Genomic DNA, 55280 nt, shown 5'->3' with positions numbered 1-55280 from the left:
CCGCGGTTGACAATATTCAGGTCAAGCACGGCGGCACCGTTCGTCTGCACAACCTGAAGTCGATCGAGAAGAACGATGGCTCCCTGGTTGTGGTATCCCGCTCCTCCGCACTGGCCATTGCCGACGAGCAGGGTCGTGAGCGCGAGTGGTACAAGCTGCCGTACGGCGCCGTCCTGTCGGTCAAGCACGGCGATGCCGTCGAAGCCGGTGTGGTGGTTGCCAAGTGGGATCCGCACACTCACCCGATCATTGCCGAAGCCGAAGGCACCGCGAAGTTCGTCAACATGGATCAGGGCATTACCGTCCGGACCCAGACCGACGAGCTGACTGGCCTGTCGACCATGGAAGTGATCGACCCGAAAGAGCGTCCGGCTGCTGGTAAGGACATCCGTCCGGCGATCCAGATGCTCGACGCCAGCGGCAACGATGTCGAGCTGCCGGGTGGCGGCGCCGCGATCTACTTCCTGCCGGCCAACGCCCTGGTGACCATGGCCAACGGCGCACGGATCGAGCTGGGTGACGTGGTTGCCCGGATTCCGCAGGAAAGCTCGAAGACCCGGGACATCACCGGTGGTCTGCCGCGGGTTGCCGACCTGTTCGAGGCCCGTCGCCCGAAAGAGTCGTCCATCCTGGCGGAAATCAGCGGCATGGTGTCCTTCGGCAAGGAAACCAAGGGCAAGAAGCGCCTGGTCATCACCCCGAAAGATGGTGATGCCTACGAGGTGCTGATTCCCAAGCATCGTCAGCTCAACGTGTTCGAGGGCGAAACCGTTGAGAAGGGCGAGGTAATCTCCGACGGTCCGTCCAACCCGCACGACATTCTGCGTCTGCTGGGCGTGGTGGAACTGGCGAAGTACATCACCAATGAAATCCAGGACGTTTACCGTCTGCAGGGTGTTGTCATCAACGATAAACACATCGAGGTTATCGTGCGCCAGATGCTCCGGAAGGTAGAAATCACCGATCCGGGCGACACCTCGCTGCTGTCCGGTGACCAGGTGGAAATCACCCAGGTGCTGGAAGAGAACGAGAAGGCCAACACGGCCGACAAGGAGCCGGCGCGGTTCGATCGCCTGCTGCTGGGTATCACCAAGGCCTCCCTGGCAACCGAGTCGTTCATTTCGGCGGCGTCGTTCCAGGAGACTACTCGGGTTCTTACCGAAGGTGCGGTCACCGGCAAGCGCGATTACCTGCGCGGTCTGAAGGAAAACGTGGTGGTGGGTCGACTGATCCCGGCCGGTACCGGTCTTGCGTACCACAACGAGCGTCGTCGCAAGCGCGACCTGGAAGCCCAGGGCGTGACCGCGGCCGACGTCGAAGAAGCTCTGAGTGCCGAGCTCAACCGCGAAAGCTGAGTTGGGGCGGTGCGCCACCTCCGGGTAGTTACCTACCCGGCGGGTGGTTAAAAAGAGACCAGTCATCTTGACTGTCCAGGGGCGCAGGCTTACACTTGCGTCCCTTAAATTTTACCCCCTGTCTAGGGGGTAAGTTTCATTGATATGGTTTTTTGGAGTTTGCTTACATGGCAACGATTAATCAGTTGGTGCGTAAGCCTCGTAAGCGCAAGGTAGCCAAGAGCGACGTTCCTGCTCTCCAGGCCTGCCCTCAGCGCCGTGGTGTGTGCACTCGTGTGTACACCACAACGCCGAAGAAGCCGAACTCAGCACTGCGTAAAGTGTGCCGTGTTCGTCTGACCAACGGCTACGAGGTTTCCTCTTACATTGGTGGTGAAGGTCACAACCTTCAGGAGCACAGTGTTGTGCTGATCCGTGGCGGTCGTGTAAAGGACCTTCCGGGTGTGCGCTATCACACTGTTCGCGGAACGCTGGACACCCAGGGTGTACAGAACCGTAAGCAGGGCCGCTCCAAGTACGGTGCAAAACGACCCAAGTCCTGATGTCCCACACGGGTGTCTTTTATCGTTGCTTGTCAGAACGGTAAGAGTAAGGCTGAGTAGCATTGTGCTATCTCAGGGGTTCCTGAAGACCTTTTAGATATATTAAGGGCTTATCGATGCCTAGAAGAAGAGTTGCAGCTAAGCGGGAGATTATCCCGGATCCGAAATTCGGCAGTGCACGTCTTGCCAAGTTCATCAACCACGTGATGGAAAGCGGTAAGAAAGCGGTTGCAGAGCGCATTGTTTACGGCGCGCTCGATATTGTTGCCGAAAAATCCAAGGAAGAGCCGATCGACATGTTCGAGAAGGCCCTGGAAAACATCCAGCCGATGGTGGAAGTAAAGTCCCGTCGTGTGGGTGGTGCTACCTACCAGGTGCCCGTAGAAGTACGGCCTTCCCGTCAGAACGCGCTGGCCATGCGCTGGCTCGTAGAATTTTCACGGAAGCGCGGTGAGAAGTCCATGGCGCAGCGTCTTGCTGGCGAGATTCTGGACGCCGCTGACAGCAAAGGCTCCGCTGTTAAGAAGCGCGAAGACGTTCATCGCATGGCAGAAGCCAACAAGGCGTTCTCTCACTTCCGTTTCTAATCAGCCGAGGTTAATACAGTGGCACGCAAGACTCCTATCAAGCGTTACAGAAACATTGGTATTTGTGCGCACGTTGATGCGGGCAAGACCACGACCACCGAGCGGGTTCTGTTCTACACAGGTATCTCCCACAAGATCGGTGAGGTTCATGATGGTGCAGCTACCATGGACTGGATGGAGCAGGAGCAGGAGCGTGGTATCACCATTACCTCTGCTGCGACTACCTGTTTCTGGCAGGGCATGGACAAGCAGTATCCGGAGCACCGGATCAACATCATCGACACCCCGGGGCACGTTGACTTTACCATCGAGGTAGAGCGTTCACTGCGTGTACTGGACGGTGCCGTTGTTGTCTTCTGTGGTTCCTCCGGTGTTGAGCCGCAGTCCGAGACGGTATGGCGTCAGGCCAACAAGTACGAAGTCCCCCGCATGGTGTTCGTCAACAAGATGGACCGCGCCGGCGCGAACTTCCTGCGTGTTGTTGACCAGATCAAAAACCGTCTGGGCGCCAACTGCGTTCCCATTCAGCTGCCGATTGGCGCTGAGGACGACTTCGAAGGCGTTGTCGACCTGATCCGTAACAAGGCGATCTACTGGAACGAGGCAGACGCTGGCGCAACTTACGATCAGCGCGATGTTCCGGCGGAGATGGCCGACGAAGTGGCCAGCTACCGTGAGCAGATGGTCGAGGCCGCTGCCGAAGCCAACGAAGAGCTGATGGAGAAGTACCTCGAGGAAGGTGATTTGTCCATCGAGGACATCAAGAAGGGTCTGCGTATGCGCACCCTGGCCAACGAAATCGTTCTGGCTACCTGTGGCTCCGCGTTCAAGAACAAGGGCGTGCAGGCGGTGCTGGACTCTGTCATCGAGTTCCTGCCGGCTCCGGACGAAGTCAAGGCCATCCGTGGTGAAGTGGACGAAGACGGCACCGAGGAAACTCGTCAGGCCGACGACGACGCGCCGTTCGCCGCACTGGCGTTCAAGATCGCGACTGACCCGTTCGTGGGTACCCTGACGTTCTTCCGGGTTTACTCCGGTAAGCTCGAGTCAGGCAATGCGGTCTTCAACTCCGTGAAGGGCAAAAAAGAGCGCGTGGGCCGTATGGTTCAGATGCACTCCAAGGATCGTCAGGAGATCAAGGAAGTGCTGGCCGGCGACATCGCCGCTGCCATCGGTCTGAAGAGTGTGACCACCGGTGACACCCTGTGTGACGAGAACCACAAGATCATTCTCGAGCGCATGGAGTTCCCGGAGCCGGTTATCTCTGTAGCCGTAGAGCCGAAGTCCAAGGCCGACCAGGAAAAGATGGGCGTTGCACTGGGCAAGCTGGCCCAGGAAGATCCTTCGTTCCGTGTTCGCACCGACGAAGAGTCTGGTCAAACCATCATTTCCGGTATGGGTGAGTTGCACCTGGACATCATCGTCGACCGGATGAAGCGTGAGTTCAAGGTAGAGGCAAACATTGGTAAGCCTCAGGTTGCCTACCGCGAGCGCATCCGTAAGTCGGTTGATGTTGAAGGTAAGTTTGTTCGTCAGTCTGGTGGTCGTGGTCAGTACGGTCACGTCAAGCTGAAGCTTGAGCCGCTGCCGCTGGACGAGGAAGATGGCGAAAACTTCATCTTCGTTAACGAGATCGTTGGTGGTGTTGTTCCCAAGGAATACATCCCGGCGGTACAGCAGGGCATTGAAGAGCAGATGCAGAACGGCTGTCTGGCCGGCTATCCGCTGCTGCGCATCAAGGCCACGCTGTACGACGGCTCCTACCACGATGTCGACTCCAACGAGATGGCGTTCAAGGTCGCTGGCTCCATGGCAATGAAGAAGGGTGCGCTGGAAGCGGATCCTGCGCTGCTTGAGCCGATCATGAAGGTCGAAGTTGTGAGCCCCGAAGAGTATATGGGCGATGTTGTTGGTGACCTGAACCGTCGCCGCGGTCTGATCCAGGGTATGGATGAGTCCCCGGCTGGTAAGGTTATCCGTGCCGAAGTTCCGTTGTCGGAGATGTTCGGTTACGCCACCGACCTGCGTTCTGCAACACAGGGCCGGGCGTCATACTCGATGGAGTTTGCGGGCTACTCCGAAGCTCCCTCGAACATTGCCGATGCGATCATTAAACAGGGTTGATCCCCAGGACTTAAGAAACAGGAAGAGGTGTAACCGTGTCTAAAGAAAAATTTGACCGTAGTAAACCGCACTTGAACGTTGGCACCATTGGTCACGTTGACCATGGTAAGACCACTCTGACCGCTGCTCTGACTCGTGTATGTCACGAAGTTTGGGGTACAGGTTCTGCGAGCGCGTTCGACCAGATCGATAACGCACCGGAAGAGAAGGCGCGTGGTATCACCATCGCGACTTCCCACGTTGAGTACGACTCACCGACCCGTCACTACGCACACGTAGACTGCCCGGGCCACGCTGACTATGTGAAGAACATGATCACTGGTGCGGCGCAGATGGACGGCGCGATCCTGGTTTGCTCCGCTGCTGACGGCCCCATGCCGCAGACTCGTGAGCACATCCTGCTGTCCCGTCAGGTTGGCGTTCCTTACATCGTTGTGTTCCTGAACAAGGCCGACATGGTCGACGATGAAGAGCTGCTCGAGCTGGTTGAGATGGAAGTTCGTGATCTGCTGAGCCAGTACGACTTCCCGGGTGACGACACTCCGATCATCACCGGTTCCGCGCTGATGGCGCTGGAAGGCAAGGATGACAACGAGATGGGTACTACCGCTGTTAAGAAGCTGGTAGAAGCCCTGGACGACTACATCCCTGAGCCGGAGCGTGCGATCGATCAGCCGTTCCTGATGCCGATCGAGGACGTATTCTCCATCTCTGGTCGTGGTACCGTTGTTACCGGCCGTGTTGAGCGTGGCATCATCAAGACTGGTGATGAAGTTGAGATCGTGGGTATCCGCGAGACTCAGAAGACCACCTGTACTGGTGTTGAGATGTTCCGCAAGCTGCTCGACGAAGGTCGTGCGGGTGAGAACATCGGTGCGCTGCTGCGTGGCACCAAGCGTGACGACGTAGAGCGTGGCCAGGTTCTGTGTGTGCCGGGTTCCATCAAGCCGCACACCAAGTTCGAGTGCGAAGTGTACGTACTGAGCAAGGAAGAAGGCGGTCGTCATACTCCGTTCTTCAAGGGCTACCGCCCGCAGTTCTACTTCCGTACCACCGACGTAACCGGTTCTTGCGAACTGCCGGAAGGCGTAGAAATGGTTATGCCGGGTGACAACGTGAAGATGAGCGTTACCCTGATCGCTCCGATCGCCATGGAAGATGGCCTGCGCTTCGCGATTCGCGAAGGTGGCCGTACCGTTGGTGCCGGCGTGGTTGCCAAGATCATCGAGTAATTCGCTCGATTGATCAGGAAAAAGGGGCTGACTTATCAGCCCCTTTTTCTGTTTCAGTCGCACAGTAGGCTTTCCCGTCCCGGTCAAATGGCGTAGCTGTTGACAGGGTTGGGTATTATGCATACAATGCGGCTCCTTTTTTTGAAGGTCGGCTAATAAGTAGCTGCTACGAGTGGAGTTTGGTGCATCATGCAAAGCCAAAAAATTCGAATCCGGTTGAAGGCGTTTGATTATCGCCTGATCGACCAGTCCACGCAGGAGATCGTCGATACCGCGAAGCGGACCGGCGCTCAGGTGCGTGGGCCAATCCCTCTGCCGACGCGGAAGGAAAAGTACACCATCCTGATCTCTCCGCACGTCAACAAGGACGCGCGCGATCAGTATGAAATTCGTACGCATAAGCGTTTGCTCGACATTGTTGAGCCGACGGAAAAGACAGTAGATGCTCTGATGAAGTTGGACCTGGCTGCAGGTGTAGACGTTCAGATCAGCCTCGGCTAATACCGCCCGGTATTAGTCTGTGTAACTGTCATAAGGCCATAGAGGGTGAGAGCCCCGTACACTTAAGAGGTGAAACATGGCAATTGGTGTTGTCGGTCGTAAGGCCGGTATGACCCGTATTTTTACGGAAGATGGGCAGGCGCTGCCCGTAACGGTAATCGAGGTTGAGCCCAACCGGATTACCCAGCTGAAAACTCTCGAAAGCGATGGCTATCGTGCTGTTCAGGTCACGGTAGGCGCTCGTCGCTCCTCTCGTGTTACCAAGAGCGAGGCTGGTCACTTTGCCAAGGCGGGTGTCGAAGCCGGTCGTGGTATGTGGGAATTCCGTCTGGCTGACGGCGAAGGTGAAGACCTGGCCGCTGGCGGCGAGATCACCGCTTCTATCTTCGAAGATGGCCAGATGGTTGATGCCATTGGTCGCTCCAAGGGTAAAGGCTTCCAGGGCGGTGTAAAGCGCTGGAACTTCTCCATGCAGGACGCTACCCACGGTAACTCCCTCTCTCACCGTGCCCCTGGTTCCATTGGTCAGAACCAGACCCCGGGCAAGGTATTCAAGGGCAAGAAGATGGCGGGCCAGATGGGTAATGCGCAGGTGACTGTGCAGAACCTGAAAGTTGTCCGTGTCGACGCCGAGCGCAACCTGCTGCTGGTTAGTGGTGCCGTACCTGGCGCAACTGGCGGCGATGTTGTCATCAAGCCTGCAGTTAAAGCCTGAGGAGCGGTGCGATGGAATTGACTATTACAGGTAGCGGCAAGGGAATCTCTGTTTCCGACGCCGCGTTTGCCAAAGATTTTAACGAGTCGCTGGTTCACCAGGTTGTCACTGCGTACATGGCAGCGGGCCGCCAGGGTACCAAGGCTCAAAAGACGCGTTCCGAAGTCAGCGGTGGTGGTAAGAAGCCGTGGCGCCAGAAGGGCACCGGTCGTGCCCGTGCTGGTACCATTCGCAGCCCGATCTGGCGCGCCGGTGGTGTGACCTTTGCAGCCAAGCCTCGTGGCTTCGAGCAGAAGGTAAACCGCAAGATGTACCGCGCAGCAATGCGCTCCATTTTTTCCGAGCTGGTTCGCCAAGAGCGTCTGCTGGTTGTTGACGACATGAACGTTGATAGCCCGAAAACCAAGGCCTTCAACGCCAAGCTGAAGGACATCGGTGTGAGCAACGCGCTGATCCTGTCCGAAAGCGTCGAGCAGAATCTGCACCTGGCGTCACGCAACATCCCGCACGTTGATGTGCGCGATATTGCCGGTCTGGACCCGGTTAGCCTGGTTGCCTACGAGAATGTCGTGGTGACTGTTCCCGCTCTGAAGAAGATCGAGGAGATGCTGGGATGAATCAGGAACGTATCTACAAGGTCCTGCTTGGACCGCACGTATCCGAAAAAGCGTCTCTGGTGGCCGAGCATGGCCAGGTTGTCTTCCGGGTCGCCCCGGACGCTACCAAGCCGGAGATCAAGAAAGCCGTTGAGCAGCTGTTCAACGTCACCGTAGAAGGTGTTCAGGTTCTGAACCGTAAGGGTAAGCTTAAGCGCACTATCCGCGGGTTCGGCAAGCGTAATGACATTCGTAAGGCTTACGTCAAGCTGGCAGAAGGTCAGGACATCGATTTTCTGGATGTGGAATAAGGTAAAGGGGTCGTAATATGCCGATCGTCAAAACCAAACCAACATCTGCCGGACGCCGTCACGTTGTAAAGCTTTACAACCCGGATCTGCACAAAGGGCGCCCTTACGAGCCGTTGGTAGAGAGAAAAAGTAAGTCGGGTGGTCGTAACAATGCGGGCCGCATTACCACTCGTCACACTGGTGGTGGCCACAAGCAGCACTACCGTGTCATTGATTTTAAGCGGACCAAAGATGGTATCCCGGCGGTCATCGAGCGCCTGGAATACGATCCGAACCGCTCTGCGCACATCGCACTGCTGAAGTACGCCGATGGCGAGCGTCGTTACATCGTCGCGCCCAAAGGCATGCAGATCGGTGATCCAGTGCGCTCCGGTATCGACGCGCCGATTAAAGTGGGCAGCACGCTGCCGCTCCGGAACATTCCGGTCGGTTCCGTGATCCACTGCGTCGAACTCAAGCCTGGCAAAGGTGCTCAGCTGGCTCGCTCTGCGGGCGCATCCGTACAGCTGGTAGCGCGTGAAGGTGCATATGCCACCATCCGCCTGCGCTCAGGTGAAATGCGAAAGGTGCTTGTTGACTGTCGTGCAACGCTGGGCGAAGTGTCCAACAGCGAGCACAGCCTCAAGCAGCTTGGTAAAGCGGGTGCATCACGTTGGCGCGGCAAACGGCCAACAGTACGTGGTGTTGCTATGAACCCAGTTGACCACCCGCATGGTGGTGGTGAAGGGCGTACCTCTGGCGGACGTCACCCGGTTACTCCGTGGGGTGTTCCGACCAAAGGGCATAAGACTCGTAAGAACAAGCGTACTGACAAGATGATAGTACGTCGTCGTTCGGCCAAGTAAACGACTACATAGAGGTAATTGCTGTGCCACGTTCTTTGAAGAAAGGTCCTTTTATAGACCTGCATCTGTTGAAGAAGGTCGAGGCAGCTCTGGAAGCTAACGACAAGCGGCCGATCAAAACCTGGTCCCGCCGGTCGACAGTCTTCCCAGAGATGGTAGGCCTGACCATTGCAGTCCACAACGGCAAGCAGCACGTGCCGGTTTATGTCACCGAAGATATGGTTGGACATAAGCTGGGTGAGTTCGCGGCAACGCGTACTTATCGTGGTCATGCGGCCGACAAGAAAGCTAAACGCTGATTGTGAGGTAATAGAAATGGAAGTAGCAGCCAAGTACAAGGGCGCTCGCCTCTCAGCTCAGAAAGCGCGTCTTGTCGCTGACCAAGTACGCGGCAAGGCTGTTGAGGACGCCCTGAACATTCTGACTTTCAGCCCGAAGAAGGCGGCGGTTGTACTCAAGAAAGCCCTTGAGTCTGCCATCGCCAACGCTGAGCACAACGAAGGTCTGGACGTTGACGAACTGCGGGTTTCCACCGTGATGGTGGATGAGGGTCCGACGCTCAAGCGAATCAAAGCTCGAGCCAAGGGGCGCGCTGACCGGATTTTCAAGCGCACCTGCCATATCACCGTCAAGGTCGCCGACAAGTAGGAGATGCTCAGATGGGTCATAAAGTAAATCCAACCGGCATTCGCCTGGGTGTGATCAAAGAGCACAACTCAGTCTGGTATGCCGACAAGAAGGAATACTCCCAGAACCTGTTGAACGACATTCAGGTTCGTGAGTTCCTGGACAAGCGTCTGGTGAAGGCGTCTGTCAGCAAGATTGTGATCGAGCGCCCTGCTCAGAACGCCCGTATCACGATCCATACTGCCCGCCCCGGTATTGTTATCGGTAAGAAGGGTGAAGATGTTGATCGTCTGCGTCGCGAAGTCAGCGACATGATGGGTGTGCCTGTGCACATCAACATCGAAGAAGTCCGCAAGCCGGACCTGGATGCCCGCCTGGTAGCGCAAAACGTTGCCGGCCAGCTGGAGCGTCGTGTGATGTTCCGTCGCGCTATGAAGCGCGCGGTCCAGAACGCCATGCGCCAGGGCGCCAAGGGTATCAAGATCCAGGTAGGCGGTCGTCTCGGGGGTGCTGAAATTGCCCGTTCCGAGTGGTATCGCGAAGGTCGTGTTCCTCTGCACACTCTGCGTGCAGACATTGATTACGCAACCTACGAAGCGCATACCACCTACGGCGTAATCGGCGTCAAGGTATGGATCTTCAAAGGTGAGATTCTTGGTGGTATGGAGCAGGTCCGTGCTGACAAGAAAGCCTCTGGGAAGAAAGGTTCTAAGTAAAGGGGCACTCTTATGCTGCAACCAAAACGCACCAAATTCCGCAAGGTAATGAAAGGCCGTAACACCGGTCTTGCTCACCGCGCCAACAAGGTGAGCTTCGGTGAATACGGATTGAAGGCGACCAGCCGTGGACGTATAACTGCGCGCCAGATTGAGGCTGCGCGTCGTACCATGACTCGCCGCATCAAGCGGGGCGGTAAGATCTGGATCCGGGTGTTCCCGGACAAGCCGATCACCGGAAAGCCGCTGGAAGTTCGAATGGGTAAAGGTAAAGGTTCTGTCGAGTACTGGGTGGCTGAAATTCAGCCAGGCCGCATGCTCTACGAGATGGAAGGTGTATCCGAGGAAATCGCTCGTGACGCCTTTACGCTCGCAGCGGCCAAACTGCCTGTACAGACCACCTTTGTAACGAGGACGGTGATGTGATGAAAGCAACAGAGCTGCGTGAAAAGTCAGTCGAGGAGCTGAACAAAGAGCTGATCGACCTCCTGAAGGAGCAGTTCAACCTGCGCATGCGCAAGGCGACAGGTCAGCTGAATCAGTCTCACCTTCTCGGCAAGGTGAAGCGCGACATTGCTCGCGTGAAAACAGTATTGAACCAAAAGGCAGGACAGTGACATGACTGAAGCTACCCAAACTGCCAGAACTCTGAGCGGCAAGGTCGTGAGCAACAAGATGGAGAAATCCATCGTCGTTCTGGTCGAGCGTCAGGTGAAGCATCCTCTGTACGGTAAGTACATGAAGCGCTCAACCAAGATCCACGCTCACGATGAGAGCAATCAGTGCAACGTCGGTGACACTGTAACCATTCAGGAAACCCGTCCGGTCTCCAAGACCAAGAGCTGGGCCCTGGTGGAAGTGACCGAACGTGCATCCAAGGTGTAACGCCGGAGATCAACCATGATTCAGACTCAAACAATGCTTGAAGTCGCGGACAACAGCGGTGCGCGTCAGGTGATGTGCATCAAGGTCCTGGGCGGTTCACATCGGCGTTACGCCAGCGTAGGGGACATCATCAAGGTGACCGTCAAGGAAGCCATCCCCCGCGGTAAAGTGAAGAAAGGCCAGGTCCTGAAAGCTGTTGTGGTTCGCACCCGCAAGGGTGTTCGCCGTTCCGACGGTTCGCTGATCCGTTTCGACGGTAACGCGGCAGTACTTCTGAACAATCAGGACGCTCCTATTGGTACCCGTATCTTCGGACCGGTTACCCGTGAACTGCGTAATGAGAAGTTCATGAAAATTATCTCACTGGCACCCGAAGTACTTTAAAGGACCAGAGGCCGGTTATGAAAAAGATCAAACGAGATGACGAAGTAATCGTCACCACGGGGAAAGACAAAGGCAAACGTGGTAAAGTCCTGAAGGTTCAGGACGATGGCCGTGTGGTTGTTTCTGGGATCAACATGATCAAGAAGCACACCAAGCCTAACCCGATGCTGGGTACCCCAGGTGGCATCGTCGAAAAAGAAGCACCCATCCAGGCTTCCAACGTGGCTATTTTTAATCCGCAGACCGGCAAAGCCGATCGCGTAGGCTTCCAGGTTAAGGAAGACGGCGCCAAAGTGCGGATCTTCAAGTCCACGAACGAAGCTGTCGATAACCAGTAAGGGGTGGTGGTTACGATGCTTAATATGAAAGAGCAGTACAGTAAGGAAGTGGTACCCGCCCTGCAGAAAGAGTTCGGTTACAAGAACGTGATGCAGGTGCCGCGTATCGAAAAGATCACCCTGAACATGGGTGTCGGCGAAGCAGTCGGTGACAAGAAGCTGATCGAAAACGCAGTGGCGGATCTCGAGCGCCTCGCGGGTCAGAAAGTTGTTGTCACCAAGGCGCGTAAGTCCGTCGCGGGTTTCAAAATCCGTGAAGGCTGGCCGATCGGCTGCAAGGTTACCCTGCGTGGCGAGCGTATGTGGGACTTCTTTGATCGACTGGTGCACATTGCGGTTCCCCGCATTCGTGACTTCCGCGGTCTGAATCCCAAGTCGTTCGACGGCCGTGGTAACTACAGCATGGGCGTGCGTGAGCAGATCATCTTCCCAGAGATCGAGTACGACAAGGTCGACAAGATCCGTGGTCTGGACATCACCATTACCACCACCGCCGGTAGTGACGACGAAGGCCGCGAACTGCTGAAAGCGTTCGGCTTTCCGTTCAAGAAATAAAGGAACGAGTGTAATGGCTAAGGTTTCTATGAAGAACCGCGAGCTCAAGCGCGAAAAAACCGTGGCGAAATACGCGGCGAAGCGTGCCGAGCTCAAGGCGATTATCAAAAACCCGAATACCAGCGATGATGACCGTTGGGATGCGCAGATGAAGCTCCAGCAGCTTCCTCGTAACGCCAGCCCGTCGCGTCTTCGTAATCGTTGCCAGGTTACTGGTCGTCCCCATGGCGTCCTGCGCAAGTTCGAACTGTCACGGATCAAGCTCCGTGAGTACGGCATGCGCGGTGATGTTCCGGGCCTGACCAAGGCAAGCTGGTAAGATAGGCACCCTGACTTCGGTCGGGTGCCTGTTGGTAAGCGGTGCGGCAAGCCGCTGCACAACTAAAAAGATCAGGAGCCTCATACCAATGAGTATGCAAGACACGCTTGCGGATATGTTTACCCGTATCCGTAACGCACAGATGGCATCAAAAGCAGACGTTACGATGCCGTCTTCAAAGATGAAGATCTCCGTGGCCCAGGTCCTGAAGGACGAGGGTTACGTTGAAGACTTTTCCGTTTCAGCCGACGCGAAGCCCGAGCTGACGATTTCTCTGAAGTACTTCGGCGGTAAGCCGGTTATCGAAGAGATCAAGCGGGTCAGCCGTCCGAGTCTGCGCCAGTACAAAGGCGCTGGGGAACTGCCGAAGGTATCCGGTGGTTTGGGAGTCGCGATTGTCTCAACGTCCAAGGGCGTTATGACAGACCGCGCCGCACGTGCTGCCGGCGTGGGTGGCGAAGTCATCTGCACCGTATTCTAGGAGATACACATGTCCAGGGTTGCCAATAATCCTGTCGTGCTGCCTTCCGGTGTTGAGGTTAAGCTGAACGGACAGGAAATTAGTGTGAAGGGTTCCAAGGGAGCGCTTCAAATCACCATTCACCAAGCGGTTGAAGTGTCTCAGGAAGAAAACGTCCTGCGCTTCGCGGCCCGCGATGGTGCGAAACAGTCCCGCGCTCTTGCTGGTACTACTCGTGCACTGGTCAACAACATGGTGACCGGTGTATCCGCAGGCTTTGAGCGTAAGCTCCAGCTGACGGGCGTAGGTTACCGTGCCCAGGCGCAAGGTAAGAAGCTCAACCTGACTCTGGGTTTTTCACACCCGGTCGAGTATGAGCTGCCCGAGGGGATTACCGCTGAGACTCCGTCCAACACGGAAGTCGTCATCCGCGGTATCGACAAGCAACAGGTTGGCCAAGTCGCTGCTGACGTCCGCGCGTTCCGTCCGCCCGAGCCGTACAAGGGTAAGGGTGTTCGTTATGCGGATGAGCAGGTCAGACGCAAAGAAGCCAAGAAGAAATAAGGCGGGACTATGAGCGCGAATAACGAAAGATTGCGTCGCGCACGCAAAGTGCGCATGAAGATCCGTGAACTGGGTACCAATCGTCTGTGCGTCCATCGCACACCGCGTCACATGTACGCCCAGGTCACGACAGCAGATGGCAGCAAGGTTCTGGCATCTGCCTCCACGTTGGACAAGGAACTGCGCCAGGGTGCAACCGGTAACGTGGACGCTGCCAAGAAGGTCGGTCAGATGATCGCTGAGCGCGCCAAGGCAGCAGGCGTTGAGAAGGTCGCATTTGACCGCTCTGGTTACCGTTATCACGGTCGTATCCAGGCTTTGGCCGATGCAGCCCGTGAAGCTGGCTTGCAATTCTAAGAGGTGGAGAAGATGAGCGTTAACGAACAGAAGGCGCCTGAGCTCCAGGAGAAGCTGGTTCAGGTCAATCGTGTCGCCAAGGTTGTTAAAGGTGGACGTATTTTCGCCTTCACCGCACTGACTGTAGTGGGTGATGGTAAAGGTCGCGTAGGTTTTGGTCGTGGTAAGGCCCGTGAGGTGCCGGTCGCGATCCAGAAGGCTATGGAAGCCGCGCGCAAGAACATGGTTGACGTCCCGCTGGACGGCACCACTCTCCAGTACCCGGTAAAGGCTCAGCATGGCGGCTCCAAGGTCTACATGCAGCCGGCGTCCGAAGGTACCGGTATCATCGCCGGTGGCGCGATGCGTGCCGTCCTGGAGGTGGCAGGTGTTCAGAATGTACTGTCCAAGTGTTACGGGTCTACTAACCCGGTAAACGTGGTACGTTCCACCATCAAGGGTCTGCAGGCGACCAAGGCGCCTGAAGATATTGCAGCCAAGCGCGGTAAGACCGTGGAAGAGATTCTGGGTTGAAGTCATGGCGAACGCTAAAACGATCAAAGTAACTCTGACCCGCAGCCCCATCGGCTGTCAGCCCAAGCACAAGCTGTGCGTCAAGGGCCTGGGTCTTCGTAAAATCGGTCACACCGTGGAAGTGGAAGACACACCTTCCATCCGCGGCATGATCAACCGGGTGGATTACCTGGTTCGGGTTGAGGAGAACTAAGATGCGTCTGAACGAACTTAGTCCGGAACCCGGTTCACGTCAGGCCCCGAAGCGGGTTGGTCGTGGTATCGGTAGCGGTCTCGGTAAAACCGGTGGTCGTGGTCACAAAGGTCTGAAGTCCCGCTCCGGCGGTTCCGTCGCTCCGGGCTTCGAGGGCGGTCAGCAGCCGCTGGCTCGTCGTCTGCCGAAGTTCGGCTTCACCTCACGTCAGCAGCGTTACGTTGCTGAAATTCGCCTGAACGAACTGGCGAAGGTTGAGGGCGACGTGGTTGATCTGGAAGCCCTGAAGAAGGCCGACATCATTCGCGGCGAAATCCGCGAAGCCAAGGTCATCCTGTCGGGTGAGCTGGATCGTGCGGTCACCGTCAAGGGCCTGCGGGTAACCAAAGGCGCACGCGAGGCAATTGCCGCCGCGGGTGGAAAAGTCGAAGACTAAGGCGAGTCGAGGACTAAATGGCCAAGACAGCATCATTGCCTGCGGGCGCGGGTAAGGGACTGGCAGAGCTGCGTTCGCGGCTCTGGTTTGTTTTCCTGGCACTGTTGGTGTACCGAATCGGTGCCCATATTCCAGTGCCGGGCATCAACCCCGACCGTCTGGCGGCACTGTTTGAGCAGAATCAGGGCACGATCCTGAGCATGTTCAACATGTTTTCCGGTGGTGCGCTTGAGCGCATGAGTATCTTCGCTCTCGGTATCATGCCGTACATTTCGGCTTCCATTATCATGCAGCTCATGACTGCGGTTAGCCCGCAGCTTGAGCAGCTGAAGAAGGAAGGTGAGGCTGGTCGTCGCAAGATCAGCCAGTACACCCGGTATGGTACGGTTATCCTCGCCCTGGTTCAGGGCGCTGGTATTTCGGTAGGCCTGGCATCACAGGGCGTCACGTTCAACGACAGCTTTAGCTTCCACTTCGTGGCGGTTGTTTCTTTCGTGAGCGGTGCGGTCTTCATGATGTGGCTGGGTGAGCAGATCACCGAGCGTGGCGTAGGCAACGGCATTTCGCTGTTGATCTTCGCCGGCATCGTCGCCGGTTTGCCAGGAGCCATCGGGCAGACGCTGGAGCAGGCCAGAAACGGCGAAATGAGCCTTCTGGTGGTTCTGGGTATCGGTGTCCTGGCGGTCGCTGTCATCGGGTTTGTGGTCTTCATGGAGCGCGGACAGCGCCGGTTGACCATCAACTACGCCAAGCGGCAGCAGGGGCGTCGTGTGTTCGCACAGCAATCCAGCCATCTGCCGCTGAAGGTAAACATGGCCGGTGTTATTCCGCCCATCTTTGCTTCTTCCATCCTGTTGTTCCCGGCGTCAATCGGGCAGTGGTTTGGTCAGGGCGAGGGTATGGAGTGGCTAAGCGATGTTTCCCAGGCCCTGGCGCCAAGCCAGCCGTTGTACATCATTCTGTTCGCTGCAGCAGTCGTGTTCTTCTGCTTCTTCTACACAGCGTTGATGTATAACCCGAAGGAAGTTGCGGATAACCTCAAGCGCTCTGGAGCGTTTATTCCGGGCATTCGTCCGGGCGATCAGACCGCCAAGTACATCGATGGTGTTCTGACCCGCTTGACCCTGTTCGGTGCAATGTACATTGCAGCAGTGTCCCTGTTCCCTCAGTTCCTGATGGTGGCCGGGAATGTTCCGTTCTATCTGGGCGGCACCTCACTGCTGATTGTGGTAGTCGTGGTGATGGATTTCATGGCGCAGGTACAGTCGCACCTGATGTCCCATCAGTATGAATCGCTGATGAAGAAGTCCAATCTCAAGGGCTATGGTCGGAACGGCTAAGCCGTTCCCCTTGAAAACTGGAGTCGACAATGAAAGTACGCGCTTCGGTAAAGAAAATTTGCCGTAACTGCAAAGTAATTCGTCGCAATGGCTCAGTACGAGTCATTTGCTCGGAGCCTCGCCACAAGCAGCGTCAGGGCTGATCCTTCGGGACCAAGCCTGATTGCGCAAAGGGGTTCGGAATAGTGGCGCTTGACTCCGCCTGGGGTCAGGCGCTATTATTTCGCGCCCTTTTTGTGGCGGAAAATTCACACAGCAAAGCTTTGAACGCGGAGTAATTTGGATGGCACGTATAGCCGGTGTCAATATACCCGATAACAAACATGCTGTTATCTCGCTGACTTACATCTTTGGTGTTGGCAAGACAACAGCCCAGAAGCTTTGCGATGCAACCGGTGTTAAGCCGGACGTCAAGGTCAAAGACCTGAGCGACGAGCAGCTTGAAGCACTTCGTACCGAAGTGGGCAAGGTGTCTGTCGAAGGCGATCTGCGTCGTGAAGTACAGATGAACATCAAGCGTTTGAAGGATCTCGGATGCCACCGTGGTCTGCGTCATCGTCATGGCCTTCCGGTCCGTGGCCAGCGCACCAAGACCAACGCCCGCACCCGTAAAGGTCCTCGCAAACCTATTCGTAAGTAACAGGTAGGCAAACATGGCAAAGCCAGGTACACGTACCCGTAAAAAGGTGAAAAAGACGGTTGTTGATGGCGTCGCGCACATTCACGCGTCCTTCAACAACACTATCGTGACCATTTCCGACCGTCAGGGCAACGTCCTGTCCTGGGCCACTTCCGGTGGTTCCGGTTTCCGTGGGTCACGTAAGAGTACACCTTTTGCTGCGCAGGTAGCAGCTGAAAGAGCCGGTAATGCGGCTGCTGAATACGGCCTTAAAAACCTGGACGTAGAGGTTAAGGGTCCTGGGCCCGGACGTGAATCTGCAGTTCGTGCGCTGAACGCGTGCGGCTACAAGATCACCAACATCACAGATGTGACGCCGATTCCCCATAACGGCTGTCGTCCGCCCAAAAAGCGCCGCGTCTAACACAGGAGACAGTGAATTATGGCTCGTTATATAGGCCCGAAGTGCAAGCTGTCTCGTCGTGAAGGGACAGATCTTTTTCTGAAGAGCGGTGTTCGCGCGCTCGATTCCAAGTGCAACATCGAGACTCCGCCGGGTATGCACGGCGCGCGTCGCGGTCGTCTGTCCGAGTACGGCGTACAGCTTCGTGAAAAACAGAAAGTCCGTCGTATTTACGGCGTACTGGAGAAGCAGTTCCGCAACTACTACAAAGAGGCTGCCCGTATCAAAGGCGCAACCGGTGAAAACCTGCTGCAGCTTTTGGAAGGCCGTCTGGACAACGTTGTATATCGCATGGGCTTTGGTTCTACCCGTGCAGAATCACGTCAGCTCGTTTCTCACAAAGCCATTCTGGTTAACGACAAGGTAGTGAACATCGCGTCCTACCAGGTCAAGCCGGGTGACGTTGTGAGCGTGCGCGAGAAGGCCAAGAACCAGCTGCGCGTTAAAGGCGCTCTGGAACTGTCTGCTAGCCGTGCACCGGTGAGCTGGGTAGAGGTCGACGCCAACAAGATGTCCGGCGTTTACAAGTCAGTGCCGGAGCGCACTGAACTGCCTGCCGACATCAACGAGAACCTCATCGTCGAGCTTTACTCCAAGTAAAGCCCAGTTAGCAACGATAGCAGATAGGGGCGTCTATGCAGCGTTCAGTACATGAGTTATTGACACCTCGTACCATTGACGTGAAGGAATCCAGCGCCACGCGTGCCAAGGTGACTCTGGAGCCTCTCGAGAGAGGCTTTGGGCACACACTGGGTAGCGCGCTTCGCCGGATTCTCTTGTCATCGATGCCGGGCTGCGCCGTGACTGAAGCGCAGATCGACGGTGTCCTGCACGAGTACAGCGCCATTGAAGGTGTCCAGGAAGACGTAATTGAGATTCTGTTGAACCTCAAGGGCGTCGCCGTGAAAATGAACGGCCGGGACGATGCCGAGCTTACGCTCAGCAAGAAAGGCCCGGGCGTTGTCACAGCTGGCGACATCAAGCTCGATCACGATGTCGAGATCGCAAATCCGGATCATGTGATCTGTCACCTGAGCGAGAACGGTGACGTGAACATGCGCCTTCGCGTTAACCGCGGTCGGGGCTATGAGCCTGCGGACCAGCGTGGTCTCGACGAAGACGAAACGCGCGCTATTGGACGTCTGCAGCTGGATGCTACGTTCAGCCCGGTCCGTCGAGTGGCCTATGCCGTGGAAAGTGCACGGGTAGAGCAGCGGACCGATCTGGATAAGCTGGTCATTGATCTGGAAACGAATGGCACGATCGATCCGGAAGAAGCAATTCGCCGGGCCGCGACCATTCTCCAGCAGCAACTGGCGGTGTTTGTCGATTTCGATCACGAGAAAGAGCCGGAGCGTGTAGAGGAAGAGGAAGAAATTGATCCGATCCTGCTGCGTCCGGTGGATGATCTGGAATTGACAGTGCGTTCAGCTAACTGCTTGAAGGCTGAAAACATTTACTACATCGGCGATCTGATTCAGCGCACTGAAGTTGAGCTGCTGAAGACGCCAAACCTGGGTAAAAAGTCGCTGACCGAGATCAAGGACGTGCTTGCGTCCCGTGGTCTGTCTCTGGGCATGCGTCTTGATAACTGGCCACCGGCTAGCCTGCGTGGCGACGACCGGGTTTTGGGCGGTTAATCGCCGATTAGTTTAAGGTAAGGAATCAGAGCAATGCGTCATCGTAAGAGTGGTCGTAAGTTCAGCAGGACCAGTGCGCATCGCAAGGCCATGTTTCGTAACATGACTGCGTCACTGGTTGAGCACGAGCTGATCAAAACAACGCTGCCGAAAGCGAAAGAGCTTCGTCGGGTAGCTGAGCCTTTGATCACGCTGTCCAAGAAAGATTCGGTCGCGAATCGTCGTCTGGCGTTTTCTCGCCTGCGCGACGACGCAGCGGTAGCCAAGCTGTTTGATGAGCTGGGCCCCCGTTACAGCGAGCGTCCGGGTGGTTACCTTCGTATCCTGAAGTGCGGTTTCCGTGCTGGCGACAATGCCCCGATGGCATTCGTTGAGCTGGTAGGCCGTCCGCTGGATATCGAAGCGGAAGAGGTGGACGAAGACGAGGCGTAAGTTCCTCGGCTTCGGCCAACCAAAAAAACCGGGTTCCGTGAGGTTCCCGGTTTTTTTGTGTTTGAACGAAAAAAGCAAGTATTGGTGCTGGGCCCGGAGCTGCCATTTAATTTTCTTTGGAAAAGAACTCGCTGCGCTCAGGCACCTTTTCCGGCAGAAAATTAAACAGCACCCCCGTGCCTTCGATCCACGAGGGGATTTCCTTTTATTTCTCCAGCATCGGTTTTAGGTAGCGACCGGTATGGGAAGCGGGGTTTTTGGCAACGTCCTCGGGCGTGCCTTCCGCAATGATCTGGCCGCCACCGGAACCGCCCTCGGGACCCAGGTCGACGATCCAGTCGGCGGTCTTGATGACGTCCAGGTTGTGCTCGATCACCACGATGGTGTTGCCGTGGTCGCGCAGGCGCTCAAGCACGTTCAGCAACTGCTGGATGTCGTAGAAATGCAGGCCGGTGGTGGGCTCGTCCAGGATGTACAGGGTCTGGCCGGTGTCGCGTTTGGACAGTTCTTTCGCCAGTTTTACTCGCTGGGCTTCGCCACCGGACAGAGTGACGGCGCTTTGGCCCAGGCGGATGTAGGACAGGCCCACGTCCATCAGGGTCTGCAGTTTGCGGGCGATGAAGGGAACGGCTTCGAAGAACTCCCGACCTTCCTCGACGGTCATTTCCAGGACTTCGTTGATGTTTTTGCCCTTGTACCGGACTTCCAGGGTTTCCCGGTTATAGCGCTTGCCTTTGCAGACGTCGCAGGGCACGTAGACGTCCGGCAGGAAGTGCATTTCCACCTTGATCACGCCATCGCCCTGACAGGCCTCACAGCGCCCGCCTTTCACGTTGAACGAGAAGCGGCCAGGCTTGTAGCCCCGGGAGCGAGCTTCTTGGGTGCCCGCGAACAGCTCCCGGATGGGGGTGAACAGGCCAGTATAGGTGGCCGGGTTGGAGCGGGGTGTGCGGCCGATCGGGCTCTGGTCGATGTCGATGACCTTGTCCAGGTGGTCCAGGCCCTGCAGAGACTCATACGGGGAGTGATTCAGACTGGTTGCCTTGTTCAGTTTGGCAGCAGCGACGGGATACAGGGTGCTGTTGATCAGGGTCGACTTGCCGGAACCGGACACCCCGGTGACGCAGGTCATGATGCCCAGGGGTAAGGTCAGGGACACGTTTTGCAGATTGTTGCCAGTGGCACCCTTGAGGGTGAGGGTCTGGCCGCTGCCCTGGTGGCGGGATTTGGGCACTGCAATTTCCCGGGTACCGTTCAGGTATTGCCCGGTCAGTGACTCCGCGTTGTCGATGATCTGCTGGGGCGTGCCCTGGGCGATGACGTTGCCGCCATGAATGCCGGCGCCAGGGCCGATGTCAATGACATGGTCGGCGGCGCGAATGGCGTCTTCGTCGTGCTCCACTACGATCACGGTGTTGCCCAGGTCCCTCAGGTGGGTGAGGGTGGCCAGGAGCCGATCGTTGTCTCGTTGGTGCAGGCCAATGGAGGGTTCGTCCAGGATGTACATGACGCCGACCAGGCCCGCGCCGATCTGGCTGGCCAGGCGGATACGCTGGGCCTCGCCGCCGGACAGGGTGTCTGCGCTGCGCTCGAGGGTCAGGTATTCCAGGCCGACATTGACCAGGAACTGCAGTCGTTGGCGGACCTCCTTGAGGATCTTTTCGGCGATCTCGCCCTTGCGGCCGGGCAAGGCAAGTTGCTCGAAGTAGTCGTGGGCTTCGCCAACGGGCAGGTGCGTCACCTCCGGCAGGTTGCGATCTTCAATGAACACGTGCCGGGCGCTGCGTCTCAGGCGGGAGCCATGGCAATCGTGACACGGCTGGGTGCTGAGGTTGCGGGCGAGCTCTTCGCGCATGCTCTGGGAGTCGGTTTCCCGATACCGGCGTTCCAGGTTAGGCAGTATGCCTTCGAACGGATGCGCCTTCTCCATGATGTGACCGCGGGAGTTCACGTACCGGAAAGTGATCTCCTCTTTGCCGGAGCCCCGCAGCAAAACGGTCTGGAAATCTTCGGGCAGCGCTTCCCAGGGGGTCTCCAGGTCCACGCCGTAGTGTTCGGCCACGCTGCTGAGTAGCTGGAAGTAGTAGACCGCACGGCGGTCCCAGCCCTTGATGGCGCCGGCAGCCAGGGTGGCCTCCGGGTGCTGGATGATTTTTTCCGGATCGAAGAACTGTTTCACGCCCAGACCGTCGCAGGTGGGGCAGGCGCCTGCCGGGTTGTTGAACGAGAAGATTCGCGGCTCGAGTTCGCTCAGGGAATAGCCGCATTGGGTGCAGGCATAGCGGGCAGAAAAGGTATGTTCCTCGCCATCACCGCTCATCGGAGCCAGCAGCGCGATGCCATCGGCCAGTTCCAGGGTGGTTTCGAAGCTTTCGGCCAGTCGCTGTTCGAGACCCGGTTTGACCTTGAAGCGGTCCACCACCACATCAATCTGGTGCTTGCGTTTTTTGTCCAGAGCCGGGATGTCATCAATGTCGTACACGGTGCCGTCGACCCGAAGGCGAATGAAGCCCTGGCTCTTCATGGTTTCGATCACCTGCTGATGCTCGCCCTTGCGGTCCCGGATCACCGGGGCCAGGATCATCAGCTTGCTCTCCTCGGGCATGGCCAGTACCTGATCGACCATCTGACTGATGGTCTGGGCCTCCAGTGGCTGGTCATGATCCGGGCAGCGAGGCTCACCGGCCCGGGCGAACAGCAGTCGCAGGTAGTCGTAGATCTCGGTGATGGTGCCAACGGTGGAGCGCGGGTTGTGAGAGGTGGACTTCTGTTCGATGGAAATGGCCGGCGACAAGCCCTCGATGTGATCGACGTCGGGCTTTTCCATCATGGACAAGAATTGCCGTGCATAAGTGGACAGGGATTCCACGTACCGGCGCTGTCCTTCCGCGTACAGGGTATCGAACGCCAGCGACGATTTGCCGGATCCCGACAGGCCTGTGACCACGATCAGCTTGTCCCGAGGCATATCCAGGTCGAAGTTCTTCAGGTTGTGGGTGCGCGCCCCTTTGATCTGGATATGGTCCATAACACCTCGCTCAAAATAAAAACGGAAATTATAACGCGTTCCCGGGGCTGCGGCGAAAGCGCCGGGCAACGCCAGGGTCTGAGCCTGTGCCCCGCAGGGATCGCATCTGTTACAATGCGCGGCCTGCGAAGGCGACAGGCCTTCCCGAACGACCGCTTTCTTGCCCCTGCTGAGGTAGTGCTTCCATGAACGCCCTGGAAAAACGATCGGTGACAGCTCTGGCGTCGGTGTACGCCATGCGCATGCTCGGGCTGTTCATGGTCATGCCGGTGTTCATGCTGCTGGGTACCGAGCTTGAAGGCGCGACCCCGGCCTTGTTGGGCTTCGCGATCGGCGCTTACGGGCTCAGCCAGGCGGTCCTGCAGATTCCTTTCGGTCTGCTGTCCGATCGGGTGGGGCGCAAGCGCATGATCTATTTCGGGCTTGTCCTGTTCGCGGCCGGAAGTCTGCTGGCCGGTGCCACCGACTCGATATACGTTGTGATCGCCGGTCGGATTCTTCAAGGGGCTGGCGCCATTGCCAGTGTCCTGATGGCCTTGCTCAGTGACCTGACCCGGGAAGAGCAGCGCACCAAGGCCATGGCCACCGTCGGCATTTCCATTGGATTGTCCTTTTCGGTCTCCCTGGTGCTGGGCCCGCTGATTGGCTCGGCGCTCGGCCTGTCGGGCATCTTCTACGTGACCGCCGCGCTGGCGCTGGTGGCCTTGGTCGTGGTTCGTCAGGTTGTGCCGACGCCCCACCAACACAAGCTCAGTGCCGATACCCACCCGGCCCGGGAAATGCTGGGCAAGGTGCTCACCGACGGTCGCCTGTTGCGGCTCGATTTTGGCATCTTTGCCCTGCACCTGGTGCTGACGGCGTTGTTCCTGATTTTCCCGACCATCCTGCAGGATCAGCTTGGGTTGGCGAGTCGTTCGCACTGGTGGTTCTACCTCAGTGTGATGCTGACCTCGTTCTTCGCCATGGTGCCGTTCATCATCATTGGTGAGAAAAAGCGCAAGATGAAACCGGTCCTGTGTGGCGCCATCGGGTTGCTTACGCTTGCCAGTGTCGGGATGGCCAGCATCGCAGTTGGTCTGGCGGCGGCCTGGGGCTTGCTGTTCCTGTTCTTCATGGCGTTCAACCTGCTGGAAGCGAGTCTGCCTTCGCTCATCAGCAAGGAATCACCGGCGGCCAGCAAGGGCACGGCCATGGGGGTCTATTCCACGTCCCAGTTTCTGGGCGCGTTCCTCGGGGGTGCCTTGGGCGGGGTGCTGCTGGAGCAGGCGGGCACTGACGGCGTCCTGTGGTTGATGGCGGCCGTTTTGGTCGCCTGGTTGCTCATTGCGCTCACCATGCCAGCGCCGGGATACACCTCCAGTTTCGTGTTACAGTTGCAGCAGGCTGTAGGTAAGGAATACGACGAGATCGACACCCGTTTGCGCCGGCTGCCCGGCGTGCAGGACGTCGTCATCGTCGAAGAGGCTGCGACGGCCTATCTGAAGGTTGATCGTCAGCAGTTTGATGAAGGGTTACTTGCGGACTTTTCCTTTGTCCGGCACGGTAGCAGTTCTTGAAATTTGGAGGCCCGCAGGGAGCGCGGGCCATCCCTGAAAATTGAGTCAGGAGCGGAACATGGCACGAGGCGTTAACAAAGTCATACTGATCGGGAACCTGGGACAGGATCCCGATACCCGTTATACCCCCAACGGCAACGCCGTGGTGAATCTGAACCTTGCCACGGACGAAAGCTACAAGGATCGTCAGACCGGTCAGATGGTTCCCAAGACCGAATGGCACCGGATTGTGCTGTTTGGCAAGGTGGCGGAAGTGGCGGGCCAATACCTGCGCAAGGGGTCCAAGGTCTACATCGAAGGCAAGCTCCAGACCCGCAAGTGGCAGGGCCAGGACGGTCAGGACCGCTACACCACCGAGGTGGTCGTGGATATCAACGGCCAGATGCAGATGCTCGACAGCCGCGGTGACGGCGGTGGCATGAACCAGGGTGCCCCGGCTGGGCGTCCGCAGCAGTCAAACTACAACGCGCCCGCCGCTCCCCAGGGCAATCCGCAGCAGCAGTCGGGTGGCTACAACCAGCCATCCCAGGGCAGCATGCCGGAGCCGGTGGATGATTTTGATGACGACATCCCCTTCTAAGCGACAGAACGGGTTGGTGCGGTTTTGACTGAAGGCCTCCGGTATCCGGGGGCCTTTTTGTAACTGGCGTGCAAAATGATGTGAAATTGGGCATAACCCATAGAGTTACGAAGGGCTTCTCATCTATTATGTAAGCGAGTGTAAAAGCTGCTGGATTTTTGCACAGAATAATAAAAAATGCAGGCTGACGAGCTATCTTGGTTCCATCAGAAACGACTCCATGACAAGAAAAACCTTCATCAGGAAACTCTCCGGGTTGTTCCGAAAATCCGGACGAGTCCAGCGAGTGTGCCTTGAAGTGCGGCCCGATGGCATTGCCTGGGCCGAGACGGCGGCACAACCTTCCACCGGTTTTGCCGAGTGTTCGCCGGCGAAACGCACCAGAGCTCTTCAGGAACTGGCGACCCGGCGCGGCTGGGCCGGCGCTGCAACGACACTGGTGTTGCCTCTCGATCAGTACCAGGTTTTCCAGATGGAGCGTCCCGATGGCATCGACGACGCCGAACTGGGCGACGCTCTCAAGTGGAAACTCAAGGACCTCTTGGATTTCAGCCCCTCCGACGCCGTGTCTGACGTGTTCCCTTTCCCGGAGGACGCCTCCCGGGGGCGCGGTGATCTGGTGAATGTCGTGGCAGCCCGCAAATCCCTGGTGCGGGAGTTGGTCAATCTGGTTCAGGGCTGCGGTCTGGAGCTTGAACAGATCGACATTGCCGAGTTGGCCCTGAGCAATCTGGTCAGTGTGCTCGACCGGAACAATCGCGGCGCCGCCCTGGTGCACCTGCGAGAACATTACGGCCAGATGGTGGTCTGTCGCGACGATACCCTCTACCTGTCCCGTCGGCTGGACGTTACCGCCGAGGATCTCCGGGACGCGGCGCGCCAGGAGACCGCGGTGCAGTCGCTGGCGCTGGAAATGCAGCGTTCCCTGGATTATTACGAGAGCCAGCTCGGACAGGTGCCGCCCGCGGTGATCAATCTGGTGGCCAGGGACACCTCGCTGCCGCTGGCGTCCATGGTGTCGTCCTACGTCGCCGCCGGGGTCGACATGCTGGATTGGTCGGAAGTGGGGCTGGATAAACCCCTGGATAGCCGGTGCCTGCCAGCCTGGAGCGCCAGCTTGACGAGTGGACAGAGGGAGGCGGCATGATTCAGCAGGTCAACCTCTACACTCAGGAACTCCGACCCCGGAAAGAACAACTGCAGGCGGGGACCCTGGCCGGATTGGTGGTGCTGGCGCTGCTGGCTGTGGCGGTGGCGGCGGGAATGGTTCGCCACGAGGCCGCTGAACTGGATGAACGTGTCGATGCAATGGTCGCTGAAAACCTGCGCTTGGAACAGCGGATCACCGACCTGTCCGCTCAGGTCCAGGCGCGACAGCCGTCTCCCGACATCCGCGAGGCCCTGGATCGGGTCACCGCTACCCTGGTTCGTCGCGAGCGCGTGCTGGAGCGGGTGGAAAACCTGGTGCTGACCGGCGGTGGACGCTTCTCCCCGCAGATGGCGGCGCTGGCCCGGCAAATTCCCGAGGATGTCTGGCTCACGGGGATTCGCCTGGATGCCCAGGCGACCCGCGTGGTCATCGAAGGGCGGGCCCGGTCCGGCGCTCTGGTGCCGACCTACCTGGAAAAGCTGGGCGACGAGCCCGTGTTCGCCGGTGAAACCTTTGGTGCCTTCCGGCTCACGCGGCCGGAACAGGGCGCCTGGATTGAATTCCGGGTGGCCACTGAGCGGATGGGGGAGACGAACTGATGGCCGCGTCTTGGCGTAAGTCTTTGCAGCAAGGGGCCGACTGGTTCAACCAGCGGCCGATCCGTGAGCGTGTCCTGATCGCCGCCACGGCCTTGGTACTGGTGCTGTTTGTCGGCTGGGAGCTGGCCGTGGCGCCGGCATTGAGCCGGCAGGGTGCCCTGGAGTCACGAGTGGGCATGCTCGGCGCCAGCCGGGACAGCCTGGTGACCCAGGAGCAAGCCCTGACTCGTCAACTGGCGCGGGATCCGTCCGAGGAACTGCGGCGCCAGTTGGAGTCGCGGCAGCAGCGTCTGGCCCAGTTGGACCGCCAGATTGCCAGTGCCACCGGGCAGCTGATCGCGCCCCGAGCCATGGTTTCGCTGCTCAAGGACATGCTTTCGGCGCAGCAGTCCCTGGCGCTTCAGACCCTGGAACTTAAAACGCCTACCCCCGTGTTCGCTCCGGAATCCGATGCCCCGGCGGGTGCCAATCCGTCGAACCCCGGCTCTGCCCTTGACCCGCTTCTTTATGCCCATGATGTAGAGCTGACCATTGAAGGCGGCTATCTGGATGTGCTCGCCTACCTGAAGCGACTGGAAGCCCTGGACGAGCGCCTCGGCTGGATGGTACTGGAGTACGACGCCGAGAACTGGCCGGCCGGCGAGGCGGTGATCCGCGTTCGTACGCTGAGCCTTGAGCCCGCGTGGCTGGGAGTGTGACATGACCCATTTCAACCTGAGAACCCTGGGCCGAATGCTGGTCGCCATTGGCTGCCTGCTGGCGGTCTCGCCGGTGTCGGCGCTACAGGACCCGACCCGGCCACCCGGTTTTGAACGCGCGCCGGTCAAATCGGCGCCGAAAACCAACCTCGCCCTTCAGTCCATCCTGGTGGGCACTGAGCGCCGGGTGGCTGTCATCAACGGTGAACCCCGGGTCGAGGGGCAGTCGTTTGAGGGCGTTCGCGTGCGCCGAATCCACGACGACCGGGTCGAAGTGATGGATCAGGGACGGGCGCGCACCCTGTACCTGGATCGGCTGCCGCAGATTCGCAGAACCCAATAATCAACAGAACGGACAACCATGATTTCGATGAGACCACTGGCCGGGCTGCTGATTGCCGCCACACTGACGGCATGCAGTAACAACCCGCTCATGCGAACATCCAACGCCACCTCAACGGACGTGGCGGATGACATCGAACAGACCCTGGCCCAGGCGGAGCAGCACTCGGCAACCGGTTCGGACAGTCCCCAAGCCTCTGCGACTCTGCCGGCAGAGGTCAGCGCCGCTCTGCTGCCGTCGCTGTCGACCAGCCAGGATCTGGACGACCGGTTTGATGTCAACGCCAATGGGGTGCCGGCTGGCAGCTTCTTTGAATCCCTGGTCGATGGCACCCGTTACAACGTGGTCTTGCACCCGGATGTGGCTGGCGCCATTGATATGCGGCTGCGGGATGTGTCCGTGCCAGAGGTGATGGACATCGCCGCCGACCTCTACGATCTGGATATCCAGCGCAACGGTCGTCTGTTTACCGTCCGGGCGAATCGGATCCAGACCCGGCTGTTCCCCATCGATTACCTGCACTTCAAGCGCAAGGGCGGTTCCGAAACCCGGGTCAGTTCCGGCCAGGTAACCAGCTCACCCAACAACAGCGGCAACAACCGCGGCGGCGTCAACGACAACGGCGGCTCCGACCGTCGCAATCTCGTGGGCACGACCATTTCCACCGAAACCGAGTCCGATTTCTGGGCGGACATCCGTCGGGCGCTGGCGATGATCGTCGGCACCGGCGAGGACCAGCAGGTGATCGTGAACCCGGGAGCCGGGCTGGTCATGGTGCGTGCCGGCGCCGACGATCTTCGTCTGGTGGAGGAGTACCTGCGCCGCACCGAGCTGATCATGCAGCGCCAGGTGGTTCTGGAGGCGAAGATCCTCGAAATCATCCTGAGCGAAGGCTACCAGCAGGGCATCAACTGGTCGGATCTGCAGAGTGCTTCGAGCATCACCGCCTCGGACGGCCTGCCCGAAGACTTCACGGCCCAGGCCCTGAGTGGTCAGGTGATCCGCACCTCTGACATCGGCGGACTGTTTTCCGCCAGCGTGCGGGCCGGGGATTTCTCGGCGTTGATCGAGTTGCTGGGTGAGCAGGGCAATGTCCAGATCCTGTCCAGCCCGCGCATCTCCACCGTCAACAACCAGAAGGCGGTGATCAAGGTCGGCACCGATGAGTTCTTCGTGACCGATATCGATTTTGACGACGACAACTCAGCGGTGACCGGTGCCGACAGCACCTCCACCTCGGTCGAGTTGACCCCCTTCTTCTCCGGTATCTCCCTGGATGTCACGCCGCAGATTTCCGAGTCCGGCAGCATCACCCTGCACGTGCACCCCTCGGTCAGTGAAGTGAATGACCAGAACAAGGTGATCACCATCGGCGAGCGGGACGTGACCCTGCCGCTGGCCATCAGTACCGTGCGGGAAACCGACAGCGTGATCCGGGCCGAGAGTGGCCAGATTGTGGTGATCGGCGGCCTGATCCAGAACACCAGCGAAGACAATAACGCGGCGGTGCCGTTCTTCAGTGACATCCCGGTGGTGGGTGAGCTGTTCAAGCAGCGCCGGTTCCAGTCCCGCAAGAGTGAGCTGGTGATCCTGCTGCGCCCGGTGGTGGTGGAGCCAGGTCTGATGAATGCCGACATTGCCGCCAGCCGCGAGCGCATGAACGTGTTGCGCGAGCTGCTGCAGTCGTCCCAGTCGGTGACCCCGGAACCGGAGAAAGCCCGTCGCTAGCATGTACGAGTCACATTTCGGACTGCAGGAAGCACCGTTCGCATTGACGCCTAACACCCGCTATTTCCTGCGGGCGCCCAGCCATGGCGACGCGCTGGAGTTGCTGCTGGTGGCGCTCAGTGAACGAGAGGGTTTCATCAAGATTACCGGGGAAGTGGGCACCGGCAAGACCCTGTTGTGCCGGCTGCTGCTCAATGAACTGGAGCAGAAGGCGCACACAGCCTACCTCCCCAATCCACACCTGTCGCCGGACGCGCTGTACCAGGCGGTGGCGGAGGAATTGGGCGTGGAAGTCGCGGCCTGCACCAACACCCACCAGGTTCTGAAGGCCCTAAATGAACGCCTGATCGAGATGGCCGTGGCCCAGACGCCGGTGGTGCTGGTGATTGATGAAGCCCAGGCCATGCCCGAGGCCACCATCGAAGCCCTGAGGTTGCTGACCAATCTGGAAACCGAAAGCACGCGCCTGCTGCAGGTGGTGTTGTTTGGCCAACCGGAGCTGGACGCCATGCTCGCGCAAGACAGTCTGCGCCAGCTGCGCCAGCGCATCACCTTTCACTATCGGCTCGAGCCCCTCGATCGGCAATCGGTGGCACAGTACCTGCGGCATCGGGTGGCCCAGGCCGGCTACAACGGTGGCGACCTGTTCTCGCCCGGCGCCTTGCGGCTGATTACCCGCGCCTCCGGCGGTATCCCCCGGTTGGTCAATGTCCTCGCCCACAAGGCCATGCTGGCGGCCTGGGGAGGCGGTGATCGCCACATCCAGCGCGGGCACGTGGCCCGGGCCATCCGGGACACCGAAAGCGTGCGGCAGCCCGGTTTGTTGGCGAGGTGGCTATGAGTTTGCTCAATGATGCCCTGCGCGCCGCGGAACAGCGGCAGAACCGCCCCAACGTCGCGTCGGCCTATACCGGCCGGGTTGAAGCGGGCGCGAGTTCTCGGCGTTGGCTGATTCCCGTCATTGCCGTGGGCCTCGGGCTCGCTGTGGCCGGCGGCGGGTACGCCCTGTGGTTCGAACAGGGCGAAAGCAATCAGGTCGTGACTGAGCCTGCGCAGCCAACGACGCCCGCCCCCAAGCCAGAACCCCAGGCACCCGCCTCCACCGTGACACCGAAGCCGGTCGACTCCGGTGTGGCCGAACCCCAGCCGGAGGCAGCAGCACCGTCGCCCTCCGTGCTCGAACCGGAGCCGGTGCCATCGGCCCCTGAGTCCGAGGCTGCGGCAACCGCGCTCACCGCGCCGGAGAAGCGGGCCGAACACCAGGCCCCGGCGCCCGGGGTTGCTCAACGGGAGCAGCCGCCGGAGGTGCCGGCGGTCAAACAGGTCCGGGAAACCCCGGAAGCGGTGGACCGCCAGGTCAGTCGGGAGGTGTCACAGCTGTTGCGTCGCGGTGAGTCCCGGCTGGCGGAGGCACGTCTGGCCGAGCTGGCCTCCGGGCAAGCGGCGCCCGCCAGTCGGGCAGTCTTCGCCAGGGCCATGCTGCTGCAGGACAGTCCTGAGCGGGCGCTGCGCTGGGTCACCGGCCCGGACGCCGAAGCCGTTCCGGACTTGCGCTTGCTGCAGGCCCGGGCGCTGTTGGCGCTGGGCCGCCAGGAGCAGGCTGTGACCCTGCTGGTGCAGGACGTGCCGGCGGTTCGGGATCACCTGGAGTACCGCATCACGCTGGCCACGTTGCTGCAGCAGACGGGGCAGAACGTTGAGGCAGCGCGACACTGGTCGGCGCTGATCGCCGTCGACGACCGGCGTCCGGCCTGGTGGGTGGGGCTGGCCATTGCCCTGGAATCCCAGGGTGAGCCAGCCGCAGCCGTGAAGGCCTATGCCCAGGCGGCGCAACTGCCCGGGCTGTCGCCGTCGCTGACTGAGTATGTCCGCGACCGTTTGAATTCATTGCAGGCAGGATAGACATGTCGGAGCTCAAGAAAAAAATCCGGATTGGCGACCTGCTGGTGCAGAACGACGTCATCACTGAACAGCAGCTGATGACCGCCCTGAACGAACAGAAGAACACCGGTCGAAAGCTGGGGCGCACGCTCATCGATCTGGGCTACGTGGACGAGGACAACCTGCTCAACATCCTCTCGCGCCAGCTTGAGGTGCCCTTCGTGCAGCTGCGCCATTACCAGTTCAACAATGACCTGGTGAAGAAACTGCCCGAGGCCATGGCCCGCCGGTTTCGCAGCATCGTGCTGGCGGAGCAGGGCGGTGAACTGCTGGTGGGCATGGCCGACCCCCTCGATATCTTTGCCTACGACGAACTGGTGCGAATCCTAAGGCAGCCGATCAAACAGGCGGTGGTCCGCGAGAGCGAGCTGCTGAGCACCATCGATCTGGTGTACCGACGCACCGACGAAATCGCCTCCCTGGCCGAAGAGCTGGAAGACGAGCTGGGCGACGACGCCTTTGACCTGGCGGACCTGTCGGCGGAATCCGAGAGTACCGAGGCGCCGGTGGTCAAGCTGCTGCAGACGCTGTTCGAGGATGCAGTCCAGGCCCGCAGCTCCGACATCCATATAGAACCGGACGAGACCGTGGTCCGCATCCGCCAGCGGGTGGACGGCGTGCTGCAGGAACAAGTGATGAAGGAGAAGCGGGTTAACGCCGCCCTGGTGTTGCGCCTGAAGCTGATGGCCGGCCTCAATATCTCGGAAAAACGGCTGCCCCAGGATGGCCGGTTCAACGTCCGGGTCAAGGGCCGCAGCATCGATGTGCGAGTGTCCACCATGCCCGTCCAGTACGGCGAATCGGTGGTCATGCGTCTGCTGGACCAGAGCCAGGGGATGTTGAATCTGGAGGCGACCGGCATGCCACCGAGCCTGCTCAAGCGGTTCCGGCGCATGATCCGCAAGCCCCATGGCATGATCCTGGTCACCGGCCCGACCGGTAGCGGTAAGACCACCACACTCTACGGGGCCCTGACCGAGCTGAATCGACCGGAGGTGAAAATCATCACCGCCGAAGACCCGGTGGAATACCGGCTGCCACGGATCACCCAGGTCCAGGTCAATCCGAAGATCGGCCTGGAATTCGCCGGTGTGTTGCGCTCCGCCCTGCGTCAGGATCCGGACGTGATTCTGGTGGGTGAGATGCGCGACCGGGAGACCGTGGAAATCGGTCTGCGCGCCGCCATGACCGGTCACCTGGTGCTGTCCACCCTGCACACCAACGACTCCATCAGCAGCGCCATGCGCTTGATCGATATGGGCGCGCAGCCTTTCCTGGTGGCCAGTTCACTGCTGGGTATCGTGGCCCAGCGCCTGGTCCGGCGCGTGTGCGGCAATTGCTCGGAAGCCTACGAACCCACCGATCAGGAGCAGGTGTGGCTCGACGGGTTCGATCTGGATCCACTCGACCGGGAAGCCGGTTTCGTCCATGGCCGCGGTTGTTACCAGTGCAGCAACACCGGGTACAAGGGCCGAGTGGGGGTGCACGAGTTGCTGGAGATGAACGAGGCCATGCTGGACGCCCTGCGCCGTCAGGATGTCGCGGCCTTCACCAAGGCCGCTCGCCAGAGTGATCTGTACCGGCCCCTCGGCCACTGCGCCATGGACTATGCCTTGCAGGGGGTGACCACCCTGGAGGAGGTGGCCCGGGTCGCGGCGACGTCGGAGAGCGAGTTCACCGACGCCGGCGAGGTTCCTATGGCCGTGGACCTGATTGGAGCGGATGACTGATGCAGTTCAGTTACCGGGGCAAAGACGATCGGGGCATCCTCCAGCAGGGTTCGCTGGTGGCTGCCAATGCCGACGCGGCTGCGTCTGAGTTGATGCGCCGGGGCATCACGCCACTCACCATCCGTGAACAGCAGGACCAGGCGTCCCTGGGTGACCGACTCAATGGCCTGGCGCTGTTTCGCAAGAAGGTGACGCTGGACGAACTGATCGTGTTCTGTCGCCAGATGCATGCGCTGACCAAGGCTGGCATACCCCTAATCCGTACCATGCGCGGTCTGGCCGAGACCACCCGTTCGCCCGAGCTGGCGAGGGTGCTGGAAGACGTCACCTCGCGCCTGGAGGGTGGCACCACCATGGCGACCGCCATGCAGGCCCATCCGACGGTGTTCTCCGAACTCTTCGTGGCCATGATCCACGTGGGCGAGAACACCGGCATGCTGGACGATGCCTTCAAACGCCTATCGGAAATTCTTGAACTGGAGCGCGACACCAAGCGCCGTCTGAAACAGGCCATGCGTTACCCCACCTTTGTGGTGGTGGCGCTGCTGGCGGCACTGATGGTGGTGAATTTCCTGGTGATCCCCAAATTCGCGTCGGTGTTCGACAAACTCGGCGCCGATTTGCCGTTCCTGACCCAGGTCTTGGTGGGCACCTCCAATTTCCTGCTCGGCTACTGGTACATCGTGCTGTTCGCCGTGGCCGCCATCGCACTCCTGGTTCGGCAGTGGAAACGGACCGAGCAGGGGCGCCTGACCTGGGACCGGTTCAAGCTGCGCATGCCGATCATTGGGCCCTTGCTGGAGCTGATCACCCTGAGCCGGTTTGCCCGCAATTTTGCCACCATGCTGTCCGCCGGGATGCCCGTCACCCACGCCTTGACGGTCGTCGCGGATGCCACGGACAATGCCTGGATTGCCAAGCATATCAAGGAAATGCGCGTGGGCATCGAGCGTGGCGAAAGCCTGCTTCGGACCGCCCGGCAAAGCCAGATGTTCACGCCGCTGATCCTGCAGATGATCGCGGTCGGTGAGGAAACCGGTTCGGTGGACGACATGCTGAACAACGTGGCGGACTTTTACGACGAGGACGTCGATTTCGGCCTCAAGCGGCTGGCGGAATCCATAGAACCCATCCTGATCGTGGCCATGGGCGTGCTGGTGCTGATTCTGGCGCTGGGTGTGTTCCTGCCGATCTGGGACCTGGGGGCCGCCGCCATGGGGCGGGGCTGAGTTGGCCAGTGCGATTGCAGCCGCTGGCGACTACGCCAGTCGTCGAAGGTTTCGATGTCTGATCGCGCTGATCGTCCTGGCGCTGCTGTGGTGGTACGTGCTTGAGGCCATCGAGCGAAGGGCGGGTGATGTCGAGCAGTTGGCGGCAGAGAGCGTGTTCAGTCAGCTTCAGTCGGCGGTCCTGATCAAGAGCGCTGAGGCGATGCTGGCACAACCTCCGGGCTACGAGAGAAGGGTGGATGGCAATCCCTTCGACTGGCTGGAACAGGAATGGACGAATTATCAGGGCGAGTGCGAAGGCGCCTATCCGCCCCATGGGCAGTGGTGCTTTCAAGTGGGCGTAGAGAAAAACAGGGAAAATCACTCGAAAGGGTGGTTGATTTACAGGCCCACTCAGCCGATAACCGTCACAGGCCAGGCGATCTCGCCAGGCAGTCCTGGGGCCTGGCGGGTGGCTCTTGAGTTCGCCGAAGCGAGGGGCGAAAAAAGGCCCCGGAAAGAACGGCGAACGATGGGTTTGAAGCTAGTGGCAGTGGATCCCGAAACAGGCACTTCTCTGTCACAGGATGGCGGAGTCTCCAATAAAAACGCGGTGGAGCAGTAGTATGCAGACGCAGTCGACTCACAAACAATCTGGTTTCACGCTGATCGAACTGGTGGTGGTGATCGCCATTCTGGCCATCCTGGCGGCCTTCGCCTTGCCGAGGTTTGCTCAGTTGTCCGAGCAGGCTCACCAGTCGAGTATCCGGGCGACATCGGGCGCGCTGGCCGCGGGGGTGGCGTTGGCGAAAACCCAGTGGGTATCGAATGGCTTCACCACGGCCCAAACGGATGTTCAGGGATTCGGCAATGACTTGGTGGACGTGAGCGCAGAAGGTTGGGCGACCTCGGTCGCGTCCGACGATACCAGCTCGGCCATGACCAACACCAAATGTCTGGAAGTCTGGGCTGGGCTGTTGCAGTCCAATGCCCCAACGGTGTCGGCGGCTGCGGGTGACAACCCGGATTACCTGATAAGCACAACAAGCGGTGACTGTGTCTTTACCTATCGGCAGGATGGCCAGGGCAGTTTCATCGAATACGACGCCGATACCGGCGAAATAACAACAACCATCAACTGATTTTACGCACTCAACACGAGAAACGGAGCAGTACCATGAACGCTATGACAGCAATTCAGAATAAAAAGCAGCAAGGTTTTACCCTCATCGAACTGGTGATGGTGATTGTGATTTTGGGGATTTTGGCAGCGTTTGCTTTGCCGAGATTTGCGGATTTGGGATCGGAGGCGCGCTTATCTTCCCTGAATGGAGCTATTGGCGCAGTGAAATCGGCGGCTGGTATTGCTCACTCGGCATGTTTAGCAAGGGCGGCATGCGATGACTCGGATGGTGCAACGTTGGCCTTGGATGGCGATACCGTCAACATGGCAAATGCATATCCAGAAGCTGCGGCAGGAGGCATTGACGATGCGGCTCAGATTGCCGACGACTTTATTTTGGGCACTCCGAGCGGAACAGAGCCTAACCGGACTGTAGTTATTTCTGCCGATGACGGTAACGGTGCCGCATTGGCGAACTGCAACTTCACATATGCAGAAAACACTGGTTCTGTGACCGCTTCGACGACTACTGGCTGTTAAGTGCGGCCAGTGGTGGGCAGAAGCATTTCCGAGTTAGTTAGAGTGACTAGGGCGTGAGACTATCGGTTTTGTCGAGTGGCTTCTCTCTGGTAGAGCTGGTCATGGTAGTTGTTTTGATTGGGGTGTTAGCTCTTTTAGGGATAGGGCTTTTTGCCACCCGATCTGCCTTCTCTCCGCTTTTAGCCACCCAACAACTCGCCTCCGCCACGCTGCTTGCCCAGCAAGCAGCGTTGGCGGGCAACCCCGCCAACGCCCTAACCATCGAGCAAAACACCGACAACTTCCGCTTCACAGTCGGTCCGGCTACCGCAAACCCCAGGGTTTTTGAAATCGCCCGGGCAGGAACCTCACTCTCGGTTCCGGGCACTTTGCCCCTGACCTTGAATTTCAACGCCGACGGCGCACCGTCCACCGGCGCCAATCTGAATCTCACCTTCTCCGGTGATTCCACCTTTCAAACCTGCCTGAGCTCCCGTGGCGCCGTGTATGCCGGAGCCTGCCAGCCATGATTTCGCAGCGCGGGGCAACCCTGGTGGAGCTGGTCATTACCATCGTGATCATCAGCGTGGCCATCGCCGGCGTGGTCGGTGCCTTTTCCCTGATCGCCAGCCGCAGCGCAGACCCGCTGAACCAGACTCGGGTGGTGGAGCTGGCGCAGCTGTATATGGACGAGATTCTTGCCAAGAAATACGACGACAGCACCCCTCAAGGAGGCACGCCCAAGTACAGCGGCGGCTGTACCATCGGTCCGGAGCCGGGGGAAAATCGCGGGAATTTTGACGATGTGGACGATTACCACGATTTGACCGATTCGCCGCCACGGAGCGCCGAATCAGTGCTCAATGGTTACAGCGGATTTTCAGTTTCGGTAACCGTTGCCTGCGCGGGCGCCGACGTCGGGCTGCCCGGCTCGGAGGCGAAACGGGTTGAGCTGAATATCCAGGCGCCGGGTAACCAGAGTTTCATCATGTCGGCTTACCGGGCGAATTTCTGATGATGCGGGCGCGCGGTTTCACGCTGGTGGAGCTGATCATGGTGATCGTTCTGCTGGGCATCGTTGCCACCGTGTCCGTGCGGTTTGTGAGCCTGTCCACCCAAGGCGCGATCGATGTCAGTTCCAGGCAGCAACGGGCGCTCAAGGGCGTCGTCGTTTCCGAACAAATCAGTCGCGATATTCGGGAGGCCCTGCCTACGTCGATCCGGGTGTCCGGCGACAACCGCTGTCTGGAGTGGTTCCCCATACAGGCGGCGTCGGTCTACCGAAACCTTCCGCGCGGCCCAAACCCGGACAGCTTTGAAGCCGTCCCGTTACCCGGGGGCGCGACCGCCGAGGGCAGGGTCGTCGTGTATGGCTACTCGGGTAACCTCTATAGCCCAAGCAATCCCGGCCCCATTTCGGGTAATGCCACCATGCCGACAGGAGCGCCCTTGGTGACGGTCGACCTGGATTCGCCCCACCGTTTCAACGGAGGCTCGCCCCAGCGTCGTTTCTTCATCGTGGATGAGCCAGTCACACTCTGTCAGGACGGTGGTTTCCTGTATCGCTACCGAAACTACGGCATCAACAGCACCATCGCGAGCGGAATGCCCTCGTCCCACCCCAACCGCGAGGTGGTCGCGGCTAATGTCACGCCCGACTCGGTCCGCTTCTCCTTCGTGCCGCCGTCACTGCAGCGGGGCGCCGTGGTGCGTTTTGCCTTCGAGTTGAGCGACCCAACCACCGGAGAGGCCACCAGTGTCGACCAGGAGGTACAGATTCGTAATGTACCCTGACATCTTGACTCGCTCACAGCGGGGCGCGGGTTTACCCGTCGCCTTGTTTGTTATCACGGTACTGGCGCTGATTGTTGTCGGCATGGCCCAGCTGCAGGACAGCACCGGGCAATCGGTGAGCCTGCAAATCCAGTCCCAGCGAGCATTTTATGCGGCCGAAAGCGGAGTCCAGGTAGCCTTGCGGGATGCGCTGGAAAGCAATAGCTGTGGCGCGGTTCAAAGCCCACTGGTATTCACCGCGTCTGGGTTGGCTGGCTGCAACGCAACCGTCTCTTGTGAAACCTTGGTGGCCGACATTCAGGGCAACGGCAGTAACGATACGATTTATGTACTTGTCAGTCGGGGCAGTTGCGGCGCTGCCGGTCCCGATGCGGCGACACGAACCATTGAGGTGAGGGCACGATGATGCAGGCACTGTTCAGATTACTGGGTCGTACTGTCTGCCTGCGGCGGTTGGTGGTTTGCCTATTGGCGCTCTTTCCCGGTTACGTATTTGCTGTCTGCTCTGCGGATTACCACGGGCTGGCAACCATCAACGAGGTGTTCAAGCTCGGGGAGGGTGGCAAAAATCAGGGCGGAACTAAACAGGGCGGCAACAAGCGATTTGTTGAATTGAAGCTGCTGACCTCCGCCATTTCCGCCAGTGAGTATGATCAATGGCAAGTGCAGACGTGTGCGGAAGGAGGCACCAATAACAATCCAACAGAGGTATGCAGCGCCCCTATCTCACTGTCTGCCGCTGATGACAGTACCTATCCCTGGATTGTTATTGGCGAGTCTCTGCTCAGCAATTCTGAAATCAACCTGCAGAAAATGGACATCCTGCTGACTGATGGAGGCGGAGCTACCATCGACTACCTCAGCATCGACGGATTTGATGAGCTGGAGGATGAAAATTGCACGCCCGCCTTCGACTGGGAATTTGATCCTCGCAACGGCAACAGCACCAAAAACGTCAAACGCCAACCCGACGGTACCGGAGATTGGGATAGTGCGCCGGGCAATTCGGATAAAGATTCGGAAGGTGATACCAACGACGGCGGGCCCGAGGGTCCGGACATCAGCGTGTCCAGTGCCACCGTCTTCCCCGGGGAGACCGCAGAATTTGTCATCTCTCTGGCCGAGGCCGCGTCGGAAGAGCTGACTGTTGAGTACGCCACCCGCGACGACTCCGCCGAGGATGGAAGAGATTTTGACGGGCAGGCCGGCACGGTCACTTTTGCCCCGGGTACAACGTCAATAACCGTTTCGGTGCCAACCATCGTAACCGGTGACCGGGACGGGAAGCGCTTTTTCCTGGACTTGAGCAACCCGAGCGCCGGGCAACTCACCAGTCAAATCGGTGTCGGTTACATCCTGCCTGAACCCAATGGCTACTGGCGCCTGGAATCGCCCGGCTGGTCGGATGCGCCCGGTGAGGTCCTGGATTATTCCGGGAACGACCTGAATGGCCGGGCCCGTAATGGAGCGCAGGCGGCAAAGACCTCACCCGCGCTTGCCAATAACCCGGGTACCTGTGGTTATGCCGAGTTCAACGGCACCGACCAGTACGTCGAAATCCCCGATAACCAAGCGCTGGATTTGAAGGACGAGTTGACGGTCAGTGCCTGGATTTATACCAGGGAGTTTCCAACCGGTGGCCGACTGAAAACCATTGTCTCGAAGGATGAAAATTACGAGTTTCATCTCAATGCCAGTGGCGAAATATATTGGTGGTGGCGCACCACAAATGGGTGGACCCGCTCGCTGACAACGGCGGGTGCCAATCTTGCTTTGAATACCTGGCACCATGTTGCGATCACCTATGCCCAGGGTCGGCAGCGCATTTATGTGGACGGTCAGCTACGCGCCAGTTCCTCCTCTTTCGGTGAGTTGCGACGCAATAATGACCCCTTCCAGATTGGCCAGGATCAGGGCTATTTCGGTCGGTACTTTAACGGGTTTATTGATGAAGTGCGCGTCTACGAGACGGCGCTGCCCGCCACTGGGATTGAGGCGTTGCGCCTGCGCCGGCACGTTTGTGCCCAGAACCTGGGTACATTGGCAATGCCGACACCCGGCACCGCAAGTGTGTGCAAGCCGGTGTCGCTCACGTTGTCCGCCAAGGATGGGGACGGTGACCTGCTGACCGACTATGACGGGACCGTCTTATTGTCCACCAGCTCAGGACACGGTGATTGGTCTGTGCTCGAGGGAGCCGGCACACTCACCCCAAGCGTCGATGATGACGACAACGGTCGGGCCGCGTATCGGTTCAACGCCGCCGATGGTGGCGAAGTCAGGCTGGCGCTGCTCAATACACATCCAGATCGACTGACCATCACCGCCCGAGATTCGGATGCGGACGTCACCCTCACCACGCCGGTCATCGAGTTCCTCTCCAGCACCCTGCTGATCGAACCTCTGTCCAGTCTGGGTGACGACATCATTGCTGGCAGGCGCCATGGCTTCTTCGTGAGTCTCGTTCGCCAGGACCCGGATGATGGCAGCTGCGGTGTGGACGAAGGCTACGACGGGTTGTTTTCCCTGAAAGCCTGGTTGGCCCGCAGTGCCAACGATCCGGGCGGTCAGGCGCCGGCATTGCGTGGCGATTCGACACTGAGCGGGGTGCCGGACTCGAAGCCGGGGAGCGGCAACCTGGATCTGCGATTCAACGAGGGGGTGGCATCCTTTGAACTGGATACCTTTGATGTCGGCGCCTATTCGCTGAACCTCCTGGATGATGGCAGTGGCCACGCGGTGGATGAGGCGGGCGAGCCCCTGGCCATCGGCAGTAGCTTGAGCACGCCGCCTTGGGTGGTTCGGCCCTTTGCCTTTTCAGTGGTGGCCAGCGATGCAAGCGGTGGCGCCAATCCCGGGGCAGTGTCGCCAACCGGCCCGACCTTCGTCACCGCCGGCAGTCCATTCAACCTGCGCGTAGCCGCTCGTCTCTACCAGAGCAGCGATGACAACGATGGCGATGGCATTGCGGACGATGGAGCCTTGTTGACCGATAACGCCATTGCCCAGTCCTTTGGGCAAAGCGGTACCGAGGTGAACCTGGTCTCAGGTCTTCGACTGCCCGCAGGTGGCGCCGACCCTGGGTTGTCCGGGAATCTGCCCATCCTGTCGGGCTTTGCTGGCGGAGCGGCGGCGAAGGACTTTGTGTTCAACGAGGTCGGCATCATCGAGGTGACGGCGTCGGTGAGTGGCGGTGACTACCTGGGGATGGGCCCTAGTCGAACCGGCAGGATTCGTGGCCAGAGTGGTCCCATCGGTCGCTTTTACCCCGCTGACTTCCTGGTCACCGTCGCCGATGCGGGGGCCCTTGCCCCTTCCTGCAGCGCCGGGGCGACGGCCTTTACCTACGTTGGGGAGGCGATTGACTACGCTTTGGCGCCGGAATTCCGCATTGAGCCGGTGACCGAGGCCGGTGGTGTGACCAGAAACTACCAGGGCAGTTTCCGTCATTTGGAGAGCTCCGAAGTGACACTGGAGTACCCGGGGGCTGACACGAACAACGGTCTGACCGTGTCCGTGGACACAGAGACTGCTTCGTTGCTCGAAAACGGTGACGGCACCCTTCGATTCACCCTAGGAGCGGATCAGTTCACCTACCTGAAAGTGCCGGCTTCCCGGGTTGCCCCGTTTACCGCGTCCCTGGCACTCAATGTGAGCGGTATCCTGGAGACCTTGGATGACGTTACCTCTTCTTCCGTGCCGGTGACGGCCAGTCCTTCAGGTGTCCTGGTGAAATATGGTCGCCTGCATCTGGATAACAGCTATGGACCGGAAACTGATCCGTTGATCGTGCCCCTGCAGTTGCAGTACTTCAATGGTTCGAGCTTCGTTCTGAACACGGATGACAGTTGCTGGGCCTACAACACGGGGAGCGACGCGTCCGTAAATCCGACCGGCTTGACCAGTGTTGAGGGCGAGGCCGGAACCGTCAGTGCCGGCACGCCTCCGGGGGCTCGCCAGTTGAGGTTATCGGCACCGGGGGAGGGCAACACTGGCGAGGTGACGGTTACCTACGCGGTCCCTGACTGGTTGAAGGACGATCTGGACGGTGATGGGGCTCTGGATGCCCCCGCCGCCCTGGCCACCTTTGGCGTCTACCGCGGGCATGATCGCGTCATCTACTGGCAGGAGCGCTAACCCCGACCAGCCTCAACCCGGCCATGAACCCAACAAAAAAGGGGCGACCCTCGCGGGGCGCCCCTGGCAAACGAGCCCGGCGGCTCAGTCGTCATCACTCTCGGGGTGATCCAATCCCAACTCGTTGATCTTCCGGGTCAGGGTGTTGCGGCCCCAGCCCAGCAGTACCGAGGCGTCCCGGCGCCGGCCGCCGGTGTGTTTCAACGCCGTCTCGATCATGATCTTTTCAAATTCCGGCACTGCGGTGTCCAGGATGCCTTTCTTGCCCCGCTTCAGTTCTTGCTCGGCCCAGTTGCGCAGGCCTTCCTGCCAGGTGGTGCCGGTGGTTGGGGTTTCGGCCTGGTGCAGCAGTTCCGGTGGCAGGTCGTCGATGTGAATTTCGCGGCCGCTGGCCATCACGGTCAGCCAGCGGCAGGTGTTCTCCAGCTGGCGGACGTTACCCGGCCAGGGCAGGGTGGTGAGGTATTCTTCGGCGTCGGGCCGGAGGATCTTGGGCTCGACTGCCAACTCCTTGGCCGCACGCTTGAGAAAGTGCAGCATCAGCCGGGGGATGTCTTCCCGGCGTTCGGCCAGTTTCGGCAGGTGCACCCGAATGACGTTCAGGCGATGGAACAGGTCCTCCCGGAAGGAGCCGCCCTGGACCAGCTTTTCCAGGTCCTGGTGCGTGGCGGCGATGATGCGGACATCGACTTTGATCGGGGTGGTGCCACCGACCCGGTAAAACTCGCCGTCGGCCAGGACCCGCAGCAGGCGGGTCTGGGTGTCGGCGGGCATGTCGCCGATTTCATCCAGAAACAGGGTGCCACCGTTGGCTTGCTCGAACCGACCCTGGCGGGCGGCGCCGGCACCGGTGAAGGCGCCTTTCTCGTGGCCAAACAGCTCGGACTCGATCAGATCCTTGGGGATGGCCGCCATGTTCAGGGCAATGAACGGGTGCTTGGCCCGGGGGCTGTGGTTGTGCAGGGCCTGGGCGACCAGTTCCTTGCCGGTGCCGCTTTCGCCGTTGATCAGGACCGTGATGTTGGAGTGGGACAGCCGGCCAATGGCGCGAAACACCTCCTGCATCGCCGGGGCCTCGCCAATGATCTCGGCGTTGCGCTGGGCACTCTCGGCGGCCGGCTCGGAACTGGCTTTCTTCTCGTGACTGTGGGCAACGGCACGCTTGACCAGGGCAACCGCATCGTCCACGTCGAACGGCTTGGGCAGGTATTCGAAGGCCCCGGTCTGGTAACTGGTCACCGCACTTTCCAGGTCGGAGTGGGCGGTCATGATGATCACGGGCACATCGGCGTGCACTTCCACAATCTGGGACAGCAGGGTAATCCCGTCGACACCCGGCATGCGGATGTCGCTGATGATGGCATCGGGCTGCTCATGCTCAAGCCGCATCATGATGCTCTCGCCGCTCTCGAAAACCCGGGGTTGCATACCGGCTTGGGTAAGGGCGCGCTCCAGCACCCAGCGAATACTTCGATCGTCGTCAATGATCCAGACGTTTGCCGGTTGGCTCATGGGGTGTCCTCCAGAGGCAGGAAGATGATGAAGTCAGTGCGGCCCGGCTCGCTTTCGCACTCCACCAGGCCGTGATGTTGACCGATGATGCTCTGGGTGATGGAAAGCCCCAGGCCGGTGCCACTGGCACGGCCGCTGATCATCGGATAGAAAATGTTTTGCAGCAGCTCCGGCGGAATGCCGGGGCCGTTATCGATGACATCGACCCGGCAGACCAGGCGATGGCGTCGGTTGCCAATGGTGAACTGTCGCAGGGCCCGGGTCCGGAAGGTGATGGTCGGCGGGTTCTTGCTGCGGTGTTCGCTCTGCTGCTCGAAAGCGGCTTCCATGGCATTGCGGGCGATGTTCAGGAACGCCTGGATCAGTTGTTCCTTGTCGCCCCGGAATTCTGGAAGGCTGGGGTCGTAATCGCGGCGGAACACCAGGCTGTTCTTGCTTTCCGCTTCCACCAGGGTGCCGACCCGCTCCAGCACTTCGTGGATGTTGGTCGGGGCCAGCTTCAGGGCCTTGTTGGGACCGAGCATCCGGTCGACCAGGCCGCGCAGCCGGTCCGCTTCGTCGATGATCACGCGGGTGTACTCGCGCTGATCCTCGTCATTGAGCTCGCGGTCGAGCAGCTGGGCCGCGCCGCGGATGCCGCCGAGGGGATTCTTGATTTCGTGGGCCATGCCCCGCACCAGGATCCGGGTGGTTTCCTGCTGGGAGATGATGTCCTCTTCCCGACTGATGCGCAGCAGGCGGTCCCGAGGCTGGATCTCAATCAGCAGCTCGGTCGGCTCCAGGCTGATGGGGGTCACCGAGTAATCCACGGTCAGCCTGGCCCCGCTGGTGAGCAGGAACTCCGCTTCCCGGCGGGTGTAGGACTGGCCATTTTCTGCTGCGGCATAGAGCGTCTTCAGCGCGTCTTCCGAGTCCACCAGAATGTCCTTGAACGGCTGTCCCTGGCTCCGGGTCATGCTGGTTTCGAACAGGCTTTCGGCGGCCGGATTGAAGTAACGGATTTTCAGGCTGTCCTCGAGGACCAGAACTGCGGTGGTCAGGCTGTCCAGAATACTCTTGTAGCCGTTCGAAGAGGCCGTAGGCAGTGCCATGCGTGAATCCCGTTGGTTCGACATAGTAATTGTGATGACCTCCTGAAGTCTGCAAGAAGCGAACCACTTTGAAAGCCGGTTCAAAAAGAGTGGGCAAACGGCGGGCATGGGCGTCAAACAGCCGGAAAATATGCCGTAAGCTGGTGCACATTCAGGAAAAGGGGGTGACCAGCCGGGAAATTTCGCCCCGTTGCTGGTCAGAGTATGGCGTGTTAATGGTGCGGGCGCACCAAAATAGTGCGATGATTCAGTTGGCGACGGACGGCCGGTGGACCGTGAAGGTGATGGCGGTACCGGTTTTTACCTGCACGCCGTTCTCGTCGACGATGTGGACCCGGGCATCGTGGGTGCCCCGGAAAACGTTGCGAACCGTGACCGAGCCGGACGTGGTCTGGCCCACGGGTTGGCCGTCCAGAGTTACTTCGTACTTGTGGCCAGCCTGCAGGCCTGGGCTGCTTCTCAGCTCAAACTGCACGTCGCCACTGCCGCTGTGAAAGGCCTGGTTGTTTTCCGGGTAGGCGAAGGACACGCTCTCGTAGACCGAGCCTTCCCGCTGCACGTCCTCCCGAAGCTGCTCGGTTTCGCGCACGTCCTGGGGCTTGGGCAGGGTGACGGTGGTGACGGGCTTGACCTCGATGGCCTCGGAGCCGTCGGAGGGCTCGTCGGAGAAGGTGACGTTGCCATAGGCGTCGACGTTGCGATAAACCTCGGCGCCGGCGGGGCTGGCCAGGACAACCAGCATGGCGGCGACTAATCCGTTCCTCGGTTTCATAAGCCTACCTGTCGATGGTGTTTCTTCGATTATCTGCGGCGCCCCGGGTCATTTCAACGCCTTGGCGCTGGGATGTTGGTTACATATCGTTAAGGGCGGCAGGGCTGTGAGTGCGGCCACAAAAAAGCCCCGCACTGGGCGGGGCTTTCTCACAATCCCGGTAAACCGGGTTGTGTTAGCAGGAGTAGTAGAGCTCGAACTCAACCGGGTGAGTGGTCATGTTCAGACGCTCAACTTCACCGCGCTTCAGGTCGACGTAGCCCTTGATCATGTCTTCGGTGAAGACGCCGCCACGGGTCAGGAACTCGTGGTCCGCTTCCAGGCAATCCAGGGCTTCCTGGAAAGTCTCGGCGACGGTCGGGATGTTCAGGGCCTCTTCCTTCGGCAGGTCGTACAGGTCCTTGTCCATGGCATCGCCCGGGTGGATCTTGTTCTGGATGCCGTCCAGGCCAGCCATCATCAGGGCAGCGAAGGCCAGGTACGGGTTGGCAGACGGATCCGGGAAGCGAACCTCGATACGACGCGCCTTCGGGCTGTTCACGTACGGGATACGGATGGAGGCAGAGCGGTTACGGGCAGAGTAGGCCAGCATAACCGGCGCTTCGAAGCCCGGTACCAGACGCTTGTACGAGTTGGTGGAGCTATTGGTGAAGGCGTTGATGGCCTTGGCGTGCTTGATCACACCACCGATGTAGTACAGCGCGGTTTCGCTCAGGCCCGCGTAGCTGTCACCGGCGAACAGGTTCTTGCCGTCCTTGCTCAGGGACATGTGAACGTGCATGCCTGAACCGTTGTCACCAACAACCGGCTTGGGCATGAAGGTGGCGGTCTTGCCGTAGGCGTGAGCCACGTTGTGCACGCAGTACTTCAGGATCTGAACTTCGTCAGCCTTGCGGGTCAGGGTGTTGGCGCCAACGCCGATCTCACACTGGCCAGCGGTGCCCACTTCGTGGTGGTGCACTTCGATTTCCAGGCCCATGGATTCCATGGCCGCACACATGGCGCCACGCAGGTCGTGCAGGCTGTCTACCGGCGGAACCGGGAAGTAGCCGCCTTTCACGCCCGGACGGTGACCGATGTTGTTGCGGTCGAAGTCTTCACCGGATACCCACGCTGCTTCCTCGGAGTGAAGGGAGTAGCCGGCACCTTTCATGTCCACTTCCCACTTCACGGAGTCAAATACGAAGAACTCCGGCTCCGGGCCGAACAGGGCGCCATCGGCGATGCCGGTGGACTTCAGGTACTCTTCCGCGCGACGGGCAACGGAGCGCGGGTCACGCTCGTAGCCTTGCATAGTGGAAGGCTCAACAATGTCACAGGTGATGTTGAGGGTGGTTTCCTCGGTGAACGGGTCCAGAACGGCAGTGGAGTCGTCCGGCATGAGGATCATGTCGGATTCGTTGATGCCCTTCCAGCCGGCAATTGAGGAACCGTCGAACATCTTGCCGTCTGCGAAGAAATCTTCGTCGACTTCGGAGGCCGGCAGGGTCACGTGCTGCTCTTTACCACGGCTGTCGGTAAAACGCAGGTCAACCCACTTAACTTCGTGTTCGTTAATCAAATCAACTGTCTTGGACATTGTGCATGCTCCATAAGTTATCCCGCGTTCGCGGGCGCATTCATGTTCGTTTTGCCGGATCGTTCAGACGCAGGGGCCGACGATCTCTTGTTCAGGATTTCGCAGCTTAGCAAAAGCCTTTGCCACTTACCTGCAAAATTCGGCTGATTTGAGCAAAGCAAGGCCCTTGCCAATTTTTAGGGCATGCCCGGGAGCCGCCGTTTGGCGCGGGTTCTGGCCTGTTTTGTGGTCGCAGCCGGTATTTTTCTGGTGCAGTGCTCGAGATGATGTGCACTTAAATGGTGCGTTTTTGCGATTGCGTGTTCGCTTGTGGTGCAGGGTGGATGCCTGGATAGGCGTTTTTCTTCATATTAACGACATCGAGTTTTCGATATACTGCGCGCCGCCTCATTCATACCCTGGCATGAGGATCGACCAGGGAGCTGGTGCCGCCCGGTACCGGACAATGGGTTCACTTTACGGATTTGAGACGGCATGTGCGAGGCTTCGCCTCCAGGGGACCCTCTCAGGTCAAAGAAAGCATGCCGCAGGATTATTGTTGTGATTGAAAACCTTCGTAATATCGCCATTATCGCCCACGTTGACCATGGTAAAACCACGCTTGTCGACAAGCTGCTGCGCCAGTCCGGCACCCTGGACCGCAAGGAGCTCGAGAACGAGCGGGTGATGGATTCCAACGACCAGGAAAAGGAACGTGGTATCACCATTCTCGCCAAGAACACGGCGCTGAAGTGGAAAGACTACGACATCAACATCGTGGACACCCCGGGGCACGCCGATTTTGGCGGTGAAGTTGAGCGGGTCATGAGCATGGTCGACTGTGTGCTGCTGGTGGTGGACTCCATCGACGGCCCCATGCCGCAGACCCGGTTCGTGACCCAGAAGGCCTTCGCCGCCGGCCTGCGTCCGATCGTCGTGGTCAACAAGATCGACCGCCCGGGTGCGCGTCCGGACTGGGTCGTGGATCAGGTGTTCGACCTGTTCGACGCCCTCGGTGCGACCGAAGAGCAGCTGGACTTCCCGATCGTTTACGCCAGCGCCCTGAATGGCATCGCCGGCACTGACCACGAAAACCTCGACGACAACATGGACGCCGTGTTCCAGGCCATCGTCGACCACGTGCCGGCGCCCAACGTCGATCTCGACGGTCCGTTCCAGATGCAGATCTCCCAGCTCGACTACAACAGCTTCCTGGGCGTGATCGGTATCGGTCGCATCATGCGTGGCAAGGTCAAGACCAACTCGCCGGTCACCGCCATTGGCGCCGACGGCAAGAAGCGCAACGGCCGTATCCTCAAGATCATGGGCCACTCCGGCCTGCAGCGGGTGGAAGTGGATGAAGCCCAGGCGGGTGACATCGTCTGTATCTCCGGCATGGACGAGCTGTTCATTTCCGACACCCTGTGTGATCCATCCAACGTCGAGGCTCTGCCGGCCCTGACCGTGGATGAGCCGACCGTATCCATGACCTTCCAGGTCAACGACTCGCCGTTTGCCGGTAAAGAAGGCAAGTACGTCACCAGCCGCAACATCAAGGAGCGCCTCGAGAAGGAGCTGCTGCACAACGTGGCGTTGCGGGTCGAAGAGGGTGACTCCGCCGACAAGTTCAAGGTATCCGGTCGCGGCGAGCTGCACCTGTCGGTGCTGATCGAGAACATGCGTCGGGAAAACTTCGAGCTGGCGGTAGGTCGGCCGGAAGTGGTCATCCGTGAAATCGATGGCGAGAAGCAGGAGCCGTACGAGAACGTGATCGTCGACATCGAAGAGCAGCACCAGGGCTCGGTGATGGAGCAGATGGGTCTGCGCAAAGGCGATCTGACCAACATGGTGCCCGACGGAAAAGGCCGTATTCGCCTGGATTACACCATTCCGGCTCGCGGTCTGATCGGGTTTCGGAACACCTTCCTGACCATGACCTCCGGTACCGGTATCCTGACGTCCACCTTCAGCCACTACGGCCCGATCAAGGTCGGGGATGTCACCAGCCGTCAGAACGGCGTGCTGGTCTCCATGGCCCAGGGCACCGCGCTGACCTACTCGCTGGAAACCCTGCAGAGCCGCGGCAAGCTGTTCCTGGAGCCGGGTGACGAGATTTACGAGGGTCAGCTGTGTGGTATCCACAGTCGCGACAATGACCTGGTCATCAACCCGACCAAGGGCAAGAAGCTCGACAACATGCGGGCGTCCGGCAAGGATGAGGTCATTGGTCTGGTGCCGCCGATCAAGTTCACCCTGGAGCAAGCGCTGGAATTCATCGACGACGATGAGCTGGTGGAGGTAACGCCCAAGGCAATCCGCCTGCGTAAGAAGCTCCTGAAAGAGAATGAGCGCAAGCGCGCCAACAAGAAGTAATCGCCGCCGCATTGCTGGCTAAGGCAGTGGCGAGTTAAGGGGCAGGTCTGTGAGGACCTGCCCCTTTTTCGTTCAGTTCAGCTAAACTCCGGGTAAAACCCCTGTCCGGAGTGCCGCATGCTCACACTCTTTCCTGAGCTCAAGCCTAACGCCCAACACCGTATCGCCGTGGATCCGCCGCACGAATTGTACGTGGAGGAGTGCGGCAACCCGGACGGGATTCCCGTGCTGGTGGTTCACGGCGGTCCAGGTGGTGGGTGTGAGGATTTCCATCGCCGCTTTTTCGATGCCGAGCGATTCCGGATCATCCTGATGGACCAGCGCGGAGCCGGCCGTTCCACCCCGCTGGCGGAGCTGGAGGGTAACAGCACCGACAAGCTGGTCGAGGACATGGAGACGGTGCGTTCCTTCCTGGGCGTGGACAAATGGCTGCTGTTCGGTGGCAGTTGGGGGTCGACGCTCAGCCTGGTCTACGCCCAGCAGCATCCGGACCGGGTGTCGGGTTTGGTGTTGCGGGGCATCTTCCTGTGTCGACCCCAGGACATCCACTGGTTTTACCAGGAAGGTGCGAGTCGGGTGTTTCCCGATTACTGGTTGGACTTCGAGGCCCCGATCCCAATGGACGAGCGGGGCGACATGGTCTCCGCCTATTACAAGCGGCTGACCAGTGCCAACGAGCTGGAGCAGATCCAGGCGGCCAAAGCCTGGTCCGTCTGGGAGGGGCGGTGTGCAACCCTGCACCCCAACCCCAGGGTGGTGGAGCATTTCGGTCATCCGCACGTGGCCATTGCCCTCGCGCGCATTGAATGCCACTACTTCATGAACAAGGCCTTCCTCGAGCCGGATCAGATTGTCCGCAACGCCCAGGTCCTGGCGGACATCCCCGGTATCATCGTGCACGGCCGGTACGACATGGTCTGTCCACTGGATAACGCCCTGGCGCTCAGCCGAGCCTGGCCCGAGGCCGATCTGCGCATCATCCGCGATGCCGGGCATTCGTCCTCCGAGCCGGCGATCGTGGACGCGCTCATCCGGGGTGTCGAAGAAGTGGTGGCCAGATCTGAAAAAAGTGCGAGCTAATCGTACTTTTTGATGGTTGCGGTTCGGTAATCCCGTCGATAGACTCGTTAGCCATTCGTAATGATTCCGCTTAACCATCCCCAGAGAAGTGAATGAAAGGGCTTATCCAGCGAGTGTCGGAAGCCAGTGTCACCGTGGACAACGAACGCATCGGCGTCATCCAGGCTGGTCTGGTGCTGCTGCTGGGCGTGGAGCGGGAGGATGATGCCTCCGCCGCTCGAAAGTTGTGTCGTCGAATCCTTACCTACCGGGTGTTTCCTGACGAGCAGGGGCGGATGAACCGGAGTCTGACGGACACCGGTGGTGCGCTTCTGGTGGTCCCCCAGTTTACGCTTGCCGCCGATACGGCGTCCGGAACCCGTGCGGGGTTCTCCCGGGCCGCCAGTCCGGAGTCGGCAGAAACTCTCTATCAGCTGTTTGTTGCCGAGGCGAAAGCGGCACTCGGTGGTGAGCACGTGGCTGAAGGGCGTTTTGGGGTGGATATGCAGGTGCAGCTGATCAACGACGGTCCGGTGACCTTTCTGTTGGAGGTGTAAACAGGTCGGCTTTGGGGCTGCCCCGTCTTGGGGCGCGGAAAAGCGTGACGGTCCCTGTTGGTGCGAAATGACGCCCGAATGGCAGGGCACAAAGAGTACTGTGAAGCTGCTGTTTGGCTAAGCTTCTGATTTAAGGGAAGTTAATAATTTTTGGCCTCGGAATTGTTACAGGTAGTTTACGTGGCTTTTCAGTGCCAAAACGTATAAATATTTGCGTTTCTGGTGCGAAACGAGCTAAAAATGCACCGCGAATTGTTTGCAAAAACATGTTCATTGTATTAAAACAGGTTCATCATGCAGGGCTTTAACAACGCTCTGTAAGTGACTGAGCTGGAAAGACCTGATGGATTGCAGGTCTTAATAACTAGAAGAAAAGTTATCCTGGGTGTAACAAAAACGACACAGGGGTAATGCAGAATCAGGCCTATCCAGTACGACTGGTGACGCCATAAATAATCGGGATAAGAACCCGTCGCTAAAACCTGAGTTAACTCAAAAAGGAAGACGCAAAATGAAAAAGACGCTCATCGCATCAGCTGTTGCAGCTGCGACCTTCTCCGGCTCCGCGCTGGCTATGGAGAGTGCTTCTGAACTGGCCGCACGCATGGACTCCATGCCGCAGGTTTACGGTAACATCCAGTACGTTGTCTACCATGCCGACGTAAAAGGCGGTGAAAACGGCCTTGAGCACGCTGACAACGGTTCCACCATCGGTGTTAAGCACGACCACGAAATCGCACCTGGCATCACCGGTTTCTTCAAGCTTGAGCTGGAAGGCCTGGCTGCTGACGACAAGGACCGTGAGTCCGGTCTGGAAGACGTTGATGAGGCTTACATCGGTGTTAAGGGCGACAGCTTCGGTCAGCTGTGGGTCGGTTCTGACGACTCCACCTACGAGAGCGCCATCGACAAGATCGCCAACTTCTACGAGTTCGCTGCTTACAACTTTGGCGGCGGCTATGAGACTGGCGAAGGCGACCTGATCCAGTACCAGACTCCGTCTTTCGGTGGTCTGACCCTGGGCGCAGCCGTTCAGATCAACGGTGACCTGGATGATGCGTCTCTGCCGGACAAGAGCGGTGAGAAGTCCTACCCGTACCAGCTGGCTGCTACTTACGCGGTTGACAACCTGGAGCTGGCGGTAGCCATGGACTCCAACGACAGCGCCGGTGGCGACAACAACGAAAACACCTACGGTCTGCGTGCCACTGTTGGCCTCGACGCTCTGTCCCTGACTGGTCAGTACCAGACTCGCAAGGACGTTGGTGACCGTTACGGCGTGATCGCTGTTTACTCCATGGGTGCTAACCAGTTCGCCGCTTCCTACGAGCTGGACGTTGCTGACGACGCTAACGACACCGAGCGTGACACCATCACCCTGCAGGCCCTGCACAACCTGTCTGACCACATGTACGTGTACGTGGAAGGTTACCTGGGTAACGGCGACGACGGCGTTTACGGCGTTGCCAACGAGAGCGAGCGTTCCGCTCTGGCCGTTGGTGGTGTTTACTACTTCTGATTCGTCTGTCATGACGATCAGCTGAGTAACACAGCATGATGAAAGCCGACCCCTCGGGGTCGGCTTTTTTTTTGCCTATCGATTCGTGGTATTTTTACAGGCTGGTGAAAGCTCGCGAAGCGGAGAGCGACATGCGCTATCTGACCCACATTGCCGCCTTTTTTGTTCTGGTTCTGACCTGGCAGACGGCCAACGCGGCGAAGCCGGTTGAAAACCTCGAAGCGCTCTATGCGCAGCTGCTTGACGATCACACCCAGGAAGGTCGCAAGGACGGCCTGGCGGTTCGCCTGGTGGATTACCCCGCGCTGGCTGGCGACGAACGCTGGAACCGACTGGTAGGGTTGCTGGCGGAAGTTCCGGTCGAACAGGTGCAATCTCCGGACGCGCGCAAGGCTTTCTATCTGAATGCCTACAACATTCTGGCCATCGACATGGTGGTTGATCATTGGCCGCTTCGCAGCCTGAAATCGGTCGGCTCGCTCGTCAATCCGGTGTGGAAGCACGACGCCGGCGTGGTCGCCGGCCAACCGGTTACCCTGAGTTATCTGGAGCACGATGTGCTCCGGGCCATGGGGGATCCTCGGGTTCACATGGCCATCAATTGCGCCTCCCTGAGCTGCCCAGACCTGCGCCACGAACCCTACTCCGCCAGTCGGATCGACCAACAGCTGGACGACCAGGTTGAACGCTTCCTGGCCCAGGATTACAAGGGCATGCGATTGGACCGCGCGGACCAGACCGCTCGGCTGTCAGCGATTTTCGATTGGTTCGAGGAGGATTTCGACACCGCGGGCGGCGTTGAAGGCTTTGTCAGGCGGTATCGCCCGGATCTGCCCGCCAGCTGGGCGGTGGATGCGGATTTGCCCTACAACTGGGGCGTGAATGGCAAACTGTCCGCCCATACCCTGCGGGCCATGCGCGACGAATTCTGAGGCGATTGAACGGATTATGGCAGTAGAACTTGAGATCAAACTCACCCTGGCCGAAACCGACCTGGAGCAGGCCGTCGATTGGCTCGGTCAGCAATCAGGGGTGAAGACCGAAGCTACCCGACAGCTGTTGAATCGCTACTACGACACGCCCTCCCAGGACCTCAATCGCCGCAAGACTGCATTGCGGGTTCGTCAGCAGGACGCCCAGTTCATCCAGACCCTGAAAACCAAAGGGGAGTTTTCCGGTGGCGCCCATCGCCGGAACGAGTGGGAATGGCCGCTGGTAAACGACCGGCTTGACACCTCGTTGCTTGATGCCACGCCGCTGGCGGGTGCCCCGGTGTTGGCTCACCTGCGACCGGTGTTCGAAACCAACTTTGAGCGTCGGATTTTGATGCTCTGCGAGGGTGAGGGGGTCATCGAGGCTGCGATTGACCAAGGGGCCATCGTCGCTGGCGGGCACCGGCGCTCGCTCAATGAGGTTGAATTCGAGCTGAAGTCCGGTGACCCGGCCAGCTTGCTTGCTCATGCCCTGGATTTAGCCAGCGAGGTGCCGGTGTTTCTCAATCTGGTGAGCAAGGCCGAGCAGGGCTATTACCTGGCGGGGCAGTATGCGCCGGTGGTGGAGGTGTCCGGCACCGACGGAGCCCCGATTTCGGTAACGGGGTTCCTGCATGGTCTGAGTGTCGCCTGGCTGCTGGGCCAGTCTTACCCGGTGGAGCGCGTTGACCTCAGCCAAGTGCGGGCGGTGGCCCGGGGGCTTGGACTGCTCGACAATCTTGAAGCGATCCTTGCAGCCCTCGGCTCCGGTGTGCCGGTGGCCGAGGTCGCGGCCACGCCCGCGTTGGGCCAGCTACAGATCCGCTTGGCTGCCGCTTGAATCGGGGCGGCCGGTTTTCTCAGCGGGTTTCCCGTTGCCGTTGTTGTTCCCGTTGTGCCAGTTGGCGAGGAAGGCCCGATAGCGGTCCAGCGCTTCCTGGACCAGCTCCACGCTCGGCGTTTCCGACGATTTGACCAGTACGATCAAGCCCTTGCCTTCGATCTCCTCGGTTGTGGGCGGGTGGCAAATCACCTCATCATCCTCATCGATGTACGCCAGTGCCGTACCGATGCCGTGTCGCACCAGGGCGCTGACAATGTCCGCCCAGTTCAGGTCGTCCAGTTTCAGGTCGTAGCGGTGTGGGTGGTCATGCTCGTAATTGAACATATCCTCCAGCACTTTCTCGGACCCGGGCGCCACCACCGAGCGCACCATGATTTCGGGGTAGGTCCGGACCGGGCGGAGCACCGTGCGAATGCCGAGGTTCCGGAATCGTGAGCGGTTGTCGTCGCTGACGCATTCCACCGTCGTCCGGTTGCCCAGATTGCGCTCGCACAACCGGTGGGCAATGTCGAAGGTCAGGCTGTCGGAATAAGGGTCGCACTCGTCGGACGCCAGCACGATGATGTGTCGGGCGCTGCCGGCGTGGATGGCTTTCAGGGCTTCCGGGTCGAAGCCCGAGCCATGGTAGTGCACCATGCCAACATCGGACAGTTCGGGCGGCAGGCCGGTTGGAAATTCGCGGGTCAGCAGCATGATGGGGATGCTTTCGTAGCCGGGTACCGAACGGACCTGGGAGGCAAAGCGCATGAAATACTGCTGGCCTCCGTTACGGGGCGTGTTGATGATGACAATGTGGTCGTTCATTTTATAGATCCACCTTCCGGTCAGGATGCGTTCTCGGCGATAGAAGCGATACTCAATAAAGTCGCTGACGATCAGCGTCAACAGGGTGATGGCGCCCACGAACATGATGAGGATGGTGCTCAGGCGACCGATCAGTGTTTTGGGCGCAAAGTCCCCGTAGCCGACGGTCGACACCGTGGTCATGGTGATCCACAGCGACTCGAACAGGCTCAGATCCTCAACGGTCCAGATCACCAGGACCTGGAAACACAGCAGCCCGGCGAGGATCAGGAACAGGCGTTTCATGCGGTGTCGGATGAGGCCACCCATGGGGAGATGGGTCTGCTGGTGTTCCGGGTTGAGCGGACGGCGGTTTCTCATCATCCGGTAATGCGGCCTGTTCAGTCGGGGGTGAGTTCGTTATACAGTACCGGAAATATAACAGAGAGACAGGGGTT

The 55280-nt window shown here is 59.3% G+C and carries 64 protein-coding genes (1 of these 64 cut by a window edge); 58 read left to right on the top strand and 6 right to left on the bottom strand.

The features are described from left to right. From rpoC to rplQ, 33 genes are all read left to right on the top strand, one after another. Positions 1–1355: the 3' portion of a DNA-directed RNA polymerase subunit beta' gene (rpoC, locus tag U5822_RS18260; protein ID WP_322857098.1), read on the top strand. Its footprint begins 2860 nt before the window's first position; 1355 of the gene's 4215 nt are visible here — the last part of the coding sequence; its start codon lies beyond the left edge, outside the window; its stop codon occupies positions 1353–1355. Positions 1356–1522: 167 nt separating this feature from the next. Further along, positions 1523–1897: a 30S ribosomal protein S12 gene (gene rpsL / locus U5822_RS18255; protein WP_008174844.1), complete on the top strand. Its 375-nt coding sequence runs from the start codon at positions 1523–1525 to the stop codon at positions 1895–1897. Between the two features lie 116 nt (positions 1898–2013). Further along, the gene (gene rpsG, locus U5822_RS18250) at positions 2014–2484 is read left to right on the top strand and encodes a 30S ribosomal protein S7 (protein ID WP_219478285.1); all 471 of its coding nucleotides are present in this window, start codon (positions 2014–2016) and stop codon (positions 2482–2484) included. Between the two features lie 18 nt (positions 2485–2502). Then, positions 2503–4608, top strand: a complete 2106-nt coding sequence (fusA, locus tag U5822_RS18245) for an elongation factor G (protein WP_322857097.1) — start codon at positions 2503–2505, stop codon at positions 4606–4608. Between the two features lie 35 nt (positions 4609–4643). Continuing rightward, positions 4644–5840 carry an elongation factor Tu gene (gene tuf, locus U5822_RS18240; RefSeq protein WP_322857096.1) on the top strand — a complete coding sequence of 399 codons (1197 nt, stop codon included), beginning with the start codon at positions 4644–4646 and terminating at the stop codon, positions 5838–5840. A gap of 189 nt (positions 5841–6029) precedes the next feature. Then, positions 6030–6341 carry a 30S ribosomal protein S10 gene (gene rpsJ, locus U5822_RS18235; protein WP_077529290.1) on the top strand — a complete coding sequence of 104 codons (312 nt, stop codon included), beginning with the start codon at positions 6030–6032 and terminating at the stop codon, positions 6339–6341. Between the two features lie 76 nt (positions 6342–6417). Continuing rightward, entirely contained in the window at positions 6418–7056 is a 639-nt protein-coding gene (rplC, locus tag U5822_RS18230) for a 50S ribosomal protein L3 (protein WP_322857095.1), read from the top strand. A gap of 11 nt (positions 7057–7067) precedes the next feature. Continuing rightward, positions 7068–7673, top strand: coding sequence for a 50S ribosomal protein L4 (rplD, locus tag U5822_RS18225; RefSeq protein ID WP_322857094.1), 606 nt, complete (start codon positions 7068–7070; stop codon positions 7671–7673). Next, the gene (gene rplW, locus U5822_RS18220) at positions 7670–7963 is read left to right on the top strand and encodes a 50S ribosomal protein L23 (RefSeq protein ID WP_041341428.1); all 294 of its coding nucleotides are present in this window, start codon (positions 7670–7672) and stop codon (positions 7961–7963) included. Before rplD ends, rplW begins: the two co-directional genes overlap by 4 nt. A 17-nt stretch (positions 7964–7980) precedes the next feature. Beyond that, a complete protein-coding gene (gene rplB, locus U5822_RS18215; RefSeq protein ID WP_322857093.1) occupies positions 7981–8808 on the top strand; it encodes a 50S ribosomal protein L2 in 828 nt (275 codons plus the stop codon). A gap of 23 nt (positions 8809–8831) precedes the next feature. Further along, positions 8832–9107 carry a 30S ribosomal protein S19 gene (gene rpsS / locus U5822_RS18210; protein ID WP_007154011.1) on the top strand — a complete coding sequence of 92 codons (276 nt, stop codon included), beginning with the start codon at positions 8832–8834 and terminating at the stop codon, positions 9105–9107. Between the two features lie 16 nt (positions 9108–9123). Continuing rightward, a complete protein-coding gene (rplV, locus tag U5822_RS18205; RefSeq protein WP_322857092.1) occupies positions 9124–9456 on the top strand; it encodes a 50S ribosomal protein L22 in 333 nt (110 codons plus the stop codon). An 11-nt stretch (positions 9457–9467) separates the two neighbouring features. Next, on the top strand, positions 9468–10151 hold the full coding sequence (gene rpsC / locus U5822_RS18200) for a 30S ribosomal protein S3 (protein ID WP_041341433.1): 684 nt from the start codon (positions 9468–9470) through the stop codon (positions 10149–10151). Positions 10152–10163: 12 nt separating this feature from the next. Next, complete coding sequence (rplP, locus tag U5822_RS18195; RefSeq protein WP_008174875.1) at positions 10164–10577, top strand: 50S ribosomal protein L16; 414 nt, start codon at positions 10164–10166, stop codon at positions 10575–10577. Further along, positions 10577–10768 (top strand): 50S ribosomal protein L29, encoded by a 192-nt coding sequence (rpmC, locus tag U5822_RS18190; RefSeq protein ID WP_322857111.1) that lies wholly within the window; start codon positions 10577–10579, stop codon positions 10766–10768. The genes rplP and rpmC overlap by 1 nt, the downstream gene beginning before the upstream one ends. A 1-nt stretch (position 10769) precedes the next feature. Further along, complete coding sequence (gene rpsQ / locus U5822_RS18185) at positions 10770–11036, top strand: 30S ribosomal protein S17 (protein ID WP_012139774.1); 267 nt, start codon at positions 10770–10772, stop codon at positions 11034–11036. Between the two features lie 15 nt (positions 11037–11051). Then, on the top strand, positions 11052–11420 hold the full coding sequence (rplN, locus tag U5822_RS18180; RefSeq protein ID WP_206645236.1) for a 50S ribosomal protein L14: 369 nt from the start codon (positions 11052–11054) through the stop codon (positions 11418–11420). A 17-nt stretch (positions 11421–11437) separates the two neighbouring features. Then, the gene (gene rplX / locus U5822_RS18175; RefSeq protein WP_036134927.1) at positions 11438–11758 is read left to right on the top strand and encodes a 50S ribosomal protein L24; all 321 of its coding nucleotides are present in this window, start codon (positions 11438–11440) and stop codon (positions 11756–11758) included. Positions 11759–11773: 15 nt separating this feature from the next. Beyond that, positions 11774–12313, top strand: a complete 540-nt coding sequence (gene rplE, locus U5822_RS18170) for a 50S ribosomal protein L5 (protein WP_322857091.1) — start codon at positions 11774–11776, stop codon at positions 12311–12313. Positions 12314–12326: 13 nt separating this feature from the next. Further along, positions 12327–12632: a 30S ribosomal protein S14 gene (gene rpsN / locus U5822_RS18165; protein WP_322857090.1), complete on the top strand. Its 306-nt coding sequence runs from the start codon at positions 12327–12329 to the stop codon at positions 12630–12632. Positions 12633–12720: 88 nt separating this feature from the next. Continuing rightward, complete coding sequence (rpsH, locus tag U5822_RS18160) at positions 12721–13113, top strand: 30S ribosomal protein S8 (protein ID WP_322857089.1); 393 nt, start codon at positions 12721–12723, stop codon at positions 13111–13113. A gap of 9 nt (positions 13114–13122) precedes the next feature. Next, positions 13123–13656, top strand: a complete 534-nt coding sequence (gene rplF / locus U5822_RS18155; RefSeq protein ID WP_322857088.1) for a 50S ribosomal protein L6 — start codon at positions 13123–13125, stop codon at positions 13654–13656. 9 nt (positions 13657–13665) lie between these two features. Further along, positions 13666–14013, top strand: a complete 348-nt coding sequence (rplR, locus tag U5822_RS18150; RefSeq protein ID WP_322857087.1) for a 50S ribosomal protein L18 — start codon at positions 13666–13668, stop codon at positions 14011–14013. 12 nt (positions 14014–14025) lie between these two features. After that, a complete protein-coding gene (rpsE, locus tag U5822_RS18145) occupies positions 14026–14526 on the top strand; it encodes a 30S ribosomal protein S5 (RefSeq protein WP_322857086.1) in 501 nt (166 codons plus the stop codon). A 4-nt stretch (positions 14527–14530) separates the two neighbouring features. After that, on the top strand, positions 14531–14719 hold the full coding sequence (gene rpmD, locus U5822_RS18140) for a 50S ribosomal protein L30 (RefSeq protein ID WP_012139786.1): 189 nt from the start codon (positions 14531–14533) through the stop codon (positions 14717–14719). A gap of 1 nt (position 14720) precedes the next feature. Beyond that, positions 14721–15155, top strand: a complete 435-nt coding sequence (gene rplO, locus U5822_RS18135; RefSeq protein WP_322857085.1) for a 50S ribosomal protein L15 — start codon at positions 14721–14723, stop codon at positions 15153–15155. Positions 15156–15172: 17 nt separating this feature from the next. Next, positions 15173–16495: a preprotein translocase subunit SecY gene (gene secY, locus U5822_RS18130; RefSeq protein ID WP_041341470.1), complete on the top strand. Its 1323-nt coding sequence runs from the start codon at positions 15173–15175 to the stop codon at positions 16493–16495. A 29-nt stretch (positions 16496–16524) separates the two neighbouring features. Next, positions 16525–16638, top strand: a complete 114-nt coding sequence (rpmJ, locus tag U5822_RS18125; RefSeq protein ID WP_008174902.1) for a 50S ribosomal protein L36 — start codon at positions 16525–16527, stop codon at positions 16636–16638. 140 nt (positions 16639–16778) lie between these two features. Continuing rightward, on the top strand, positions 16779–17135 hold the full coding sequence (gene rpsM / locus U5822_RS18120) for a 30S ribosomal protein S13 (protein ID WP_322857084.1): 357 nt from the start codon (positions 16779–16781) through the stop codon (positions 17133–17135). A 13-nt stretch (positions 17136–17148) separates the two neighbouring features. After that, positions 17149–17538 (top strand): 30S ribosomal protein S11, encoded by a 390-nt coding sequence (rpsK, locus tag U5822_RS18115; protein ID WP_007153992.1) that lies wholly within the window; start codon positions 17149–17151, stop codon positions 17536–17538. Positions 17539–17556: 18 nt separating this feature from the next. Further along, entirely contained in the window at positions 17557–18177 is a 621-nt protein-coding gene (gene rpsD / locus U5822_RS18110; RefSeq protein WP_322857083.1) for a 30S ribosomal protein S4, read from the top strand. Between the two features lie 35 nt (positions 18178–18212). Next, a complete protein-coding gene (locus U5822_RS18105) occupies positions 18213–19217 on the top strand; it encodes a DNA-directed RNA polymerase subunit alpha (protein ID WP_322857082.1) in 1005 nt (334 codons plus the stop codon). Between the two features lie 33 nt (positions 19218–19250). Then, on the top strand, positions 19251–19649 hold the full coding sequence (gene rplQ, locus U5822_RS18100; RefSeq protein ID WP_322857081.1) for a 50S ribosomal protein L17: 399 nt from the start codon (positions 19251–19253) through the stop codon (positions 19647–19649). Between the two features lie 205 nt (positions 19650–19854). On the opposite strand, the gene uvrA is transcribed toward rplQ, so the two are convergent. After that, on the bottom strand, positions 19855–22677 hold the full coding sequence (gene uvrA, locus U5822_RS18095; RefSeq protein WP_322857080.1) for an excinuclease ABC subunit UvrA: 2823 nt from the start codon (positions 22675–22677) through the stop codon (positions 19855–19857). Positions 22678–22862: 185 nt separating this feature from the next. Between uvrA and U5822_RS18090 the strand changes: the two genes are divergently transcribed. The 19 genes from U5822_RS18090 (at position 22863) to U5822_RS18000 (ending at position 41783) form a co-directional block, all read left to right on the top strand. Further along, entirely contained in the window at positions 22863–24233 is a 1371-nt protein-coding gene (locus U5822_RS18090; RefSeq protein WP_322857079.1) for an MFS transporter, read from the top strand. Between the two features lie 58 nt (positions 24234–24291). Beyond that, on the top strand, positions 24292–24813 hold the full coding sequence (ssb, locus tag U5822_RS18085; RefSeq protein ID WP_322857078.1) for a single-stranded DNA-binding protein: 522 nt from the start codon (positions 24292–24294) through the stop codon (positions 24811–24813). 220 nt (positions 24814–25033) lie between these two features. Then, entirely contained in the window at positions 25034–25960 is a 927-nt protein-coding gene (locus U5822_RS18080; protein WP_322857077.1) for a biogenesis protein MshI, read from the top strand. Beyond that, the gene (locus U5822_RS18075) at positions 25957–26562 is read left to right on the top strand and encodes a PilN domain-containing protein (RefSeq protein ID WP_322857076.1); all 606 of its coding nucleotides are present in this window, start codon (positions 25957–25959) and stop codon (positions 26560–26562) included. Before U5822_RS18080 ends, U5822_RS18075 begins: the two co-directional genes overlap by 4 nt. Continuing rightward, the gene (locus tag U5822_RS18070) at positions 26562–27260 is read left to right on the top strand and encodes an MSHA biogenesis protein MshJ (protein ID WP_322857075.1); all 699 of its coding nucleotides are present in this window, start codon (positions 26562–26564) and stop codon (positions 27258–27260) included. The genes U5822_RS18075 and U5822_RS18070 overlap by 1 nt, the downstream gene beginning before the upstream one ends. A gap of 1 nt (position 27261) precedes the next feature. Beyond that, positions 27262–27603: a hypothetical protein gene (locus U5822_RS18065; RefSeq protein ID WP_322857074.1), complete on the top strand. Its 342-nt coding sequence runs from the start codon at positions 27262–27264 to the stop codon at positions 27601–27603. A gap of 18 nt (positions 27604–27621) precedes the next feature. Further along, positions 27622–29331, top strand: a complete 1710-nt coding sequence (gene mshL / locus U5822_RS18060; protein WP_322857073.1) for a pilus (MSHA type) biogenesis protein MshL — start codon at positions 27622–27624, stop codon at positions 29329–29331. A gap of 1 nt (position 29332) precedes the next feature. Beyond that, positions 29333–30172 carry an ExeA family protein gene (locus U5822_RS18055; protein ID WP_322857072.1) on the top strand — a complete coding sequence of 280 codons (840 nt, stop codon included), beginning with the start codon at positions 29333–29335 and terminating at the stop codon, positions 30170–30172. Next, a complete protein-coding gene (locus U5822_RS18050) occupies positions 30169–31233 on the top strand; it encodes a hypothetical protein (protein WP_322857071.1) in 1065 nt (354 codons plus the stop codon). The genes U5822_RS18055 and U5822_RS18050 overlap by 4 nt, the downstream gene beginning before the upstream one ends. Positions 31234–31235: 2 nt before the next feature. Beyond that, on the top strand, positions 31236–33002 hold the full coding sequence (locus tag U5822_RS18045) for a GspE/PulE family protein (RefSeq protein WP_322857070.1): 1767 nt from the start codon (positions 31236–31238) through the stop codon (positions 33000–33002). Next, positions 33002–34231, top strand: coding sequence for a type II secretion system F family protein (locus tag U5822_RS18040; protein WP_322857069.1), 1230 nt, complete (start codon positions 33002–33004; stop codon positions 34229–34231). The genes U5822_RS18045 and U5822_RS18040 overlap by 1 nt, the downstream gene beginning before the upstream one ends. A gap of 1 nt (position 34232) precedes the next feature. Further along, positions 34233–34835: a hypothetical protein gene (locus U5822_RS18035; protein WP_322857068.1), complete on the top strand. Its 603-nt coding sequence runs from the start codon at positions 34233–34235 to the stop codon at positions 34833–34835. A 1-nt stretch (position 34836) separates the two neighbouring features. Next, the gene (locus U5822_RS18030; protein WP_322857067.1) at positions 34837–35352 is read left to right on the top strand and encodes a prepilin-type N-terminal cleavage/methylation domain-containing protein; all 516 of its coding nucleotides are present in this window, start codon (positions 34837–34839) and stop codon (positions 35350–35352) included. Positions 35353–35387: 35 nt separating this feature from the next. Beyond that, entirely contained in the window at positions 35388–35873 is a 486-nt protein-coding gene (locus tag U5822_RS18025; RefSeq protein ID WP_425259470.1) for a prepilin-type N-terminal cleavage/methylation domain-containing protein, read from the top strand. A 101-nt stretch (positions 35874–35974) separates the two neighbouring features. Next, positions 35975–36382, top strand: coding sequence for a type II secretion system protein (locus U5822_RS18020; RefSeq protein ID WP_425259468.1), 408 nt, complete (start codon positions 35975–35977; stop codon positions 36380–36382). Further along, positions 36379–36867, top strand: a complete 489-nt coding sequence (locus U5822_RS18015; RefSeq protein WP_322857065.1) for a type IV pilus modification PilV family protein — start codon at positions 36379–36381, stop codon at positions 36865–36867. The genes U5822_RS18020 and U5822_RS18015 overlap by 4 nt, the downstream gene beginning before the upstream one ends. Beyond that, positions 36867–37646, top strand: a complete 780-nt coding sequence (locus U5822_RS18010; RefSeq protein ID WP_322857064.1) for a PulJ/GspJ family protein — start codon at positions 36867–36869, stop codon at positions 37644–37646. Before U5822_RS18015 ends, U5822_RS18010 begins: the two co-directional genes overlap by 1 nt. Then, complete coding sequence (locus tag U5822_RS18005; protein ID WP_322857063.1) at positions 37636–38052, top strand: pilus assembly PilX family protein; 417 nt, start codon at positions 37636–37638, stop codon at positions 38050–38052. The genes U5822_RS18010 and U5822_RS18005 overlap by 11 nt, the downstream gene beginning before the upstream one ends. After that, positions 38049–41783: a DUF6701 domain-containing protein gene (locus U5822_RS18000; RefSeq protein ID WP_322857062.1), complete on the top strand. Its 3735-nt coding sequence runs from the start codon at positions 38049–38051 to the stop codon at positions 41781–41783. The genes U5822_RS18005 and U5822_RS18000 overlap by 4 nt, the downstream gene beginning before the upstream one ends. A gap of 84 nt (positions 41784–41867) precedes the next feature. Here U5822_RS18000 and ntrC read toward each other — a convergent pair whose 3' ends face one another. The 4 genes from ntrC to glnA form a co-directional block, all read right to left on the bottom strand. Continuing rightward, a complete protein-coding gene (gene ntrC, locus U5822_RS17995) occupies positions 41868–43295 on the bottom strand; it encodes a nitrogen regulation protein NR(I) (protein ID WP_322857061.1) in 1428 nt (475 codons plus the stop codon). Beyond that, positions 43292–44386: a nitrogen regulation protein NR(II) gene (gene glnL, locus U5822_RS17990; RefSeq protein ID WP_322857060.1), complete on the bottom strand. Its 1095-nt coding sequence runs from the start codon at positions 44384–44386 to the stop codon at positions 43292–43294. Before glnL ends, ntrC begins: the two co-directional genes overlap by 4 nt. Positions 44387–44633: 247 nt before the next feature. After that, positions 44634–45158, bottom strand: a complete 525-nt coding sequence (locus U5822_RS17985; RefSeq protein ID WP_322857059.1) for a DUF4124 domain-containing protein — start codon at positions 45156–45158, stop codon at positions 44634–44636. A gap of 175 nt (positions 45159–45333) precedes the next feature. Further along, a complete protein-coding gene (gene glnA, locus U5822_RS17980; protein WP_322857058.1) occupies positions 45334–46737 on the bottom strand; it encodes a glutamate--ammonia ligase in 1404 nt (467 codons plus the stop codon). A gap of 540 nt (positions 46738–47277) precedes the next feature. Here glnA and typA point away from each other — a divergent pair. From typA to U5822_RS17950, 6 genes are all read left to right on the top strand, one after another. Then, positions 47278–49089, top strand: a complete 1812-nt coding sequence (gene typA, locus U5822_RS17975; RefSeq protein ID WP_322857057.1) for a translational GTPase TypA — start codon at positions 47278–47280, stop codon at positions 49087–49089. A gap of 117 nt (positions 49090–49206) precedes the next feature. Continuing rightward, positions 49207–50169 carry a prolyl aminopeptidase gene (gene pip / locus U5822_RS17970; RefSeq protein ID WP_322857056.1) on the top strand — a complete coding sequence of 321 codons (963 nt, stop codon included), beginning with the start codon at positions 49207–49209 and terminating at the stop codon, positions 50167–50169. A gap of 92 nt (positions 50170–50261) precedes the next feature. After that, positions 50262–50705 carry a D-aminoacyl-tRNA deacylase gene (gene dtd, locus U5822_RS17965; protein ID WP_322857055.1) on the top strand — a complete coding sequence of 148 codons (444 nt, stop codon included), beginning with the start codon at positions 50262–50264 and terminating at the stop codon, positions 50703–50705. 511 nt (positions 50706–51216) lie between these two features. After that, positions 51217–52224 (top strand): porin, encoded by a 1008-nt coding sequence (locus tag U5822_RS17960; protein ID WP_322857054.1) that lies wholly within the window; start codon positions 51217–51219, stop codon positions 52222–52224. A 131-nt stretch (positions 52225–52355) separates the two neighbouring features. Beyond that, positions 52356–53156: a DUF547 domain-containing protein gene (locus U5822_RS17955; RefSeq protein ID WP_322857053.1), complete on the top strand. Its 801-nt coding sequence runs from the start codon at positions 52356–52358 to the stop codon at positions 53154–53156. A 16-nt stretch (positions 53157–53172) separates the two neighbouring features. Next, entirely contained in the window at positions 53173–54036 is an 864-nt protein-coding gene (locus U5822_RS17950) for a CYTH domain-containing protein (protein WP_322857052.1), read from the top strand. On the opposite strand, the gene U5822_RS17945 is transcribed toward U5822_RS17950, so the two are convergent. After that, the gene (locus tag U5822_RS17945; protein WP_322857051.1) at positions 54010–55206 is read right to left on the bottom strand and encodes a potassium channel family protein; all 1197 of its coding nucleotides are present in this window, start codon (positions 55204–55206) and stop codon (positions 54010–54012) included. The two genes, U5822_RS17950 and U5822_RS17945, sit on opposite strands and share 27 nt — an antisense overlap. Positions 55207–55280: the final 74 nt, after the last annotated feature.

The organism is Marinobacter qingdaonensis (assembly GCF_034555935.1).
GTDB lineage: Bacteria > Pseudomonadota > Gammaproteobacteria > Pseudomonadales > Oleiphilaceae > Marinobacter > Marinobacter qingdaonensis.
This window is presented reverse-complemented; position numbering and strand designations above follow the sequence as displayed.

Excerpts from the sequence above, each read along its gene's own strand:
- rpsL (WP_008174844.1), top strand. The coding sequence starts at position 1,523 with ATGGCAACGATTAATCAGTTGGTGCGTAAGCCTCGTAAGCGCAAGGTA.
- rpsG (WP_219478285.1), top strand. The coding sequence starts at position 2,014 with ATGCCTAGAAGAAGAGTTGCAGCTAAGCGGGAGATTATCCCGGATCCG.
- rpsJ (WP_077529290.1), top strand. The coding sequence starts at position 6,030 with ATGCAAAGCCAAAAAATTCGAATCCGGTTGAAGGCGTTTGATTATCGC.
- rplC (WP_322857095.1), top strand. The coding sequence starts at position 6,418 with ATGGCAATTGGTGTTGTCGGTCGTAAGGCCGGTATGACCCGTATTTTT.
- rplD (WP_322857094.1), top strand. The coding sequence starts at position 7,068 with ATGGAATTGACTATTACAGGTAGCGGCAAGGGAATCTCTGTTTCCGAC.
- rplW (WP_041341428.1), top strand. The coding sequence starts at position 7,670 with ATGAATCAGGAACGTATCTACAAGGTCCTGCTTGGACCGCACGTATCC.
- rplB (WP_322857093.1), top strand. The coding sequence starts at position 7,981 with ATGCCGATCGTCAAAACCAAACCAACATCTGCCGGACGCCGTCACGTT.
- rplV (WP_322857092.1), top strand. The coding sequence starts at position 9,124 with ATGGAAGTAGCAGCCAAGTACAAGGGCGCTCGCCTCTCAGCTCAGAAA.
- rpsC (WP_041341433.1), top strand. The coding sequence starts at position 9,468 with ATGGGTCATAAAGTAAATCCAACCGGCATTCGCCTGGGTGTGATCAAA.
- rplP (WP_008174875.1), top strand. The coding sequence starts at position 10,164 with ATGCTGCAACCAAAACGCACCAAATTCCGCAAGGTAATGAAAGGCCGT.
- rpmC (WP_322857111.1), top strand. The coding sequence starts at position 10,577 with ATGAAAGCAACAGAGCTGCGTGAAAAGTCAGTCGAGGAGCTGAACAAA.
- rpsQ (WP_012139774.1), top strand. The coding sequence starts at position 10,770 with ATGACTGAAGCTACCCAAACTGCCAGAACTCTGAGCGGCAAGGTCGTG.
- rplN (WP_206645236.1), top strand. The coding sequence starts at position 11,052 with ATGATTCAGACTCAAACAATGCTTGAAGTCGCGGACAACAGCGGTGCG.
- rplX (WP_036134927.1), top strand. The coding sequence starts at position 11,438 with ATGAAAAAGATCAAACGAGATGACGAAGTAATCGTCACCACGGGGAAA.
- rplE (WP_322857091.1), top strand. The coding sequence starts at position 11,774 with ATGCTTAATATGAAAGAGCAGTACAGTAAGGAAGTGGTACCCGCCCTG.
- rpsN (WP_322857090.1), top strand. The coding sequence starts at position 12,327 with ATGGCTAAGGTTTCTATGAAGAACCGCGAGCTCAAGCGCGAAAAAACC.
- rpsH (WP_322857089.1), top strand. The coding sequence starts at position 12,721 with ATGAGTATGCAAGACACGCTTGCGGATATGTTTACCCGTATCCGTAAC.
- rplF (WP_322857088.1), top strand. The coding sequence starts at position 13,123 with ATGTCCAGGGTTGCCAATAATCCTGTCGTGCTGCCTTCCGGTGTTGAG.
- rplR (WP_322857087.1), top strand. The coding sequence starts at position 13,666 with ATGAGCGCGAATAACGAAAGATTGCGTCGCGCACGCAAAGTGCGCATG.
- rpsE (WP_322857086.1), top strand. The coding sequence starts at position 14,026 with ATGAGCGTTAACGAACAGAAGGCGCCTGAGCTCCAGGAGAAGCTGGTT.
- rpmD (WP_012139786.1), top strand. The coding sequence starts at position 14,531 with ATGGCGAACGCTAAAACGATCAAAGTAACTCTGACCCGCAGCCCCATC.
- rplO (WP_322857085.1), top strand. The coding sequence starts at position 14,721 with ATGCGTCTGAACGAACTTAGTCCGGAACCCGGTTCACGTCAGGCCCCG.
- secY (WP_041341470.1), top strand. The coding sequence starts at position 15,173 with ATGGCCAAGACAGCATCATTGCCTGCGGGCGCGGGTAAGGGACTGGCA.
- rpmJ (WP_008174902.1), top strand. The coding sequence starts at position 16,525 with ATGAAAGTACGCGCTTCGGTAAAGAAAATTTGCCGTAACTGCAAAGTA.
- rpsM (WP_322857084.1), top strand. The coding sequence starts at position 16,779 with ATGGCACGTATAGCCGGTGTCAATATACCCGATAACAAACATGCTGTT.
- rpsK (WP_007153992.1), top strand. The coding sequence starts at position 17,149 with ATGGCAAAGCCAGGTACACGTACCCGTAAAAAGGTGAAAAAGACGGTT.
- rpsD (WP_322857083.1), top strand. The coding sequence starts at position 17,557 with ATGGCTCGTTATATAGGCCCGAAGTGCAAGCTGTCTCGTCGTGAAGGG.
- U5822_RS18105 (WP_322857082.1), top strand. The coding sequence starts at position 18,213 with ATGCAGCGTTCAGTACATGAGTTATTGACACCTCGTACCATTGACGTG.
- rplQ (WP_322857081.1), top strand. The coding sequence starts at position 19,251 with ATGCGTCATCGTAAGAGTGGTCGTAAGTTCAGCAGGACCAGTGCGCAT.
- uvrA (WP_322857080.1), bottom strand. The coding sequence starts at position 22,677 with ATGGACCATATCCAGATCAAAGGGGCGCGCACCCACAACCTGAAGAAC.
- U5822_RS18090 (WP_322857079.1), top strand. The coding sequence starts at position 22,863 with ATGAACGCCCTGGAAAAACGATCGGTGACAGCTCTGGCGTCGGTGTAC.
- ssb (WP_322857078.1), top strand. The coding sequence starts at position 24,292 with ATGGCACGAGGCGTTAACAAAGTCATACTGATCGGGAACCTGGGACAG.
- U5822_RS18080 (WP_322857077.1), top strand. The coding sequence starts at position 25,034 with ATGACAAGAAAAACCTTCATCAGGAAACTCTCCGGGTTGTTCCGAAAA.
- U5822_RS18075 (WP_322857076.1), top strand. The coding sequence starts at position 25,957 with ATGATTCAGCAGGTCAACCTCTACACTCAGGAACTCCGACCCCGGAAA.
- U5822_RS18070 (WP_322857075.1), top strand. The coding sequence starts at position 26,562 with ATGGCCGCGTCTTGGCGTAAGTCTTTGCAGCAAGGGGCCGACTGGTTC.
- U5822_RS18065 (WP_322857074.1), top strand. The coding sequence starts at position 27,262 with ATGACCCATTTCAACCTGAGAACCCTGGGCCGAATGCTGGTCGCCATT.
- mshL (WP_322857073.1), top strand. The coding sequence starts at position 27,622 with ATGATTTCGATGAGACCACTGGCCGGGCTGCTGATTGCCGCCACACTG.
- U5822_RS18055 (WP_322857072.1), top strand. The coding sequence starts at position 29,333 with ATGTACGAGTCACATTTCGGACTGCAGGAAGCACCGTTCGCATTGACG.
- U5822_RS18050 (WP_322857071.1), top strand. The coding sequence starts at position 30,169 with ATGAGTTTGCTCAATGATGCCCTGCGCGCCGCGGAACAGCGGCAGAAC.
- U5822_RS18045 (WP_322857070.1), top strand. The coding sequence starts at position 31,236 with ATGTCGGAGCTCAAGAAAAAAATCCGGATTGGCGACCTGCTGGTGCAG.
- U5822_RS18040 (WP_322857069.1), top strand. The coding sequence starts at position 33,002 with ATGCAGTTCAGTTACCGGGGCAAAGACGATCGGGGCATCCTCCAGCAG.
- U5822_RS18030 (WP_322857067.1), top strand. The coding sequence starts at position 34,837 with ATGCAGACGCAGTCGACTCACAAACAATCTGGTTTCACGCTGATCGAA.
- U5822_RS18025 (WP_425259470.1), top strand. The coding sequence starts at position 35,388 with ATGAACGCTATGACAGCAATTCAGAATAAAAAGCAGCAAGGTTTTACC.
- U5822_RS18020 (WP_425259468.1), top strand. The coding sequence starts at position 35,975 with ATGGTAGTTGTTTTGATTGGGGTGTTAGCTCTTTTAGGGATAGGGCTT.
- U5822_RS18015 (WP_322857065.1), top strand. The coding sequence starts at position 36,379 with ATGATTTCGCAGCGCGGGGCAACCCTGGTGGAGCTGGTCATTACCATC.
- U5822_RS18010 (WP_322857064.1), top strand. The coding sequence starts at position 36,867 with ATGATGCGGGCGCGCGGTTTCACGCTGGTGGAGCTGATCATGGTGATC.
- U5822_RS18005 (WP_322857063.1), top strand. The coding sequence starts at position 37,636 with ATGTACCCTGACATCTTGACTCGCTCACAGCGGGGCGCGGGTTTACCC.
- U5822_RS18000 (WP_322857062.1), top strand. The coding sequence starts at position 38,049 with ATGATGCAGGCACTGTTCAGATTACTGGGTCGTACTGTCTGCCTGCGG.
- ntrC (WP_322857061.1), bottom strand. The coding sequence starts at position 43,295 with ATGAGCCAACCGGCAAACGTCTGGATCATTGACGACGATCGAAGTATT.
- glnL (WP_322857060.1), bottom strand. The coding sequence starts at position 44,386 with ATGGCACTGCCTACGGCCTCTTCGAACGGCTACAAGAGTATTCTGGAC.
- U5822_RS17985 (WP_322857059.1), bottom strand. The coding sequence starts at position 45,158 with ATGAAACCGAGGAACGGATTAGTCGCCGCCATGCTGGTTGTCCTGGCC.
- glnA (WP_322857058.1), bottom strand. The coding sequence starts at position 46,737 with ATGTCCAAGACAGTTGATTTGATTAACGAACACGAAGTTAAGTGGGTT.
- pip (WP_322857056.1), top strand. The coding sequence starts at position 49,207 with ATGCTCACACTCTTTCCTGAGCTCAAGCCTAACGCCCAACACCGTATC.
- dtd (WP_322857055.1), top strand. The coding sequence starts at position 50,262 with ATGAAAGGGCTTATCCAGCGAGTGTCGGAAGCCAGTGTCACCGTGGAC.
- U5822_RS17960 (WP_322857054.1), top strand. The coding sequence starts at position 51,217 with ATGAAAAAGACGCTCATCGCATCAGCTGTTGCAGCTGCGACCTTCTCC.
- U5822_RS17955 (WP_322857053.1), top strand. The coding sequence starts at position 52,356 with ATGCGCTATCTGACCCACATTGCCGCCTTTTTTGTTCTGGTTCTGACC.
- U5822_RS17950 (WP_322857052.1), top strand. The coding sequence starts at position 53,173 with ATGGCAGTAGAACTTGAGATCAAACTCACCCTGGCCGAAACCGACCTG.
- U5822_RS17945 (WP_322857051.1), bottom strand. The coding sequence starts at position 55,206 with ATGATGAGAAACCGCCGTCCGCTCAACCCGGAACACCAGCAGACCCAT.